The 55217-nt window shown below is 71.0% G+C and carries 50 protein-coding genes and 1 pseudogene (1 of these 51 cut by a window edge); 25 read left to right on the top strand and 26 right to left on the bottom strand.

The genetic code is table 11. The annotated features are described in order from the left end of the window. Positions 1-366, bottom strand: partial view of a TetR/AcrR family transcriptional regulator gene (locus tag ACZ7OI_RS15725; RefSeq protein WP_470264891.1) — the 5' portion only. 210 nt of this gene lie to the left of the window's left edge; the window shows 366 of its 576 coding nt (coding positions 1-366); its start codon is at positions 364-366; its stop codon lies off the left edge, out of view. A gap of 145 nt (positions 367-511) precedes the next feature. On the opposite strand from ACZ7OI_RS15725, the gene ACZ7OI_RS15720 reads away from it, so the two are divergent. Together ACZ7OI_RS15720 and ACZ7OI_RS15715 are read left to right on the top strand one after the other, a co-directional pair. Further along, on the top strand, positions 512-1414 hold the full coding sequence (locus tag ACZ7OI_RS15720; protein ID WP_470264890.1) for an alpha/beta hydrolase family protein: 903 nt from the start codon (positions 512-514) through the stop codon (positions 1412-1414). Between the two features lie 14 nt (positions 1415-1428). Then, positions 1429-2298, top strand: coding sequence for an LLM class flavin-dependent oxidoreductase (locus ACZ7OI_RS15715; protein ID WP_470264889.1), 870 nt, complete (start codon positions 1429-1431; stop codon positions 2296-2298). Between the two features lie 6 nt (positions 2299-2304). Here the strand turns inward: ACZ7OI_RS15715 and ACZ7OI_RS15710 are convergent, their stop codons facing one another. After that, complete coding sequence (locus ACZ7OI_RS15710; protein ID WP_470264888.1) at positions 2305-2700, bottom strand: DinB family protein; 396 nt, start codon at positions 2698-2700, stop codon at positions 2305-2307. A 105-nt stretch (positions 2701-2805) separates the two neighbouring features. On the opposite strand from ACZ7OI_RS15710, the gene ACZ7OI_RS15705 reads away from it, so the two are divergent. Further along, on the top strand, positions 2806-4104 hold the full coding sequence (locus ACZ7OI_RS15705; RefSeq protein ID WP_470264887.1) for an MFS transporter: 1299 nt from the start codon (positions 2806-2808) through the stop codon (positions 4102-4104). On the opposite strand, the gene ACZ7OI_RS15700 is transcribed toward ACZ7OI_RS15705, so the two are convergent. Beyond that, entirely contained in the window at positions 4091-5281 is a 1191-nt protein-coding gene (locus ACZ7OI_RS15700) for an SGNH/GDSL hydrolase family protein (protein WP_470264886.1), read from the bottom strand. The genes ACZ7OI_RS15705 and ACZ7OI_RS15700 overlap by 14 nt on opposite strands. A gap of 138 nt (positions 5282-5419) precedes the next feature. Between ACZ7OI_RS15700 and ACZ7OI_RS15695 the strand changes: the two genes are divergently transcribed. Beyond that, positions 5420-6970, top strand: coding sequence for a S53 family peptidase (locus ACZ7OI_RS15695; RefSeq protein ID WP_470264885.1), 1551 nt, complete (start codon positions 5420-5422; stop codon positions 6968-6970). An 8-nt stretch (positions 6971-6978) separates the two neighbouring features. Here ACZ7OI_RS15695 and ACZ7OI_RS15690 read toward each other — a convergent pair whose 3' ends face one another. Continuing rightward, positions 6979-8019 carry an LLM class flavin-dependent oxidoreductase gene (locus tag ACZ7OI_RS15690; RefSeq protein ID WP_470264884.1) on the bottom strand — a complete coding sequence of 347 codons (1041 nt, stop codon included), beginning with the start codon at positions 8017-8019 and terminating at the stop codon, positions 6979-6981. Between the two features lie 116 nt (positions 8020-8135). Here ACZ7OI_RS15690 and ACZ7OI_RS15685 point away from each other — a divergent pair, with 116 nt between their 5' ends. Next, positions 8136-8630, top strand: coding sequence for a L,D-transpeptidase (locus ACZ7OI_RS15685; protein WP_470264883.1), 495 nt, complete (start codon positions 8136-8138; stop codon positions 8628-8630). 8 nt (positions 8631-8638) lie between these two features. Here the strand turns inward: ACZ7OI_RS15685 and ACZ7OI_RS15680 are convergent, their stop codons facing one another. The 3 genes from ACZ7OI_RS15680 to ACZ7OI_RS15670 all read right to left on the bottom strand — a co-directional run bounded on the left by ACZ7OI_RS15680 (position 8639) and on the right by ACZ7OI_RS15670 (position 10388). After that, positions 8639-9052, bottom strand: coding sequence for a VOC family protein (locus tag ACZ7OI_RS15680; protein WP_470264882.1), 414 nt, complete (start codon positions 9050-9052; stop codon positions 8639-8641). A 101-nt stretch (positions 9053-9153) separates the two neighbouring features. Further along, positions 9154-9939 (bottom strand): SigB/SigF/SigG family RNA polymerase sigma factor, encoded by a 786-nt coding sequence (locus ACZ7OI_RS15675; protein ID WP_470264881.1) that lies wholly within the window; start codon positions 9937-9939, stop codon positions 9154-9156. Further along, a complete protein-coding gene (locus ACZ7OI_RS15670; protein ID WP_470264880.1) occupies positions 9936-10388 on the bottom strand; it encodes an ATP-binding protein in 453 nt (150 codons plus the stop codon). The genes ACZ7OI_RS15675 and ACZ7OI_RS15670 overlap by 4 nt, the downstream gene beginning before the upstream one ends. A gap of 219 nt (positions 10389-10607) precedes the next feature. On the opposite strand from ACZ7OI_RS15670, the gene ACZ7OI_RS15665 reads away from it, so the two are divergent. Next, a complete protein-coding gene (locus ACZ7OI_RS15665) occupies positions 10608-11153 on the top strand; it encodes a bifunctional nuclease family protein (RefSeq protein ID WP_470264879.1) in 546 nt (181 codons plus the stop codon). Positions 11154-11692: 539 nt separating this feature from the next. Here the strand turns inward: ACZ7OI_RS15665 and ACZ7OI_RS15660 are convergent. Further along, positions 11693-12109 carry an STAS domain-containing protein gene (locus tag ACZ7OI_RS15660; RefSeq protein ID WP_470264878.1) on the bottom strand — a complete coding sequence of 139 codons (417 nt, stop codon included), beginning with the start codon at positions 12107-12109 and terminating at the stop codon, positions 11693-11695. A 710-nt stretch (positions 12110-12819) separates the two neighbouring features. Further along, a complete protein-coding gene (locus ACZ7OI_RS15655) occupies positions 12820-13647 on the bottom strand; it encodes an LLM class flavin-dependent oxidoreductase (RefSeq protein ID WP_470264877.1) in 828 nt (275 codons plus the stop codon). 123 nt (positions 13648-13770) lie between these two features. Between ACZ7OI_RS15655 and ACZ7OI_RS15650 the strand changes: the two genes are divergently transcribed. Together ACZ7OI_RS15650 and ACZ7OI_RS15645 are read left to right on the top strand one after the other, a co-directional pair. Beyond that, positions 13771-14280 (top strand): PadR family transcriptional regulator, encoded by a 510-nt coding sequence (locus ACZ7OI_RS15650; protein ID WP_370936583.1) that lies wholly within the window; start codon positions 13771-13773, stop codon positions 14278-14280. A gap of 16 nt (positions 14281-14296) precedes the next feature. Then, positions 14297-15487 carry a cytochrome P450 gene (locus ACZ7OI_RS15645; RefSeq protein WP_470264876.1) on the top strand — a complete coding sequence of 397 codons (1191 nt, stop codon included), beginning with the start codon at positions 14297-14299 and terminating at the stop codon, positions 15485-15487. Between the two features lie 18 nt (positions 15488-15505). Here the strand turns inward: ACZ7OI_RS15645 and ACZ7OI_RS15640 are convergent, their stop codons facing one another. The 3 genes from ACZ7OI_RS15640 to ACZ7OI_RS15630 all read right to left on the bottom strand — a co-directional run bounded on the left by ACZ7OI_RS15640 (position 15506) and on the right by ACZ7OI_RS15630 (position 19894). Continuing rightward, positions 15506-17908, bottom strand: coding sequence for a glycoside hydrolase family 2 protein (locus ACZ7OI_RS15640; RefSeq protein WP_470264875.1), 2403 nt, complete (start codon positions 17906-17908; stop codon positions 15506-15508). A 107-nt stretch (positions 17909-18015) separates the two neighbouring features. Continuing rightward, on the bottom strand, positions 18016-18861 hold the full coding sequence (locus tag ACZ7OI_RS15635) for an LLM class flavin-dependent oxidoreductase (protein ID WP_470264874.1): 846 nt from the start codon (positions 18859-18861) through the stop codon (positions 18016-18018). A gap of 130 nt (positions 18862-18991) precedes the next feature. Next, positions 18992-19894: an NAD-dependent protein deacetylase gene (locus ACZ7OI_RS15630; RefSeq protein WP_470264873.1), complete on the bottom strand. Its 903-nt coding sequence runs from the start codon at positions 19892-19894 to the stop codon at positions 18992-18994. Between the two features lie 73 nt (positions 19895-19967). Here ACZ7OI_RS15630 and ACZ7OI_RS15625 point away from each other — a divergent pair, with 73 nt between their 5' ends. Further along, the gene (locus tag ACZ7OI_RS15625; RefSeq protein ID WP_182888851.1) at positions 19968-20156 is read left to right on the top strand and encodes a hypothetical protein; all 189 of its coding nucleotides are present in this window, start codon (positions 19968-19970) and stop codon (positions 20154-20156) included. Positions 20157-20341: 185 nt separating this feature from the next. Next, the gene (locus ACZ7OI_RS15620) at positions 20342-20644 is read left to right on the top strand and encodes a ribosomal protein L7/L12 (protein ID WP_470264872.1); all 303 of its coding nucleotides are present in this window, start codon (positions 20342-20344) and stop codon (positions 20642-20644) included. Positions 20645-20656: 12 nt separating this feature from the next. Here the strand turns inward: ACZ7OI_RS15620 and ACZ7OI_RS15615 are convergent, their stop codons facing one another. Continuing rightward, positions 20657-22027: a PI-PLC domain-containing protein gene (locus ACZ7OI_RS15615; RefSeq protein ID WP_470264871.1), complete on the bottom strand. Its 1371-nt coding sequence runs from the start codon at positions 22025-22027 to the stop codon at positions 20657-20659. Positions 22028-22101: 74 nt separating this feature from the next. Here ACZ7OI_RS15615 and ACZ7OI_RS15610 point away from each other — a divergent pair, with 74 nt between their 5' ends. The 3 genes from ACZ7OI_RS15610 (at position 22102) to ACZ7OI_RS15600 (ending at position 26323) form a co-directional block, all read left to right on the top strand. Further along, the gene (locus ACZ7OI_RS15610; RefSeq protein ID WP_470264870.1) at positions 22102-22860 is read left to right on the top strand and encodes a nucleotidyltransferase domain-containing protein; all 759 of its coding nucleotides are present in this window, start codon (positions 22102-22104) and stop codon (positions 22858-22860) included. A gap of 156 nt (positions 22861-23016) precedes the next feature. Further along, the gene (locus ACZ7OI_RS15605) at positions 23017-24258 is read left to right on the top strand and encodes an ATP-grasp domain-containing protein (protein ID WP_470264869.1); all 1242 of its coding nucleotides are present in this window, start codon (positions 23017-23019) and stop codon (positions 24256-24258) included. 37 nt (positions 24259-24295) lie between these two features. Next, positions 24296-26323, top strand: a complete 2028-nt coding sequence (locus tag ACZ7OI_RS15600) for a hypothetical protein (RefSeq protein ID WP_470264868.1) — start codon at positions 24296-24298, stop codon at positions 26321-26323. A gap of 3 nt (positions 26324-26326) precedes the next feature. Here the strand turns inward: ACZ7OI_RS15600 and ACZ7OI_RS15595 are convergent, their stop codons facing one another. Beyond that, positions 26327-28141, bottom strand: coding sequence for a glycoside hydrolase family 15 protein (locus tag ACZ7OI_RS15595; RefSeq protein ID WP_470264867.1), 1815 nt, complete (start codon positions 28139-28141; stop codon positions 26327-26329). 139 nt (positions 28142-28280) lie between these two features. On the opposite strand from ACZ7OI_RS15595, the gene ACZ7OI_RS15590 reads away from it, so the two are divergent. Next, complete coding sequence (locus tag ACZ7OI_RS15590; RefSeq protein WP_470264866.1) at positions 28281-29681, top strand: MFS transporter; 1401 nt, start codon at positions 28281-28283, stop codon at positions 29679-29681. Between the two features lie 87 nt (positions 29682-29768). On the opposite strand, the pseudogene ACZ7OI_RS15585 reads toward ACZ7OI_RS15590, so the two are convergent. The 3 genes and pseudogenes from ACZ7OI_RS15585 to ACZ7OI_RS15575 form a co-directional block, all read right to left on the bottom strand. Beyond that, positions 29769-30011: pseudogene (locus ACZ7OI_RS15585) on the bottom strand (ion channel); the annotation flags it as partial. Positions 30012-30190: 179 nt separating this feature from the next. Next, on the bottom strand, positions 30191-30592 hold the full coding sequence (locus tag ACZ7OI_RS15580) for an SHOCT domain-containing protein (protein WP_470264865.1): 402 nt from the start codon (positions 30590-30592) through the stop codon (positions 30191-30193). 108 nt (positions 30593-30700) lie between these two features. Then, the gene (locus ACZ7OI_RS15575; protein ID WP_470264864.1) at positions 30701-33358 is read right to left on the bottom strand and encodes a winged helix-turn-helix domain-containing protein; all 2658 of its coding nucleotides are present in this window, start codon (positions 33356-33358) and stop codon (positions 30701-30703) included. A 118-nt stretch (positions 33359-33476) separates the two neighbouring features. On the opposite strand from ACZ7OI_RS15575, the gene ACZ7OI_RS15570 reads away from it, so the two are divergent. Together ACZ7OI_RS15570 and ACZ7OI_RS15565 are read left to right on the top strand one after the other, a co-directional pair. Continuing rightward, positions 33477-33806: a hypothetical protein gene (locus ACZ7OI_RS15570; RefSeq protein WP_470264863.1), complete on the top strand. Its 330-nt coding sequence runs from the start codon at positions 33477-33479 to the stop codon at positions 33804-33806. Further along, entirely contained in the window at positions 33803-34075 is a 273-nt protein-coding gene (locus ACZ7OI_RS15565) for a hypothetical protein (protein ID WP_470264862.1), read from the top strand. The genes ACZ7OI_RS15570 and ACZ7OI_RS15565 overlap by 4 nt, the downstream gene beginning before the upstream one ends. A 15-nt stretch (positions 34076-34090) precedes the next feature. Here ACZ7OI_RS15565 and ACZ7OI_RS15560 read toward each other — a convergent pair whose 3' ends face one another. Together ACZ7OI_RS15560 and ACZ7OI_RS15555 are read right to left on the bottom strand one after the other, a co-directional pair. Next, complete coding sequence (locus tag ACZ7OI_RS15560) at positions 34091-35437, bottom strand: DUF2252 domain-containing protein (RefSeq protein WP_470264861.1); 1347 nt, start codon at positions 35435-35437, stop codon at positions 34091-34093. 296 nt (positions 35438-35733) lie between these two features. After that, positions 35734-36240, bottom strand: a complete 507-nt coding sequence (locus ACZ7OI_RS15555) for a DUF1269 domain-containing protein (protein WP_470264860.1) — start codon at positions 36238-36240, stop codon at positions 35734-35736. A 194-nt stretch (positions 36241-36434) separates the two neighbouring features. Here ACZ7OI_RS15555 and ACZ7OI_RS15550 point away from each other — a divergent pair, with 194 nt between their 5' ends. Both ACZ7OI_RS15550 and ACZ7OI_RS15545 read left to right on the top strand, forming a co-directional pair. Further along, positions 36435-36896, top strand: a complete 462-nt coding sequence (locus tag ACZ7OI_RS15550) for a DUF7144 family membrane protein (RefSeq protein ID WP_470264859.1) — start codon at positions 36435-36437, stop codon at positions 36894-36896. 102 nt (positions 36897-36998) lie between these two features. Further along, positions 36999-39548 (top strand): winged helix-turn-helix domain-containing protein, encoded by a 2550-nt coding sequence (locus ACZ7OI_RS15545; protein WP_470264858.1) that lies wholly within the window; start codon positions 36999-37001, stop codon positions 39546-39548. A gap of 6 nt (positions 39549-39554) precedes the next feature. Here ACZ7OI_RS15545 and ACZ7OI_RS15540 read toward each other — a convergent pair whose 3' ends face one another. After that, complete coding sequence (locus ACZ7OI_RS15540) at positions 39555-40706, bottom strand: AI-2E family transporter (RefSeq protein ID WP_470264857.1); 1152 nt, start codon at positions 40704-40706, stop codon at positions 39555-39557. 150 nt (positions 40707-40856) lie between these two features. On the opposite strand from ACZ7OI_RS15540, the gene ACZ7OI_RS15535 reads away from it, so the two are divergent. Beyond that, positions 40857-41453: a DUF6461 domain-containing protein gene (locus ACZ7OI_RS15535; protein WP_470264856.1), complete on the top strand. Its 597-nt coding sequence runs from the start codon at positions 40857-40859 to the stop codon at positions 41451-41453. Between the two features lie 559 nt (positions 41454-42012). Here ACZ7OI_RS15535 and pqqB read toward each other — a convergent pair. The 5 genes from pqqB to pqqA all read right to left on the bottom strand — a co-directional run bounded on the left by pqqB (position 42013) and on the right by pqqA (position 45091). Further along, positions 42013-42882: a pyrroloquinoline quinone biosynthesis protein PqqB gene (pqqB, locus tag ACZ7OI_RS15530; protein WP_470264855.1), complete on the bottom strand. Its 870-nt coding sequence runs from the start codon at positions 42880-42882 to the stop codon at positions 42013-42015. Further along, entirely contained in the window at positions 42879-43952 is a 1074-nt protein-coding gene (pqqE, locus tag ACZ7OI_RS15525) for a pyrroloquinoline quinone biosynthesis protein PqqE (RefSeq protein ID WP_470264854.1), read from the bottom strand. Before pqqE ends, pqqB begins: the two co-directional genes overlap by 4 nt. Further along, positions 43943-44215, bottom strand: coding sequence for a pyrroloquinoline quinone biosynthesis peptide chaperone PqqD (gene pqqD / locus ACZ7OI_RS15520; protein ID WP_470264853.1), 273 nt, complete (start codon positions 44213-44215; stop codon positions 43943-43945). Before pqqD ends, pqqE begins: the two co-directional genes overlap by 10 nt. 3 nt (positions 44216-44218) lie before the next feature. After that, a complete protein-coding gene (gene pqqC / locus ACZ7OI_RS15515) occupies positions 44219-44917 on the bottom strand; it encodes a pyrroloquinoline-quinone synthase PqqC (RefSeq protein WP_470264852.1) in 699 nt (232 codons plus the stop codon). 78 nt (positions 44918-44995) lie between these two features. Continuing rightward, positions 44996-45091, bottom strand: coding sequence for a pyrroloquinoline quinone precursor peptide PqqA (gene pqqA / locus ACZ7OI_RS15510; RefSeq protein WP_116204359.1), 96 nt, complete (start codon positions 45089-45091; stop codon positions 44996-44998). Positions 45092-45404: 313 nt separating this feature from the next. Between pqqA and ACZ7OI_RS15505 the strand changes: the two genes are divergently transcribed. Continuing rightward, complete coding sequence (locus ACZ7OI_RS15505) at positions 45405-48179, top strand: glycoside hydrolase family 2 protein (RefSeq protein WP_470264851.1); 2775 nt, start codon at positions 45405-45407, stop codon at positions 48177-48179. 16 nt (positions 48180-48195) lie between these two features. Here the strand turns inward: ACZ7OI_RS15505 and ACZ7OI_RS15500 are convergent, their stop codons facing one another. Next, positions 48196-48531: an ArsR/SmtB family transcription factor gene (locus ACZ7OI_RS15500; RefSeq protein WP_470264850.1), complete on the bottom strand. Its 336-nt coding sequence runs from the start codon at positions 48529-48531 to the stop codon at positions 48196-48198. Positions 48532-48625: 94 nt separating this feature from the next. On the opposite strand from ACZ7OI_RS15500, the gene ACZ7OI_RS15495 reads away from it, so the two are divergent. From ACZ7OI_RS15495 to ACZ7OI_RS15475, 5 genes are all read left to right on the top strand, one after another. Then, complete coding sequence (locus ACZ7OI_RS15495) at positions 48626-49765, top strand: MFS transporter (protein ID WP_470264849.1); 1140 nt, start codon at positions 48626-48628, stop codon at positions 49763-49765. A gap of 163 nt (positions 49766-49928) precedes the next feature. Further along, positions 49929-50630 (top strand): IclR family transcriptional regulator, encoded by a 702-nt coding sequence (locus ACZ7OI_RS15490; RefSeq protein WP_470235944.1) that lies wholly within the window; start codon positions 49929-49931, stop codon positions 50628-50630. 95 nt (positions 50631-50725) lie between these two features. After that, entirely contained in the window at positions 50726-52342 is a 1617-nt protein-coding gene (locus ACZ7OI_RS15485) for a thiamine pyrophosphate-dependent enzyme (protein ID WP_470264848.1), read from the top strand. After that, positions 52339-53799, top strand: coding sequence for an aldehyde dehydrogenase family protein (locus tag ACZ7OI_RS15480; RefSeq protein WP_470264847.1), 1461 nt, complete (start codon positions 52339-52341; stop codon positions 53797-53799). The genes ACZ7OI_RS15485 and ACZ7OI_RS15480 overlap by 4 nt, the downstream gene beginning before the upstream one ends. A 45-nt stretch (positions 53800-53844) precedes the next feature. Beyond that, on the top strand, positions 53845-55101 hold the full coding sequence (locus tag ACZ7OI_RS15475) for an MFS transporter (protein WP_470264846.1): 1257 nt from the start codon (positions 53845-53847) through the stop codon (positions 55099-55101). Positions 55102-55217: the final 116 nt, after the last annotated feature.

Below are 55217 nucleotides of genomic sequence, written 5' to 3'. Positions count from 1 at the left end.
CGCCTCGAACCCGCTGTGGTCGGATTGCATGATCCCGGCCAGCCCATGCTTCGTGACGAGGAAATCGACGAACAGGTCGATCCACTGCGCGAGCGCGGCGTGCGGGGAATCGTTGTCCGCCAGCAGCTTCGGCCCCGCGTCCGCGCACGCTTCGACCTGGTGCCGGTACACCGCGATGATCAGGTCCGCGCGGGTGGGGAAGTGCCGGTAGATCGTGCCCACGCCGACACCCGCCCTGGTCGCGATATCGCGCACCGGCGCGTCCACCCCGGACTCGACGAACACCGCCGACGCCGCGTCGAGCAGGGTTTTCTCGTTGCGCCGGGCGTCCGCCCGTTTCGCGCGGGCTCCCGCGTTCTCACCCACGTGCCACTCCCTCCGCGTGTCGCCGCTAGACAAGCGGAACAGTGTTCCGTATAGTTAGCGGAGCAACGTTCCGTTTGCTCATGATGCCAGATCGGGCCGCCGGCCACCACATCCTCGCGCCCGACGGCGAAAGAAGGTACTTCCCATGTCTGCAGTACAGCCTGCGGCTCCGGTCGTCTCGGTCAAACCGGTGCGGCTCGACGCGCCGGGCCGCGGCGAGGATCTGCCGGTGCGCGTGTCCGCTCCGGCGACCGGACGGGATCTTCCGGTGATCGTGTTCTCGCACGGCTTCAGCCAGTCCCTCGACAGTTACGGTCCGCTCGCCGACTACTGGGCCGCGCACGGATTCGTTGTCGTGCAACCGACTCACCTCGATTCGCGGACCCGCGCGCTGCCTGCGGAAGACCCGCGCACGCCGAACATCTGGCGGTTGCGCGTCGATGACCTCCGGCACGTTATCGACCAGCTCGAGACTGTCGAAGCGGCGGTGCCCGGGCTGAGCGGGCGAGTCGACCACAGCCGGATCGCCGTCGCTGGGCACTCCTGGGGTGCGCAGTCGGCGAGCATGCTGCTGGGCGCGCGCGTCGTCGAGGCGGACGGCAGCCTCGGCGAGGACTTGTCCGACGCGCGGGTCTCTGCCGGGGTGCTGTTCGCGCTCACCGGCATCGGCGGCGCGGACCTGTCGCCGTTCGCGGCTGAGCATTTCCCTTTCATGAGCCCGAATTTCGACGGCCTGAAGGCTCCAGCGCTGTTCGTCGCCGGGGATCAGGACGATTCGATGCTGTCCGTGCGCGGCCCGGACTGGTTCACCGACGCCTACCGGCTCAGCCCGGGGGAGAAGAGCCTGCTGACGCTCTTCGGCGCGGAGCATTCGCTCGGCGGCATCACCGGTTACGAGGCCAAGGAAACCACCGACGAAAGCCCCGAACGCGTCGCACTGCAGCAGCGGCTGACCACGGCGTATCTCCGCAGCGCGCTCATCCCGGGCGACGACAGCTGGGCCGGTATCGAGGACAGCCCGCTCGGCCGCGTCGAATCGCACGAGTGAAAGGACTTCCCGAGATGACCACGAAACCGCGGTTCGGCATCATGACCGCGCCGATGCAGACCACGTACGCCTCGCTGCAGCGGGTTTGGCGGGAAGCGGACGAGATCCCGTCCATCGAGCACGCCTGGCTGTTCGACCACCTCCTGCCGATCGCGGGCGAACTGGACGGGCCGATTTTCGAGGGCTGGACACTGCTTTCGGCCCTTGCCGCGCAGACCGGGCGGCTGCGGCTCGGGCTTTTGGTGACCAGCAACCGGTTCCGCCCGCCTGCGATGCTGGCGAAGATCGCCGCGACCGTCGACGTCGTGTCCGGCGGACGGCTCGATTTCGGGCTCGGCGTCGGCTCCCTGCCGAGCCACCCGCTGGCTCGCCGGGAGTACGAAGCGCATGGCCTGCCGTATCTGGACACCGCCGACGCGGTGGGCCGGTTCGCCGAGGCGTGCACGGTGATCCGCAGGCTGTGGACGGAGGACAAGCCGTTCGATTTCGCCGGCGAGCACGTTCAGCTGACCGGCGCGTTCGGCAACCCGAAGCCGGTGCAGAGCCCGCACCCGCCGTTCGTCATCGGCGGCCGGGCCCGCGCGACGCTGCGGGTGGTCGCCGAGCACGCCGACGTCTGGAACATCCCCGGCGGGGACATCGCCGACGCCGTCGAACGCAACGCGATGCTCGACGGGTACTGCGCGGAAATCGGCCGCGATCCGGCGGAGATCACGCGCTCGATCCACCTGCCGGTGTCCTACGACCAGCCTGCGCGCACGCGGGCGGCGATCGGGGAGGCGCTGGAAGCCGGGTTCAGCCATGTCGTGCTCGGGCTGCCCACGCCGTATCCGGCCGGCGTCGCGCGGTGGGTCGCGGACGAGCTGATCGCCGAGGCGGGGTAGCCGCTCTCAGCGGGCCGCTCGCTGGAGTCGGAGCTGGCCGATCTCCGCGACGTTCTTCATCAACTCGGCGTTCGCCCAGGCGATCAGGCGCCCGATGGTGCGCCAGGGGTCGCCTGCGGGCAGGAACGGGACGGAGGAGGCCAGGTCCGCGTCGGTGAGCCGGTCGAGTGCGGCAAGCCAGTCCGTGCGCAGGCCGCGGAGCCAGGCGACGGCGGTCCGCTCCGGTGGTTCGAGGCCGCGGACCTGGTCGAGGGCACCGCTCCACCACCAGCCGAGGTGCCAGGCGGCCGTGGCGCCGGGACGGGATCGGGCTCGCTGTCGGCGAAGTCCAGCGTCCAGGTTCCGTCTTCGGCCTGGTGCATCGTCCAGCACAGCGCGGCGGAGATCGAGTTTTCCGCGCACTCCTGCCGCTGCGGCCGGACGGGCGAAGCCCCCGCCTTCCGATGGTCGACCGGAGGGGAGCCGCCGTGCCAAGATGACGCGCCTGAACGAGAAGGGGGCTCGGCAGTGGTGCTTGAGCAGGACGTGAACACGGCGGGACGGGTCCGGCGGGTGGCGCTCGCCAGCGCGATCGGGACGACCATCGAGTGGTACGACTACTTCGCCTACAGCACGGCGACCGCCTTGGTATTCAACAAGCTTTTCTTCCCGTCGTTGTCTCCGTCGTCCGGCACGCTCGCCGCGTTCGCGACGCTCGGCGTGGGATTCGTCGCGCGGCCGCTGGGCGGGATCGTCTGGGGCCACTTCGGCGACCGCGTGGGGCGCAAGGCGATGCTGGTCGCCTCGCTGGTGCTGATGGGGCTCGCGACCGCGGGTGTCGGCGTGTTGCCGACGTATCACCAGGCGGGCGTGATCGCGCCGATCCTGCTCGTCGTTCTCCGCGTCCTGCAAGGGATTTCGGCCGGCGGCGAGTGGGGCGGCGCGGCGCTGATGGCGGTCGAGCACGCTCCGGAAGGCAAGCGCGGCCGGTACGGATCTTTCTCGCAGATCGGCGTTCCGGCCGGGCTGATCCTGGCGCAGCTCGTGTTCTTCCTGGTGAACAACTCGCTGTCGCCGGATCAGTTCCGGTCGTGGGGCTGGCGGATCCCGTTCCTGGTCAGCCTCGTGCTGGTGGCGGTCGGGCTGGTGATCCGGCTGCGCGTGGAGGAAAGCCCGGTGTTCGCGAAGCTGCGCAGCACCGGCGAGCGCAGCAAGCTGCCGATCGTGGAGGTGCTGCGCGCGCGGCCGAAGCAGGTGCTCGCCGCCGCGGTCAGCTTCATCGCGAACACCGCGCTCGGCTACATTTTCTTCGCTTACCTGCTGTCGTACGGCACCTCGGTGCTGAAGCTGTCCAGCACGACGATGCTGGTCGTGGTGATCGTCGGCAGCGTCGTGTGGCTGGCGAGCATCGTCGCGGCGGCGATCTGGTCGGACTCGGCCGGGCGGAAACCGGTCTATCTCGCGGGTTCCGTGCTGCTGGTGGTCTGGTCGATCCCGTTCTTCCTGCTCGTGGACACCGCGCAGCCGTGGCTGCTGATCGTCGCGGTGGTGGTGCTGAACATCGGCCTCGGCGCGACGTACGGCCCGCAGTCGGCGCTGTTCTCGGAGCTGTTCGAATCCCGGTTCCGCTACAGCGGATCGTCGTTCGCCTACGCCGTCGGCGCGGTGCTCGGCGGCGGATTCGCGCCGCTGATCGCGACCGCGTTGCAGACTTCGACCGGGACGTCGCTGTCGGTCTCGCTCTACATGGTGGGCGTCGGCGCGCTCAGTCTCCTTGCCGTGCTGACGTTCCCGCGCAAGCCGCTCGTGCCGGTCACAGGAGAGTGAGCGGCACCGCGTCGGCCATCCTCTGGTACCCGGCGTCGCTCGGGTGCAGGTGGTCGCCGGAGTCGTAGGCGGGGAGCATCGCGAGCGGGTCGGCGGGATCGCGCACGGCCGCGTCGAAGTCGACGACGCCGTCGTAGATCCCGCTGGTCCGGATGAAGGAGTTCACCGCTTGGCGGGTCTTCTCCAGCGTCGGGTCGTAGACCTTCCAGCCCTTGAACGGCGTCAGCGTGCCGCCGATGACCCGGATGCCCCGCGCCTTGGCCTGCGCGACGATCTGCCGCAGAGCCGAGACGATCATCGCCGGATCGGTCTGGTGCGGGTTCTGCTGGATGTCGTTGATGCCTTCGAGCACGATCAGCGTGCGGACGTCGCCGCTGCTCAGCACGTCGTCGGCGAGCCGGGCGAGCGCGTTGCGGCCGGAGGTGCCGCCGTCGAGAAGGAGCCGGTTGCCGCTGATCCCGGCGTTGAGCACGCCGAGCTGTCCGTGCAGCCGGTCGCTCAGCTTGTCCGGCCAGCGCCGGTTCGCGCCGGGCGTGGAGTGCGAGCCGTCGGTGATCGAATCGCCGAGCGTCACGACCGTGCCGCGCGCGGGTCCGCGGACGTCGACTTCGCTGACGTAGTGCCACACGGCGGTTTGCTCGGTGAACGACGCGCCGGATTCCTCGCCCGCGAAGTCGCCGGCGCGGGTGAAGAACGACGTCTGCTGGGCGAGCGGATGGTAGGTGACCGGGCCGGACGGCGTGGGCACGTAGGTGGTCACCAGCAGGTCGGCGTCGGCCGGAACGCGCAGCCACGCCGGGTCGCTCAGCACCTCGGCTCCCGGCGGAACGACCACTGTGGACTGTCCGCCGAAGGTCAGCGTGCGCATGGTGCCGCTGGCGGCGCGCGGACCGTCGGCGGCGACGGCGAGCGTCACGTGGCCGAGGGTGAGGGGTGCGGTGCCGAAGGTGTTGGAAAGCCTTACCCTGGCCTGATTTCCGCCCGCGCTGGTGTGCACGACGTTGCGGATCGAGTAGTTCGGATACCCCTGCGGCGTGTTCGCCACCGCGGCCGCGGGCGCCGCCGCCCACGTGCCGACCCAGCCGTGCGCGGCCAGGTCGCCCTCGGCGCTGCCGGAAGCGGTGACCGCGCCGAGCGTGAGCACGGCGGCCGTGCCGAGAGCCAGGATCCGTTTCATGGAGACACTGTGCGCGCGCCCGGGCGGCACGGCAGCCGCGGTCCCGGTCATCGGGTCGACAAAAAACCGGACAGGTTTTGCCGCCGGACGGGGGATACGGCGGTGGTGTGCCGGCCTCGACGGGGCGACCATGGAGTGATGACAGAATCACAGTGGGTATCGCTATCCGGAAGCCTGCGTCCCGCGCTGTCCGAGGCCGAGGTGCTCGGCCCGCTCGACGCGGACGCCACCGTCACCGCGACCGTCGTGCTGCGGCGGCGCGCCGATCTCAACGTCGCCGCGCTGAGCGAGCCGCTCGCTCCCGCGGACCTCGCCGAGCGCTACGGGGCCACCGCCGACGATCTCGACCTGGTGCGCACCGTCCTCACCGACGCCGGGCTCACCGTCACCGACGCGCACGCCGGCTCGCGCCGCGTCTCGGTCCGCGGCCCGGCGCGCGCAATGACAGCCGCGTTCAAGACCGAGCTGAACCGGGTCCGTCACGGCGAGACCGGCGAATTCGCCGCGCGCAGCGGGGAACTGGAAGTGCCTGCCGCGCTCGGGGACGTCGTGGTCGCCGTGCTCGGCCTGGACGAACGGCCGCAGGCGCGGGCGCAGTTCCGGCTGCACAAGCAAGCCGCCGCGAAGGGGTACACGCCGGACCAGGTCGGGCAGCTGTACGGGTTCCCGGCCGACGCCGACGGCACCGGCCAGACCGTCGCGGTGATCGAACTCGGCGGCGGGTACAAGCCCGACGACCTCAAGAAGTACTTCTCGGGCTTGAAGATCACCGAACCGAAGATCACCGCGGCCGGGGTCGACGGCGGCAAGAACGCGCCGACCGGCGACCCGAATTCGGCCGACGGCGAGGTGGCGCTGGACGTCGAGGTCATCGGTGCGCTCGCGCCGGGGGCCGCGCAGGTCGTGTACTTCGCGCCGAACACCGACCAGGGCTTCCTGGACGCGGTGAGCACCGCGGTGCACGCCACGCCGACCCCGGTAGCGGTCAGCATCAGCTGGGGCCAGTCCGAGGACCAGTGGACGCCGCAGGCCCGCACCGCGATGGACCAGGCGTTCGCCGACGCCGCCGCGCTCGGCGTGACGGTCTGCTGCGCGTCCGGCGACAACGGCAGCGCCGACGGGCAGACCGACGGGGCGCAGCACGTCGATTTCCCGGCGTCGAGCCCGCACGCGCTCGCCTGCGGCGGCACCAAACTCGACGGCACCCCACCGTCCACAGTGAACTCCGAGACGGTCTGGAACACCTCCGGAGGCGGCGCGACCGGCGGCGGCGTGAGCGACGCTTTCCCGGTGCCGGACTTCCAGAAGGCCGCGGGCGTGCCGACGCGAGCGGGCGACGGAAAACCCGGCCGCGGCGTCCCGGACGTGGCCGGCAACGCGGATCCGTCGACGGGGTACGAGGTTCTCGTCGACGGACAGCAGATCGTGGTCGGCGGCACGAGCGCGGTTTCGCCGTTGTGGTCGGCGTTGCTGGCCAGGCTGGCGCAGCTGTCCGGGCGCGGATTCGGGCTGGTGCACAGCAAGCTCTACGCCGGGGTCGGCGCGGGCAAGGCGCAGCCGGGGTTCCGCGACATCACCGAGGGCGGCAACGGCGCGTACTCGGCCGCCGCCGGATGGGACGCGTGCACCGGGCTCGGGGTGCCCGACGGTGCGGCGCTGCACCAGGTTCTCGGCGGTAAAAAGTCCTGAATGGACAGTCAGGGCGCGGTGCCGAATTCCTTCCGGATCCTCGGAAGAACCTCGGCCCCGAGCAGTTCGATCGCTTTCATGACCTTGCGGTGCGGCACGCCGGACCAGTCCATCTGCATGGCGTAGCGGTCGGCCCCGGTGAGTTTCCCGACGGCGATCAGCCGGTCGGCCACCTCGTCGGGGCTGCCGACGAACAGCGCGGCCGCGTCCCGCGTGTACTCGTCGTACTCCGCGCGGGCCGGGATCCGCCAGCCGCGGGCCCGCGCGCCGTACTTCATCGTTTCCAGCCAGTACGGGTAGAAACTCTCCTTGGCGTCCTGCGAATTCTCCGCGACGAGACCGATCGCGCTCATCGTGACGTGCAGGTCGCCGGGGGAGTGCCCGCCCGCTTCGCCCGCTCGGCGGTAGACGTCCACGAGCGGCGCGAACCGCTCCGGCTCGCCGCCGATCACCGCGTACACCACGGGCAGGCCGAGCAGCCCGGCGCGCACCGACGACTCCGGATGCCCGCCGGTGCCGACCGAGATCCGCAGCCGCCGCCCGTACGGACGCGGGTAGACGTGCGCGTCTGTCAGCGGCGGCCGGAACCGGCCGGACCAGGTGATCGGATCCTCGCGGTCGAGTCGCAGCAGCAGGGCGAGCTTCTCCTCGAACAGCTCGTCGTACTCGGCGAGGTCGGCTCCGAAGAGCGGGAACGACTCGGTGAACGAACCGCGCCCGGCGAGCAGTTCCGCCCGGCCGCGGCTGAGCTGGTCCAGCGTCGTGAACTGCTGGTACACCCGCACCGGGTCCTCGGTGGAGAGCACGGTGACCGCGCTGGAGAGCGTGATCCGCTCGGTGACGCTCGCCGCGGCGGCCAGCACGGTCGCCGGGTTCGAGATCGCGAACTGCTCCAGATGGTGCTCGCCGAGGCCGTAGAACCCGAGGCCGAGCTCGTCGGCGAGCCGGATCCGCTCCAGCGTTTCGGCCAGCCGCCGCGCGACCGGGACCTGTTCGCCGGTCACCGGGTCGGCGGGCCGGTCGCCGAAGCTGTAGATGCCGAGTTCCATCGCCGCACTTCCTCGTCGTCGCCCGCCGACGATACCGGTTGTTGACGCGTCATCGTCGCAACCTTCCGGCCCGCTCGCCCGTAGAGCACAGGGGAACGAACGGCGGGAGCGGACGGATGCGCGGGAAGATCGTCGCGATGGTGCTGGCCGGGGCGGCCGCGGTCGCGGCCGGGTGCGGGGTGCAGGCGGAACCGGAGGCGGCCGGACAGCCTCTGGCGCCGCAGCCCGAACTGCCCGTGCCGCGGGCCGCGCACGCCTCGCCGAGCCCGCCGTGCTCAGTGGAGACCGGCGCGTGCGCCAGCCTCTCGCTGCGGCGAGCGTGGCTGCTGGAGAACGGCGCGGTGGTGCGCTCGGTCCCGATGGAGCCGGGCGCCCCCAGCCAGCCGACGCCGACCGGGACGTTCAAAGTGGCGTGGAAGGACCGCGTGCACCGCAGCGACGAGTACGGCGACGACATGCCGAACTCGGTCTTCTTCGCCGCGGGCGGCATCGCCTTCCACGCCGGGCCGCTCGACCGTCCGTCGCACGGCTGCCTCCACCTGACCGAGGAGGATTCGGCGCTGTTCTTCGACCGCCTTCCGGTGGGAGCCGAGGTGGAAGTGCGCGGCTGACCGGCGGTTCAGCCCGGCTGGCCGATGTTGACCATCCAGGAGATGCCGAACCGGTCGGTGCAGGCGCCGAATTCGTCGCCCCACATCTGCTTCTCCAGCGGAACCGTCACCGTTCCGCCGTCGGACAGCTTTTCCCAGCAGCCGCGCAGCAGGTCGCCGTCGTCGCCGCTGAGGCTGATCGAGATGTTCGTGCCCGGGTTGTGCTCCATGCCGGGCGGGACGTCGGAGGCCATGAGCGTGAACCCGTTGCCGCCCTCCAGCATCGCGTGCATGACGTTGTCCGCGTTGCCGGCCTCCGCGGGTGCGCCGGCCTCCCCGTAGGTGTTCAGCGCCAAGTCGCCGCCGAACACGCCGTGGTAGTACTCCATCGCCTCGCGCGCGTTGCCCGCGAAGCTGATGTACGGGTTGAGTCTCGAGGCCATCGGGCCCTCCTCAAGTGATGGACGGGCTCGAATCGTCGCAGATCCGCGAGGGTGCGACAACGGGGTCAAGCCCGGTCGGGCGACCCCCGTCGCGGGCATGCTCAGGGGTCGCCGGTGAGTTTGCCGCGCAGTTGTTCGAGCGTTTGCGACAGCAGCCGGGACACGTGCATCTGGGAGATCCCGACCTGCTCGGCGATCTGCGTCTGGGTGAGGCCGCCGAAGAACCGCATCACCAGGATCGCGCGCTCCCGCTTGGGCAGTTCGCGCAGCAGAGGCTGCAGGGCCTCGTGGTTCTCGATGTGCTCGATCTCCGGGTCGTCGCTGCCGAGTGTGTCGGCGAGCAGCAGCGGCTCGGCGTCGTCGTGCACCGGCTTGTCGACGGACAGGGTCTGGTACGCGTGGCCCGCGACGAGCCCTTCGTGGACCTCGGAGAGCTCGAGGCCGAGGTGCTCGGCGAGCTCGGTGGGCGTCGGCGCGCGGCCGAGCGTCTGCGACAGCGTGCCCGACCCGCGGCTGAGCGCGAGGTGCAGTTCCTTGAGCCGCCGCGGCACGCGCACCGACCAGCCGGTGTCGCGGAAGTACCGGCGGATCTCGCCCATGATCGTCGGCACGGCGAAGGACAGGAAGTCCGGGCCGCGGTCCGGCGTGAACCGGTCGATCGCGTTGATCAGCCCGATCCGGGCGACCTGGACGAGATCCTCGCGGGGTTCGCCGCGCCCGGTGAACCGGGTGGCGATGTGCTCGGCGACGGGCAGGAATTCGGTGACGAGCTGTTCGCGCAGCCTCGGCCGCCGCCCGTCGTCGGCGGGCAGGGCGGCGAGCTCCTCGAACAGCGGCGCGGTGTGCGCGTATTCGTCGCGGTGGCGGATGACCGGCGGCTGGTTCACCCGCTCGCCTCCCGGTGCAGGTCGAGGTCGAGGGTCAGCGCGTACCCGTCTTCGGCGGGGTCCGGCACGCAGCGCGCCGACACGTTCGAGGCCAGCGTGGTCAGCACGTGCCAGCCGAAACTTCGCTCGCTCGGCGGCTCGGGATGGCGCGTGCGGGTCTTGACGCCGAACCGGATCCCGTCGGGCGAGACGGTGAACTGGCAGGTCATCGCCGCGCCGGGGGCCGCCGTCGACACGACCTGGGCACACGCCTCGTCGACGGCCATCTTGGCGTCGGCGATCGCGTCGAGCCCGTAATCGGCCCGCGCGGCGACAGCCTGCGCGAGCATGCGGACAAGCGGGATCTGATACGTCTCCGCGGGAAGCCGCAGCTCGATCACCTCGTCGAGCAAACGGTCCACGGCTGGCATGCCGCCGCTGGCGCGGCCGCCGGGTCCCTCGTCGTTCATGGCTCCGGCATACCCAGGCGCGGTGCGATCGACACGTGCGGAGGGGTTCCCGAATTGTGCGCAGGGGCACGTTTGCGGCAGCGTTCTCCTGGACCGCGGCGCCGTCTCCGCGGCTCAGGTGCGTGAATCCGCGGTGAGGCAGACGGCGATTTCGCGTGACAAACCGGCGGGCGTTGGGTAGTCAGCAGGGAGAACCTTTTCGGAAGCGGGGTGACCCCCATGGTGCAGGTGCGGGTGCAGGGGCTGGCCGTGGTGGCGCAGGAGTCGGCGCCGGTCGTGCTGCTGCGCGAGGAATCCGGCTCGCGCCGGTGGCTCGCCATCACCATCGGCGCGCCGGAAGCGCAGGAACTGGCCGCCGCACAGGAACAGGTCGTGTCGGCGAGGCCTGGGACGGTCGAGCTGATCATCGAGGTGCTGGCGGCGCTGGGCCAGCGCGTCGAACGGGTCGAGATCACCCAGCTGCTGGACAGCATCTTCCACGCGGACCTCGTCCTGACCGGCGGCGTGCGAGTTTCGGCCCGCCCGAGCGACGCGATCGCGATCGGGCTGCGGACCCACGCCCCGCTGGAGGTCGCGGAGGCGGTGCTGGACGAGGCGGCGGTCGACGTGACGGTGGCGGCGGGGGACGAGGCATCGCTCGGTTCGGCGCTCGAGGCCGCGGCGGATCTGGAGGAACCGGCGGAGGCCAACGAGGACGAGATCCGCCGGTTCCGGGATTTGCTGGACGATGTGAGCCCGGAGGATTTCCGGGATCCGGACGCCTGAGGCTCGATCTCGGTTTCGGGCTGGTTCGCTGGGGTTGGCGGCTGGGTTGGTGGGCGGAGCTTCGCTGTGGGGCTCGGTCGTTTTCTTGCTGGGACGCGGTGCGCGGCCGGGTGAGGTCAAGGGCGGGGGCCGTCTGGGGTCGTGAGTAATGCCGACCTGGCGGCCGTTCGGGTGGTGGCAGGAGGCTGCGGCTCCGTGCGGCTGCTGCGGCTTAGCGTGGCTGCTTCAGCAGGTTTGGGCTAGGCGCGGCTGCTGCGGCAGGATCCGGCTCGGTTGTGGGTGCAGCAACAGATCCGGCTTGGTGTGGTTGCTGCGGCGTGCTTCGGCTCGGTTGTGGGTGCAGCAACAGGTCTGGCTTGGCGTGGTTGCTCTGGCGCGCTTCGGCTCGGTGCGGCTTCAGCAGGGTGGGCTCGGTGGTGACTGCGGCAGGCCAGCCGAGGCGGACGAGTTCCGCCTTCCGCGCCGGGCTGCGGCCCCGTTCGGCGGGTTTGTCCGAGCTCGTGCCGCCGGTCGCTGTCCGCAGTGTCCTCAGTGGACGGTCAAGCCTTCTCGGCCGGGCGGGGCAGCGGGATCTCGGTGAGCCCCTCCGCGGCTCCGGAGCGTGCGCAGTCCAGGGGGAAGAGCGAGAGCAAACGCCGAACCGTCGGCGCGGTGCCAGGGTCGACGTAAAAGTCGGTTTCCGCCCCCGCGGCGAGCAGTTTCAACCGGATCAGGACGCGAAGCCCGGCGACGCCGAGGAAGGTCGTGCGGCGAAGGTCGACGATCACCAGGCTGACCGTGCTGCGCAGCCTGGACTCGACAACCTCGGCCAGCCGCGGCGCGGTGGCGAGGTCAACCTCCCCGGCAACCTCGACGACGGCTGTCCCCGGCGCGGGGTGGCGGACGCGCAGCCGGAGCATCCCCGTCGGATCCGGCGAGGGCATGGCGGTCAGTCGTGCACTGTGCGCGGCGGTCATCACGGCACTCTCTCTGAGCCGCGCACAGGGCTGCGGCGGAATGCCGGACCGGCCGGGCACCGGGCATCCCGGCGCGCGGGACGAAATCACGGTGGCTGGAGGCTCAACCACCCTCCACGGTAGCTCGCCACCGCCGCACAGGGAAGCCGCCGAAGGGGGACAGACGGCAATCTGCCGCTCCGGGAGACAGGCTGCCGCTGGCGGGGGCGGGCACGGCCGGGTGGTTGTTGAACGATCAGACGACCGTGGGGGAGGGCGACGCTGCGCGCGTCGAAAACGGGGCGGGCGAAGGACAATCCGGTCGGGTGGGGGCGTCCTCCTGGCGTGCGGGAGAGGACTGCTGCGGTGGGATGGGGGAAGCGGCTGTGAGAGGTGCAGGTGAAGAAAAATCAGGCCCAGTCGCGAGGGGTCGGAGATCCGTTGCCCGGGAAAGCTGTGGCGGCGAGATAGGTGCTGCCCGGCCCGATCGAGCTTCGACGGCGGGCGCTGGTCCGGCACACAGGGACCGCGTCAGGACGGCGCTGGTGCTGACTGCGCGGCCGAATCTGCCCGGCCCCCTCCATCCGCTCCCAGTCACCTCCGTCCAGCCGTCCTCGGCCATGCCCTCCCGAGCGCCCTCGGCCACCACTCGCAGCCGACCTTAACCACCTCCGCCCAGGCCCGGCTCCGGCCGCCACAAGCGAAATCCCCGGGCGAACCCCGAACCCCTCCTAGCCTCCGATCCGAGGAGGCCCGGCATCCACGACGGTCAGCGAAAGCTCCAGCGGATCGAAGTGGATCAGCGATTCCATCCACCACGTCATCCCCGCCTCGGCAAGCGCCGCGAGGTCCACTCCGCTCGGGTCCTCCCACGCCGGGCTGGCGTTCCCCGAGACCGCGACGTCGTAAGGGCGGTCCGCCGGCCGGACTTGGGCGACCAGGCCGGCCAACGCCGAGGGCGAGGGCGGCTGAGGACCGGGGTTCGGGAAGATCCCGTCGCTCGCGGCGGCGCGGTGCAGGACCCGCGGGTGCTGCGTCATGCTGGCCGTCCACACCGGAATGCGGTACGGCTCGGGGTCGGCGGCGTCCAGGTTCACCTGGTAGTGCTGCCCCTGGCGCTCAACGGTTTCCCCCGCCCACATCGCGCGGACGATCTCCAGCGCCTCGTCGGTCCGGGACGACAAAGCGCCGGGCGAGGACGGGTCGCCGAACCGGCTGAAGTCGCCCGTTTCGTCGGAGCCGATGCCGGTTCCCAGGATCAGCCGACCGCGGGAAAGTCGCGCGACGGTGGCGGCCTGGCGGGCCAGGACCCACGGACGGCGGCGGCTCGGCGGCGTGACCATCGGGCCCAGCGACACCCGGCTCGTCGCCTGCGCGATGGCGGCGAGGGTGGTCCAGGTGTCCGCGATCGGCGGCATCGCGGGCACCACGTGGTCCCACAGGAACACCCCGTCCCAGCCGGCGGCTTCGGCTCGGACCGCCAGGTCGACCAGCGCTGCCGGGTCGCCGAGCGGGCCGAAAGGCGGCAGGTAGAGGCCGTAGCGGACGTGGTCTGGCATGGACATCCCCCTCCGGATCGGTCGAAGCCGACCGTACCGGGACGCACCGACAAAAAACGGCCCGAGATCTTCTTCCGGCCTCCGCCGTTCGGACGTTGCCGGGCAACGGGACCCTAGGTTACGGTGACCTATGTGTGGACCGACGTGCTCCTGCTCGCGAAGCTCGCCGAGCGGCCGTGGCACGGGTACGAGCTGCGCAAGCAGGTCGAGGAATCCAGCGGTCGGGCGCTGTCGAACAACTCGCTCTATCCCGCCCTGCGACGGTTCGCCGAGGCAGGCGCGGTGACCCGGACCGCCGAGCCGCAGGAGGGGCGGCCGCCGCGGCACGTTTACACGATCACCGACGTCGGGCGGGAACTGCTGCACGATCTGCTCGCCGATCTGCCGCCGGAGCTGGCCGGCGATCCGGCCGAGTTTCTGGCGCGGCTGGCCGGGTTCGGCAGGCTCGCCCCGGAGGAACGGCTGCGGGTGCTCGACGCACGCGAGGCCGCCGTCGCGGCGCAGCGGGACCGGCTGGCGAAGCTCGGCGCGGGGCAGACCGACCCGTGGAGCAGGCTCGTGCTGGCCGAGGTCCAGCGCCGCGCGGAGAACGAACAGGACTGGCTCGCGTCGTTGCGCACGCGGGCGGGCTGACCCGAGGAGGACCCGAATGCCCACCCCCACCCAGCTGCCGTTCGCGAGGCCGAACGTCCTGGACATCGCGCCGCTGTACGAAGTCCTGCGCCGCGAGGGCCCGATCGCCCCGGTGACGACCCCGGCGGGCGACCCGGCCTGGCTCGTCACCGCCTACGAGCAGGCGCGGGAAGTGTTCGCGGACAACCGGTTCGGCCGTTCCCACCCGCATCCCGAGGACGCCTCGGCGGTCTCCGACGCCGCGGTGCTGAACGGCCCGCAGGGCGATTTCGAGACCGAGCAGCAGGAGCACGCCCGGCTGCGCCGCCTGCTGGTCCCGGCGTTCTCGGCGAACCGGATGCGCCGCCTCGGCAGCCGGATCCAGGAACTCGCCGACCGGTGTCTCGACGGGATGGAAGCCGCGGGCTCGCCGGCGAATCTGCACGAGCATCTGTCGTTCCCCTTGCCGGTGCTGGTGATCTGCGAACTTCTCGGTGTCCCGTACTCCGACCGGGAGAAGTTCCGCGACCTGTCCGACCGCATCGGGGTGCTCGACAGCGGCGGCGACGCCGAGGTGGCGATGACCGAGTTCAGCGCCTACATGTCCGGCCTCGCCGACGCGAAACGCGCGAACCCTGGCCAGGACGTGGTTTCGGACCTGGTCGCCGCGCAGGCCGACGACCCGACGTTCACCGACGACGACCTCGGCAGGCTCTCCGCCGGACTGCTGTTCGCCGGCCACGAGACCACGTCGAACCGGATCGACCTCGGCGTGCTGTTCCTGCTCACCGACCTCGCCCGCCGAGACGCGCTGGCCGCCGACCCGGAAGGGCGCGTGCACGCCACCGTCGAGGAAATCCTGCGGATGTCCGCGCCGGGCGGGCTCGGGCTGCTCCGGTACGCGCACGAGGACGTGGAAATCGGCGGCGTTCGCATCCCGCGCGGCGACGCGGTGATGATCTCGACCGCCTCGGCCAACCGCGACCCGTCGGTGTTCGCGGAGGCGCACGAGTTCGACGCGGACCGCAAACCCAACTCCCACATCGCTTTCGGCTACGGCGGTTACTTCTGCATCGGCGCGAGCCTTGCGCGCACGGAGTTGCGCGTGGTGTTCACGACGTTGTTCCGCCGCTTCCCGAATCTGCGGCTGGCCGTGCCCGCGGACGAGCTGGAAGTGCGGGCGAACCGGTTGACGGGCGGGGTTTCGCAGGTGCCGGTCGTGTGGTGAGGCAGGCGCGGGTCGCGCTCACAAGGACTCGATCGTGGCAGTCCCGGTGTTGACGAACGGATGCGTGGCACTCACGGTGATCGTCCCCGGAGTGCCGCGCATCGACCGGATCCACACCGCCGCGGCGCCGCCGAGCGCGCCGAAATCCAGGTAAGGGTCGCCGATCAGCACACCGGGACCCTTCACAGCGACGGCCAGCACCCCGCGCGCGTGCGGACGCGGTGCGCCGTAACGGTCGAGCGAGCGCAGAGCGACCCGGGTGGTGTCCGCGCCGTCGGCGACGAGCTGGTCGTCGTCGGCGGTCACCGCGATGGTGTCGTACGCCGGATCCGCGCTGAATCGCCTGCGCAGCACGGTTTGCCCGCCGATCCGGCCCTCGATCGCCAGTTCCGGGCGCGCCCGGCCGTCCACCCGCAGATCCACCGGGAACGGCGGGTACGCCAGATGCGGGAACCGCGCGCGATCCGGCCGCACGGTGACCGGGCGCTTGCCCGCGACGGTCACCACCAGCACCTCGCAGTTCGACCAGACGATCGCGTCGCGGCCCGGTCCGCCCGGCGGCGAGCCGGGGCCGAAATCCCAGTAGAAGGCCGGTTCGATCACCGCGCCGCGGGACGGATCGCGTTGCGCCCGGTAGAACGCCGCGCCCAGTTTGGGGATGCGGAAGAAGTCCATCACGCCGGGGTATTTCACGCCGCGATAGTGGTGATACCAGCCGGAAGGATAGTCGAACCCGCACCAGCCGAGCAGGCCGCTGTAGCGCGGATCGGACGCGGCGTGGTCGTGCACCGAGGCGTGCAGCATGCTCTGTTCCCGTTGCACCGCAAGGGAATCCGTCCGCCGGAAGTACGCTGAACCGACGAGCGTGCCGATCGCTTCGCTGACCAGGTAAGGAACTCCGCGGCGCGGCGGGCGAAGCGGGGGAGGGGAACCTGGCGGACGGGGACGGCTGTAGTCGTTGAAGGAGAACACCCCGCCGGCCGCTTTCACCGGGTACAGCGGCGAAACGTAGCCGCGTTCGCCCGCGACGGCGCCGGTGCACGGCCGCATCGGGTCGAGTTCCGCGGCGAGCTGGTCCGTCCGCCCGTACAGCGCGTATTGGCCGAGTGTCTCGTTCACCCGGGTGCCCCATACGATGATCGACGGATGGTTGCGGTCGCGGACGATCATGTCGTGCACGTCGCGCACCGCCAGCTCCTGCCACGCGGTGTCGCCGACGTGATCCCAGCCCGGCAGTTCCTCCCACACCAGGACGCCGAGTTCGTCGCAGGCGTCGAGAAACGCCGTGGCCTGCGGATAATGCGAGCAACGCACCATCGTGCAGTTCAGTTCTTCTTTCAGCAGCTGAGCGTCACGGCGCTGCACCCGGTCCGGCATCGCGCCGCCGACGAACGGGTACCACTGGTGCCGGTTGAGCCCGAACAGCTTGAGCGGCTTCCCGTTCAGCCGGAAACCGTCCACAGTGAACTGAGCGTCGCGCAGCCCGGTTCGCACCGGATACGTGTGCACCTTCCGGCCGTCGACCGCGAGCGTGACGAGGATGTCGCACAACGCCGGGTCGTCCAGATCCCACAGCTGGACCGCTTCCAGGTCTTGCAGCGACACCGTGACCTCGGTGTTTCCCTTCGGCAGTCCGGTGAGATCGGTATACGACGACGCGATCTCGCCGCCGTGCTGACTGAGCGCGGCGGTGAGTCGAACCGGGCCTTTGACCGGCTTCGCCGAATCCACTGTGCAGTGCAGCAGCACCTCGCGATTCGGCGTCAGCACGGCGATCTGCTGCGCGTACACATCGGACAGATAGGTCTGCGGCACGCCAGTGAGCCGGACTTCGCGGTACAACCCGGCCGGCTGGTAGAAGTCGATGGCTGTCGGGTTCGGGAACTCCGGCAGATCCGGCGGCGTGTTCTGCTGCCAGCGGCCGTCGACGACCACGGCGAGCACGTTGTCCTTGTCGGTCAGCAGACCGGTGACCTCGCAGCGCAGCGGCAGGTAACCACCGCTGCGCACGGCGACGCGGCGGCCGTTGAGGTACACCGTCGCGGCGCTGAGCACGCCGTCGAACTGCAGGAACGCCCGGTTCCGGCGCAGCTGTGCGGGCGCGAGGAAATGCTGCCGGTACACCCAGACGTGCTGCCAGTCCGACGGATCCCAGTCCTGCCAGGACAGCGGAACGACGCAGTGCGGCACCGAAACGAGCGCCATCTCGGCGTCGTCGAAGTCCGGATCGGTGCTGCCGGGCACGAACGGGCCGAACAGCCAGTCCGCGCCGAACCCGTCCCGCGCCGCCGGGGGCGCGGGACGGGAAAGCGCGGCGGCGAGCGCGCCCGAACCGGCGATCGCCGCGCCGGCCCCCAGCAGGAAACCTCGCCGGGGGTGCGCGGCGAACCAGGGGGCCCGCCCGGACTGCTTGCCCGTCATCCCCGCCGGCGGGCAGTTCCGGGGCGGGGCGCGGACGAGCCGCCGGGAAGCGTCGCTGCCTGCATGGCGCGAGCTTACTTCCGCTCTTGTTCAGCAGAGGTCAGCTTTCAGGCGAGGTCGGCGAGCCGGTCGACCTGGTCGGGATCGCCGCCGTAGCAGTACAGCATCACCTCGTCCGCGCCGAGATCGCGGTACGCGCCGATCGCGGCCCGGATGTCGTCGGCCGTGGCGAGCATTCCGCTCACCATCCGCTCCGCCATTCCGGTGAATTCGTAGTACGCGTACATGGCCTTTTTGGCTTCGTCCACGAGGGAATCCGGACCGAGCGCGACGTTCACCTGCGCCACAAGGCGCGGTTCGCCCTTGCGGCCGAACTCCTGCCAGTCGCGGCGCACGGTGTCGAACAACCCGCCCGCCCACGACGGCGGGGCGGCGGCGAGCAGCCCGTCGCCCCAGCGGGCGACGCGTGCCAGTGCCTTGGGTTTGAACGCGCCGATCAGCATTTCCGGACCGCCCTCGCGCGCCGGGGCCGGGCCGACCGGACCGGCTTCGGCGCTGTGCGGTTCGCCGGACCACAGCCGGGACAAGTCGGCGAGCTGCTGGTCGAAGCGGCGGCCGCGCTCGCGCAGCGGGGTGCCGGCGACGTGGTGGTCGTCCTCGCGTCCGCCGACGCCGAGGCCGAGCACGAATCGCCCGCCGCTCATCCGGTCGAGAGTGGCGGCCTGCTTGGCGAGCAGCGCCGTTTCGCGCAGCGGGGCGAGCAGGACCTCGGTCTGCAGCCGCACGCGGGCGGTCGCGCCGGCCAGCACCGCGAGCGCGGTGAGGGGTTCGGGATTGTGGTAGACGAGGCGGTCGAGCAGCCCGAGCGTGCTGAACGGGCCGGCGTCCGCGCGCCGCGCCCACTCGAGCAGGGCGGCGGGATCGCTGATGGGCAGGCCAATGCCGATGGACATCGGGAACCTCCGGGTAAACGGGTCGACAACAACAAGGGTTGCCGCCCGCTCCTGCGCCCGGGTGTCTTCAGGCTGGCCGGTCCCTTCTGCGGCGTACTTCTCGGGACCGTTCCGTCGGAGTGTTCGAAGCTTATCCAGCGGCTGTCGCGTCGGGCAACGAGGTTTCCAGCACAGCCAGCAGTTCGGTGAGCGCGGGGCCGAGCGGCAGGTCGGCGCGCACTGCGGCGTGCTCGTCGCCGCGGGTCTGGCCCCGGTTGACGATGACGACGGGTTTGCCGGATTTCGCGGCCCGCCGGACGAATCGCAAGCCGGACATGACCGTGAGCGAAGAACCGAGCACCAGCACCGCGGACGCCTCGTCGACCATCCGGTAGCACCGCTCCACGCGGGCGCGCGGCACGTTCTCGCCGAAGAACACCACGTCCGGTTTCAGCACGCCGGAACAGCTCGTGCAGGGCACAGTGCGGAAGGTCCGGACGACGTCCTCGGCCAGTTCGACGTCGCCGTCCGGGTTGATCCGCGTTGCCACGGCTGCGAAATCCGGGTTGGCCGCGCGCAGCCGGGCGTCGAGTTCCTCGCGGGCGGAGGTGCGGCGGCAGCCGAGGCAGACGACGCGGTCGAGGTTGCCGTGCAGTTCGACTACGCCCGGGGTGCCGGCGGCGCGGTGCAGTCCGTCGACGTTCTGCGTGATGACGCCGGAGAGCCAGCCACCCGCCCGCAGCGCGGAAACGGCGTGGTGCCCGACGTTCGGCGCGGCGCGCGCGATGGTGCGCCAGCCGAGGTGGCTGCGCGCCCAGTACCGCTGGCGGCCCGCCTCGCTGGCGACGAACTCGCCGTACGTCATGGGCGTGTGCCGGCGAAGGCTGCCGCTTTCGCCGCGGTAATCGGGAATGCCGGATTCGGTGGAGAGGCCCGCGCCGCTGAGCACGAGCACCCGCCGCCCGGAGACGACCTCGGCCACGTCGGCGACCGTGCCCGTGCGCGGCAGTTCTTCTCCAGGCCCGGCCCAGGTCAGCGTCGGTCGCGTGCGCACGCCGCCAGTCTAATCGCCACCCGGTCGGGAAAAGGGCGATTGGTTTCCCGCGAGCCTGGGTACCAAAGCCACCATGTGGTTCGCGCTGGCTACGCCCGTGGTCGTGATGGTCGCCGCCGTGCTGATGGAATCCGTGGAGCGATATTGCGTGCGGACTCCGAGCGGTGCGGTCCGGCGACCGGTCGAACGGGCGGCGCTGCGGGAAGCGTCGATGCCGGTCGTAGCCGTCGGGGCGGCTCGGCTCAGGCAGCGGACCGCCTGAGCGCCCGCAGGCCGGAGGGGCCGGTGTTCTTGGGAGGAACACCGACCCTCCAGCCGGTGGGCGAGGCCCGCGCTCTCCCCGTCGGGGTGGGAGAGCGCGGGCTTTTTCCCGCGTCAGGGCAGGTGTGGGCAGCACTCCTGACCCGGTGATTCTTTCCGGACAATACGGACAGCTACGCTGCGGGCGTGAACCCCGAACTGCTCTGGCCGCTCGTCGCGCTGCTGATCCTCGGAATCGTGATGAGCACCGGCTGGGGTTCGAGCACCAGATCGCTCGAGCGCAGGATGACCCGGCTGGAGCGCAAGCTCGATCTGGTTCTCGACCGCCTCGGTGTTCAGGAGCCGTCCGGAAGTCTCGCCGGGGAGCTGGAGCCGTTGCTGCGCGAGGGCAAGACGATCGCCGCGATCAAGCGCTACCGCGAAGTCACCGGAGCCGGCCTGAAAGAGGCCAAAGACGCGGTGGACCGGATGGACCGCGGCGCCCGGTGACCTCCGCGGGCGCTACCGGGCGGCGTCCTTGGTGAGCTGCCGGTACCAGTTGTCGTACGGGTGGTTGGTCGCCGGGTAGTTGACCAGCGGATCGGTGGCGAGGCCCGCGTTGTCGAAGTCCCAGCCGCGCACCACGTGGCCGCTCTTGCGCGCGGCGACCAGGAACGCGGATTCCTTGGCCGGAGCCCCGTAGAACAGCCCGTCCTGGAGTTCGGCCGGATCGCCCTGCTGGTATTCGCCGAACGCGACCTGCTGGTACTGCACCCGGCCGCCGCTGACGAGATCCGTGGAGTAGCGCAGGGTTTGCGCCGGCGTGGACCCGTCGGCGCCGGTCGCGACAGAGATTCGCCCCGCGTTCGCCTTGTCGTAACGAGGATCGGACGTCTTCGCGTTGCCGGTCCAGGTCACGGTGTCGCCGGAGAGCGTGCCGCGCCACTGCCAGTTCTGGTTGTTCGACTGGCTGCGGTGGATTTCGCGGATCCCGCCGCCGGTGAACGCGACCGTCGGCAGTACCCCGTTGTCGTACTGGTGGCTCGCCGACCAGCTGATCTCGCCGTCCGCGCCGAGCTGTCCGGTGTGGTACCAGAGCGTGGTGGCGCTCTGCGACTGGTGCACCTCGACGATCCGGCCGGAGTCGTCGAGCGCGAGCGCGGGCGTCTGGCCGCTGTCGTAACGGCCGTGGCGCTGCCAGCTGACGCGTCCGTCGGCGCCGAGCTGTCCGGTCCAGTACCAGAGCGCGCCGCCGCCGGAGTCGTGCACCTCCACGACCTGGCCGCGGCTGTTGACCGCGACCGCCGGGTGGTATCCGACGTCCCGGCGATACGCGGCGCGCGTGCCGCCGTCGCCGGACAGCAGCGGGAGCACCTTGCCGCGCAAGGAATCCGTGGTCGCGCCGGTGCGGTAGGCGGCGGGGGACAGCAGTCGCGGCCCGAACGCGGCACTCAGTTCGGCGTTGACCGCGCCCAGGTTTCCGGCGGCGAACGACTCGTTGTCGGTGAGGTCGTCCTTCAGATCGAGCATGACGACGATCGGCGCCGCGTCCGGGTGCGCGGCGGACCAGGTGTTCACCACGGCGAGCCAGTCGCGCAGACTGTCGGACGCCGGGTTGCCCGCGTGGTCGACGAGGTCGCCGGGCGAGCTGTGGCCGATGCCGTAGTCGTGCCGGGTGGCGTAGCCGTTGTCGTGGACGTCGAATTCGATGAACCGGACGCCCTGGTCGAGCTGGTAGGAGATGGCTCCCTTCGCGCCGTCGACGTTGCCGGAGTAGCTGTTGTGCGTGGCGGCGAAGATCGTGCCGGAGAAGGGCTGCGCGGCGTTCGCGGGTGCGGCGCCGAGCGCGGCGACAGCTGCGGCGGCGACCGCGATCGTGCGTAAACGGTGCATTCGGACCCCCAGGTCAGACGGACAACCGGCGAAATACTGGCGATCTTGGCAGAGATTCATGGCATCTTCTCCTGATGCGGGAAAACGACGAGGAAACGTTCGCCGGCCACGTGGCCGATCTGCTGTCCGGTTTGCCCGGAGTCGAAGCGGTGGCGCTGGGCGGTTCGCGGGCGCGCGGAACCCACCGCCCGGACAGCGACTGGGACTACGCGGTCTACTACCGCGGCGCGTTCGACCCGGACGACCTGCGCGCGCTCGGCCTGCCCGGCGAGGTGTCGGGGCTCGGCGAATGGGGCGGCGGGGTGTTCAACGGCGGCGCGTGGCTGACCGTGCAAGGGCGGCCGGTGGACGTGCACTACCGCGACCTGGACGTGGTCTCGCACGAACTGGCCGAAGCGGAGAAGGGCCGGTTCCGCTGGGAGCCGCTGGCGTTCCACCTGGCCGGGATCCCGAGCTATCTGGTGGTGGCGGAGCTGGCGCTGAACCGTGTGCTGCGCGGGGAGTTGCCGCGGCCGGAGTATCCGGAACTGTTGCAGGAGAACGCGCCCAAGTTCTGGCGTGCTTCGGCGGCGCGGACTTTGGAGTACGCGAAGACGGCGTATGTGCGGCATGGGCGGGTCACCGAGACTGCCGCTTCGGTTGGGGTGGCGGCGATGCAGGCCGGGCACGCGGTGCTGGCCGCGCGAGGGGAGTGGGTGACGAACGAGAAAACCTTGCTGGAACGGGCGGGGTTGCGCGGGCTGGACGACGTGGTGGCCGGGATGGGGCACGACCTGGAGGGGGCGTTCGCGACGGCCTGCGCGTTGCTCGAGCGGGAGGGCGGGGTCGCGTAGCCCGGGAAACCCTTGCGGCGCAACCGTTCCCGCGCGCCAAACCTTGTCGGGCGCGACAGCTCCGTTTCATTCGGCGTGTTACGGGTATATGACTTCAGCACGGCTGTGGCCGCCACGCCGTGGCGAGGTCGCGCGTGCTGAACGGAGGAACACTTTATGCCACAGTCCGAGCCGATCGCGAAGAATCCGGACAAGGGATACGTGGCGCTGCTCGGCTGGTCGCTCAACGCGGTCGAGGCGCTCGACCGGTTCGACCGGCGCTACGTCGTGGTCGCCCCGGACTGGGCGGAGAAGTACTGCGTCGAGCACGACATCCCGTACCTGCTGTGGAACTTCGAGCGGCTCAACGACCGGTCGATGGAGATCGCCGAGATGCTGCACGAGGAAGGCGTCGACGTCGCCATCCCGCTGTTCGAGGAGACCGTCGAATGGGCCGGGGCGATCAACTCCGTCCTGATGGACAACCCGCGCCTGTTCGGCCAGGCCATGCTGCTGCGCGACAAGGCGCTGATGAAGCGGCGCGCGCAGCTCGGCGGCATCCGGGTCGGGATCTTCGAGGAGGCGCACGCCCGCGAGGACGTCGTCCGGTTCCTCAAGCGGGTCAACCAGACGCTGCTCAAACTCGACGGCGACCCGAACGACCCCATCCACCTCAAGGCGTTCGACAAGGCGGGCTGCCTCGGGCACCGCGTCATCCGCACCCCGGACGAGATCGACTCGATCCCGGAGGAGGAGTTCCCGGTCCTGATGGAGTCGCATCTGGACGGATGGGAGTTCGCCGTCGAGGCGTGGATCCACAACGGCAAGGTCAAGTTCCTGAACATCTCGGAGTACGTCACGCTCGGGTACTCGGTGTTCGTGCCGGCGACCCCGGAGCTGGAGCGGTACCGGCCGCAGATCACCGCGCAGATCGAGAAGCTCGTCAAGACCTTCGACATCGAGTTCGGCTTCGTGCACCCGGAGTACTTCGTCACCAGCGACGGCGAGATGTACTTCGGCGAGGTCGCCTACCGCCCGCCGGGGTTCAAGGTCTTCGAACTGCTCGAACGGGCCTACGGCTTCAACGCCTACCAGGCGCTGGTGCTGTCCTTCGACCCGAAGACGACCGAGGAGGAGATCGATGCCTTCTTCCCGAGGGAGGTCGTCGACGCGACCGGCGTCGCGGGCTGCTTCGGCGTGTACCCGCGCCGCCGCGTGGTCAGCGAGTTGCGGATCCCGCAACAGACCGAGGACGACGACTACTACGAGTCGCACGACCTGACCGCGCCGCTGGAAGAGACGGTGACGAAGAGGACCGCGTTCGGCACGCACTGGGGTCTGCTGTACTTCTTCGGGGAAGACGCCTACCGGATGCGCGACCTGCTGAAGAAACAGGAAGAACTGGACTTCTACGTCTGAGCAGGGACGTGTCCGCCACCCCGACCGAAGGACGCACTTGGAGCCGAACGCCGACGTCACCGCCGCGAACGCGACGCTGGCCAAACGCGTGGCCTCGCTCGACGACGCCGTCGCGGCGATGGCCGAGACCCGCGACTTCGGCAAGCACACGAAGCTGCGGCGGGTGCTGGAGGCGCTGCGGCGCGTGCTGCTGCAGCCGGACGGCGCGGCGGCGGTCCGGGCCAGGGCGCGGGCGCTGGAGGACGCCGGGGTCTTCCAGGACACCGACTGGGACACCCCGGAGATCCTCATCCCCGCGCTGGTCGGCCCCGGCCTGCACAGCGGGAACACCGACACCGTGGTGATCGAGGCGACCAGCGAACTGCGGATGCTGGCGGTCGCGTGCGGCGACTACGAGCATCCGACGCTGTCGGCCGAGGACGCCCGCGTGTTCCTGTCGCAGGTGCTGGGGGCGAACCTGGAGCTGCTGTTCACCCCTCCCAGCGAGGCCGAGCGGACGAGGCAGGGCCGGACCGCGCAGCTGATCCGGGACCTGCTGCGGTATCTGGCCGACCAGATCGGCTACGACAGCATCCTGGACAAGGTCGTCGAGGAGATCTGGCGGATCCTGCGCCAGCGCCCGATCCAGGTCGACCAGGTCCGGTCGCTGATCACCCGCATCTCGATCTACCGCGGCGACCCGGACGTCGACCTGGGCGGGTCCTCGGTGCAGGGGCTCGACCGGCTCATCACCAGCCTGTTCGGGACCACCGAGGCCTGCCGGGAGGACCCGGGCGTCGACGTTTTCCGGGCCAGGCTCGAGGCGATGGACGCGGCGAGCCTGCAGTACGAGGCGGCCGGGTTCGCCCGGGCCATGCACGACACCGGGCTGGTGTCGCCGTATCACGCCGAACTGCTGCGGTACCTGGCGCACGAGAGCGACTACCTGCTCGGCGAGGCGCTCGGGCTGTCCGACGTGGGCCGCAACTGCCTGCTGCGCTACCACGACCTGGTCCACCGGATGATCGAGGAGGCCGTGCACCCGCAGACCGCCCAGTGCGTCTACGGGCTCGCTCTCCTGCTCGACCGCGGCATCCTCTACGAGCCGCCGGTCGTGCCCGCGCTGTGGCGGCAGCTGGCGCTGGAACTGTCCGCCGCCGCGCGGGAACGGCTGACGCTCGTGTTCGGCGACCAGCCGAGGCCCGAGGCGCGGCTGCTCGCGGGCGTGCTGTCGATGCTGGGCCAGCCGCTCGGCGTCGGCCAGGGCGACAACCCGACCTGCCAGTCGGCGCGCGCGTTGTCGATGTGGGCCTACAACGACCCGGACTACCTGCTGCAGGTCGTGGTGTGGGCCGCGCGCGACGACGAGGTCGTCATGCATTTCGAAGGACAGCCGGTCTCGTCGAAGGAAAGCGGCGCCGGGCTGTCCGCCGAGCTGCCCGCCGACCTGGACCCGGTGTCGTCGCTGGTCGTGCCGCATCTCGACCGGATCTACGCCGAGATGGGCCGCCGCTGCGCCGACCGCCCCGGCGACCCGCACCGGTGGGTCAACCCCGAATTCCACGGCTGGTGGGCGTCGCGGGGATTCCGGATCAACGTCGACGTGGCCACCGGGAAACTGGTCGACCCGGAGGACTTCCTGCGGCAGTTCCACGCGAGCTACCACCCGGCCTACAACGGCGACCAGCCGCTGATCCACCCGCAGCCGGCCGGGATCGCGGTCACCGACAGCGCGGCCCGCTACGTCGGCTGGCACGCGATCACGATCCTGCGCACGGCCCCGGATCCCGAGGACGTCATGCGGGTGTACTTCTACAACCCGAACAACGACAGCGGCCAGGACTGGGGCGACGGCGTCGTGGTCTCGACCGCGGGCAACGGCGAGCGGTTCGGCGAGGCCTCGCTGCCGTTCGACCAGTTCGCGTCCCGGTTGTACATCTTCCACGTCGATCCTCGGGAGCACGGGGAGCCGGAGAAGGTGCCCGCCGAGGATGTCGCGCGGATCCTCGGTTACGTCGAGCGGAGCTGGGGAGCGGACCGGTTGCCCGCCGGGACGCTGCAGGCGATGCAGAATCCGCAGGCGTGAACGTCAGCCGAGCGCGGAGTCGAGGGAGACCGCGGCGTCGATGAGCGCCAGGTGCGTGAAGGCCTGCGGGAAGTTGCCGAGCTGCTCGCCGGTCGGGGCGATCTCCTCGGCGTAGAGGCCGACGTGGTTGGCGTAGGTCAGCATCTTCTCGAACGCCGTGCGGGCCTCCTCCAGCCGTCCGGCGCGGGTCAGCGCGTCGACGTAATCGAAGCTGCACAGCGAAAACGTGCCCTCGCCGCCGGCGAGCCCGTCCGGGGACGCGACCGGGTCGTAGCGGTAGACCAGGCTGTCGGTGACCAGATCGGCCTTGATCGCGTCGAGCGTCGAGAGCCAGAGCGGGTCCTTGGCCGGGAGGAAACCGGTGCGGGGCATGCGAAGCAGGGCCGCGTCCAGTTCGTCGCCGGCGTCGTGCTGGACGAAGGCGTTGCGCGTGCGGTGCCAGCCGCGGCTGAGGATCTGGCTGTGGATGCTGTCGCGCTGCCAGGTCCAGTCCTCGACCGGGGCGGGCCTGCCGTGCGCGTCCGCCAGCCGGAGGGCGCGGTCGAAGGCGACCCAGCTCATCAGGCGGCCGTAGGTGAAGCGTTTCCGGCCGCCGCGGGTTTCCCAGATGCCTTCCTCGGGCTGGTCCCAGTGGTCGCCGAGCCAGTCGAGCGCGGCGCGGAGCGCGGTCCAGCCCTGGTGCGGCAGCTCGAATCCCGCGCGATCGGCGGCGAAGACGCTGTCGAGGGCTTCGCCGTAGATGTCGAGCTGCAGCTGCCCGGCCGCGGCGTTGCCGATCCGGACCGGGCTCGACCCGCGGTGCCCGGACCAGTGCGCGAGGCGTTCCTCCCGCAGGTCCGAGGTGCCGTCCACCCGGTACAGGACGGCGAGCGGCCCGCTGGTCCCGCCGTCGCCTTCGCGGATGCGGTCGCCGAGCCAGGCCCCGAACCGGGCGGCCTCCTCGGCGAATCCGAGTGCCAGCAACGCCGAAACCGAGAACGACGCGTCGCGGACCCAGGTGTAGCGGTAGTCCCAGTTGCGTTCGCCGCCGATCCGCTCGGGCAGCCCGAGGGTGGGCGCGGCGACCAGCCCGCCGGTCGGGGCGTAGGTGAGCAGTTTGAGCGTGATCGCCGAACGGGCCACGATTTCCCGCCAGCGGCCGCGGTAGGAGGAGCGGGCGAGCCAGGCGCGCCACCAGTCCACTGTGGACTCGAAGAGCGCGGTGAACTCGGCGACGCCGATCTCGCGCGGCGGTTCGGCGGCACCGGTCTCGAGCACGACTCCGCGGACCTGGCCCGCGTCGAGAGCGACCCGGAGACGCACGTCCTCGCCTTCGACGCGCGCGTCGGCGAGCCGGTCGTCGCCGGGCTCGCGAACCGCGTGCAGCACCAGTGACATCCCGGGCGCGGTGAACACGGCCCCGTTGTTGACGAGCATCGCCCGGTGCGGACGGCGGCCGTAGTCGAAGCGGGGCGCGACCAGCACGTCGAAGGTCATCCGGCCGCGGACGCAGCGCACGAGCCGGGCGATCCGGTGCCGTTCGGCGGGGGCCTGCCCGCACGGCGGCATGAAGTCGACGACCTCGCCGATCCCGTCCGGTCCGGAGAACCGGGTGATCAGCACCGCCGTGTCCGGGTGGTACATCTGCGAGCTCGCGCAGGCGCCCGCCGGGCGGATGCGGAACCGGCCGCCGCGTTCGTCGTCGAGCAGGGCGCCGAAGACCGACGCCGAATCGAACCGCGGCGCGCAGAACCAGTCGATCGACCCGTCGGTGGTCACCAGCGCGGCGGTCTGCAGGTCGCCGATCAGCGCGTGCTCGGCGATCGTGGTCTCGGTCATGGGTTTCTCCTTCGGGGCAACGGGTTTCCTCGTCCGCACCGTCGCCCGGCCGGGCCGGGGCCGCCTCATCCGCGCGGGGTGAGGTGGCCCGGCCGCCGCCGCGCCACCGTGTGCGGCACCCGAACAGGAAGGCCCGCCGATGATCGTGCTGCCCCTGGCCCTCGCCCAGTTCGTCGCGAGCTACGCGGCCACCACCATGACCGTCGCCGTCAGCGCCGTCGCCGCGGATCTCGGCACCACCGTGCTCGGCGTGCAGACGGCGATCACCGTGTTCACGCTGACCATGGCCTCGCTGATGGTGCCGGGCAGCAAGCTGAGCGATCTGCTGGGCCGCAAGCGGTGTTTCCTGGCCGGACTGGCTGTCTACGGCGCCGGCGCGCTGCTGGCTTCGCTCGCGCACGGGCCGGGGACGCTGCTCCTCGGCTACTCGCTGCTGGAAGGGATCGGTTCGGCGCTGATGATCCCGCCGATCTACATCCTGGTCACCGTGACGAGCCCGGACCTGGCGGCCCGCGCTCGGGCGCTGGGCGTGGTCAGCGGGGCGGGCGCGCTCGGCGCGGCGGCCGGTCCGCTGCTCGGCGGACTGGTCACGACCTGGCTCGGCTGGCGCGCGTCGTTCCTGCTGCAGGTGCTGCTGGTCGGCGTGATCGTCCTGCTGGCCCTGCGGATCGCCGAACCGCCCGCGCCGCCGCGCGGGAAGCGGTTCGACGTCGGCGGCGCGGCCCTTTCCGCGGCGGGTCTGTTCTTCGTCGTTTTCGGTGTCCTGCAATCCGGTTCGTACGGCTGGCTCGTTTCCCGGGCGGACTTCGCCGTGGCCGGAGCGGTGCTGATCCCGGCGGGAAGCATCTCGCCGGTGTGGCTGTTCGCCGGAATCGGCGCCGCGCTCCTGGCCCTGTTCTTCGTCCACGTCCGCGCGCGCGAACGGGGCGGGCGGGAGCCGCTGGTGCCGTCAGGGCTTTTCCGCGACCGGATCACCGGGCTCGGGTTGGCGACCCAGCACGTGCAATGGCTCGTCCTGCAGGGCGCGTTCTTCGTGGTGGCAGTCTTCTTCCAGGAGGTCCGCGGCTGCGACGCGATCGAAACCGGGCTGATGCTGACTCCCGCGACGATCGGCATCCTCGTCGCTTCGGCCGCCGCGGGCCGGATGGCGCGGCGGCACTCCCAGCGGCGGCTGATCCTCGCCGGCTTCGTCCTCGCCGTCGCCGGATTGCTCCTCGTGCTTGTGCTGGTGCGCGCCGACTCGGGCGTGGCGAGCGCGGTGCCGGGGCTGTTCCTGCTCGGCGCCGGCGTCGGGACCATGCTCACGGCGTCGGCGAACTTGGTGCAGTCCCGCTTCCCGGATTCGGCCCAGGGCGACATTTCCGGGGTGTCGCGCAGCGTGTCCAACCTCGGCTCGTCGGTGGGGACCGCGCTGGCCGGGTCCGTGCTCGCCGGGACGCCGCAGCTGGGCGACCGGTCCTTCGCGCTCGCCCTCGCGACCTTGAGCGTCGCGGCGGCGGCCGGCCTCGTCGCCGCCTTGTTCCTGCCTTCCCCGGAGTGATCGGTCCCTTGTGGACGGTCGGCGGCGCCGCACCGCGGCCGCGATTACCCGCAGCACCGCGCCCAGCACGACCAGATCGGCGACCATCTGGACGGTCACCAGCACCCGGGCTGTCGCGGAAACCGGGGCGATGTCGCCGAATCCGACCGAGCTGAACACCGTGACCGCGAAGTACAGCGCGTCGGTGCGGGTCAGGCCAGTGCTGAAGGAACCGGGACGATCGTGGCCGAGGACGTAGTAGCCGTCGGCGAACAGCAGCAGGAACAACGGGACGACGAGAGCCAGCGCCTGGACGCCCTGTCCGGCCGGGAACGGCGAGCGCAGGATCATCCGCACTTCGCCGACGACCAGCAGCACCACGAGAGCGAGCCCGGCGAGCAGCACGGCCAAGGTCAAGGGCCGCACCGGCTGGCCGATCGGGAGCAGGTAATAGAGGCAGACCAGCGCGGTGACCGTGAGCAGCGGCCGGAGCACCGCGAGGCGGACGAACCGCCACCGCAGCGACGCGGTCACGGCGCGAGCGCCTTCCGCATCAGGGTCTGGTACTCCGCGTCGTCGATGACGCCGTCGTCCAGCAGCCGCCGGGCTTCGGCGATCTGGGCCGCGCTTGTCGTGTCCGATGTGGACGCTGAGCGCAGGTAGCCTGCGAAGCGCCGTTCGACGGCTGCTTCGCGGACGCGCCGCCGAGCTTGCAGTCGCCGGCCCTCGATGCCGAGGTAGAGCAGGACGCCGAGGACCGGCAGGGCGAGCATCAGCAGGGTCCAGCCAGCCTTTGCCCAGCCGGAGGCGCCGGAGCGGTAAAGGTCGCCAATGGCCATGAACAACAGGCCGAACCAGGCGACCCAGCAGAAGAACACCAGCATCGTGGCCATCAGGTTCCAGAACGGGTACTCCGCGCTCGCCAGGGTCATGACTTCTCCTCGCCGGGGATCGGGGGCCGGACGCGCGCCGGCCCGTGCCCGGCCCACCCGAGCGGATCGCGGACGCGCCCGCCTCGCCCGCCGGGGGTGGGGCGGGCGCTAGCCGGCGAAGTCGGGGACCTCCGCGTCGAGGAGCCCGCGTTCCTGCGCGACCGAGACCGCTTCGCGGCGGCTGCGGACGGCGAGCTTCGCGTAGATCCCGCGGACGTGGGTCTTGACGGTGTTGGGCGAGACGGTCAGGTCCTCGGCGATCTCGTCGATCGACCGCTGGGTCGGCAGCAGCCGCAGGACGCCGCGCTCGCGTTCGGTCAGCGGCTCCGGCATCGGCGGGGTGCGCAGCCGGCGCCGCACCGCGAGGATCTCCCCGGCGAACCGTTCGCCGCCGCCGAGCGCGCCGAGCCGGCTGGTCAGGAACCGGACGAGCTCGGGCGGGGCGAAGACGAACGGGAACCGGATCCCGGCGGGTTCCGCCGCGCGCAGGGCGTCGTCGAGCAGCCGGGCCGCCCGTTCCGGCGCCCCGGCGGCCAGCGCGGCCTGCACCGCGACGAGCGTCGCCTCGACCGCGGCCCACGGGAGCGTCATGGGCGCTTCGTCCTCCGTCAGGGCGCGCAGCACGGAACTCGCCGCGTGGTGGCGTCCGAGCCGCAGCTGGGTCCGGGCGCGCACGAGCAGTTCCTCGCCCGAACCGGCGAGGGCGGGCGCGGCCCAGCGAACGGCCTCCTTCGCCTGGCCTGCCGCTCCCAGCCGCAGTGCTGCGCGGTGCTCTAGCACGGCGCACAGGACCGCGTGGCGGGCCGGGCAGGATCGGCCGGTTCCGAGCCGGCGGCGGGCCCGGCGCATCCGGCGCAGCCCGGAATGCCAGCCGCCGAGCTCGAATTCGGCGGCGCCGCGCAGGGTTTCCGCGAACAGCCGCAGGGTGCGGGCCGCCCGCGCGGGCGCGTCGCCGAGAAGCTGCCGGGCCCGTTTCGCGTGCGCGACGCAGTCGGCGGGCTCGCCGCGCACCAGCGCCCCGTACGCCAGCAGGGCCGCTGCTTGCGCGCGCTGGAACGACTGCGGGGCATCCTGGCGCGGCCGCACTGTCCCGGCACGGCGGGCGAGCCGGTCCATCGCCGGGTAATCGCCGTCGCGGCAGGCGATTTCGGCGAGTGCGGCCAAGCAATGGGCGACCGTGAACTCCTGACTGAGTCCTTCCGCCTCGGCGAGGAGATGTTCCAGGGATCGCCGGGCTTCTTCGCGATCGCCGCGAATTGCGAGTGTGCTGGCCCGGTGGGCAGCCGCAAGGACGGCTAGCGCGGTCTCGAGTCCTTCGTCGATCTGCTCCGCTGCGCGCTCAGCCTGCGCCGGGGTGCGGTCGAGCTGGGCGAATCGGGACTGCGCCAGCTGTCGCAGAACGGCCAGCTCCGCTGTCGGCTGGTCCGGCCACGCGGCGTCCGCCCAGGCGAGTCGGAGGCAGGCCGCCGAGGTCTCGGCGGCCTCGAGGCTCAGCGCGGCCGAGATCAGCGCCGCCAGCGGATCGGCGGCGACCCGCCGGTCCTCGACGGCGGCGAGCGCCAGGCGCAGGACCTGGTGTTCGCCGGCGAGCAGCAGCGGGACGGCGTGTGCGCGCAGCAGATCGCCGACCCGGCCGGGATCGCCCGCGCGGACGCTGTGCAGCACGGCGGACGCGGGCCGGTCGTGCGCGGCGAACCAGCTCGCGGCCGTCGCGTGCAGCGTCCGCGCACGGTCCGGGGCCCGCCGCTGCAGTTCCGCCCGCAAGTAGGTGCGCAGCAGCGGCGTGACGCGGCGATGCGGGGGAGTACCGCCGGAGTCGACTGCTCGAACGGACGGCCCGCTCAGCTCGTGGAGCATCGCCTCCGCGTCGGATCGCCCGCACAGCACCGGAGCGAGCCCGGCCGGGATGTCGTCGCAGACGCTGATCGTCCGCAGCAGTTCCCGCTGCGCCGCCGAAAGCGGGGCGAGGACTTCGTCGGTCAGATAGGCGAGCGCGGCGCTGTCGCGTCCGGTGTCGAAGTCCCACAGGCTGCCGTGCCGGGACGCGGACGCCGCCGCGAGGCGCAGCCCGGCCGGCCAGCCCCCGGTCCGGTCGACCAGCGGCGCGACCTCGTGCGGGGCGATCGCCGCGTCGGCGGCGAACAGCGTTTCCGCCTCCCCGGCGGTGAAGCGCAGCCGCTCGGCTCCGATTTCGACGAGCCGGTCCGCGAGCCGGGCCCGGCCCAGCGGCAACGGCGGCTCCCGCCTGCTCGAAACCGCGAGGCACAGTCCCGCGGGCTGGTGGCGCACCAGCGCCCGCAACCCGCGCCACGGCTCGGGCGAGGTGATCTCGTGCGCGCCGTCGAGCACGAGCACGACGGGTTCGCTGAGCGTGTCGAGCGCGTCGGCGAGTTCGGCCAGGAACGCGAGATCGGTGCTCGGGGACTCGGGCACCGCCAGGAACCGCAACGGATCGCCGTCCGGGAACCGGCCGCAGCGGCCGAGCGCTTCGAGGACCGCGGACCAGAAAAGCCGGTCGTCGTTGTCGTCGGCGTCCGCGGACAGCCAGGCGACCGCCCCGCGGCCCCGGCGGCGGGCCCATTCGGCCAGCAGCACGGTCTTGCCGAACCCGGCGGGGGCCCCGACGAACACGATGGCGGCCTCGGCCGCGCGATCGAGGACAGCGAGCAGCCGCGGCCGCGACACGAGGTCCGCGGGCGGGCCGGGAACGGCGACCTTCGTCCTCGGCACTTGTCTTCGGAGCGAGACGTCGAGGCGTCGGCGCATGCGCAAGTCTCCTTCACGGTCGGTTCCGGGCGATTCCGGCGGATTTTGCCAGGCAAGAAGAGCGGCTCATCCGCTGCGGGCGAGGAAAACGGCGTCCGGCGGCAGAATCGTGGGCCGGGTGAAAATACGCAGGAATTCCTCGGCGGGCGGTCGGCCGCGATTCGCCTGCACACAGTTTCTCTGGCTCGGGCCGGGCGAGGTCGTGGTGCTCGACCTGGTGCGGACGGGCTCGGTCAGCGCCGGGACGGCGGTGCTCGGACTGACCGTGGCACTCGCCGCGCTGGTCTCGCCCGCCCGTGTCCGGGCAGGCCTCCGCGCTGGTGCGGACCTGGTGGCACGCCTGGTCTTCCTGCCGCCGCACGGCTGGTCGGCGTTCGTGGTGCTGCTCGATCTGGCTGTCGTCGGCTTCGCGTGGCACGCGGCCGGGCGGGACGGAGGCCGTCGATGAGCGGGCCTGCCGTTCTGGGTTTCCGGGACCGCGCGCATTACGTTTTCCGCGGCTGCGGCACCATTTCAGGAGGGGCCGCCGAAAGCGCCGACGATTTCCGGGACGTGCTCGTGGTCCCCGTTCCGCCGGAAACGATTGTGTTCGGCACCGTCGCCGATCCCGGCGATCTTCCGCGAATCCTGCGCCGGCTCGAATCGCTCGGGATGCACGTCGGATCCGTCCACCGGGTCCGCGAACTCCCCCGGACGGAGCATCGCGCGCCCGGATGAGGCGCGGGCGGTCCGTCACGACCCGGCCGCCGCGACGCGGCCGAGCCGGATCGCCTGCCGCAGCGCGGCGTGGTCGCGTTCGTTCTGGTCGGCGCAGGCCGTCGAGAATTCCCGGACGGCTTCGGCGAAACCCGGACCGGAGCCGAGATACGCGGCGATCGCGAGCGCGTCGCCGGTGCGCGCGTGCGCCTTGGCCACAGTCCACCCGCACAGCCGGGCGTTCGCCCGCAGGACGTCCGGGGTCATCGTCGCGACGTCGCCGGAGCTCCGGTCGTCGCGCAGCCTGCCGACGTGGAAATCGCGGGCCGGGCCATCGAATCCGGGGGAGCGGGCCCAGCCGAGGAAGACGTCGCCCGCGGCCTGGATCAGCCGTTGTCCGGCGACCACCCGCTTTCCGGGATTGTCCGGCGCGCAGGCCCCGGTGTACTCCTGCAGCACTGACGGCCGGGCTTCCTTGAGGCGAAGGAGAAGCGGGTCTCCGGTGTCTGTCCGGACGAGCAGGGCGACCCAGCACCGGGCCCCGGAACCGGCCGGGCCCGGCACGGTGCGCGCCGCGTCGGCCAGCCGGTAACGGTCGAGCACGGCCCGTCGCGCGGGGCCGAGCGTGCGCCGGTAGCGCCTGAGCACGGTGCCGAGGCGATCAGCCAGCGTCGCCGGATCGCCGTCCCCGCCGAGCCGGCCGGCCGCGACCGCCCACGGCGCGCAGGCGGCGAGCTTCAGCGCGCCGTCGCGGATTTCGGTGTGCCGGAAGGCGGCGCGTCGCCGGGCGGGGCCGAGGCGGTGTGCCGCCACCGTCCGCAGTGTCCTGACGTCCGGAGGGGCGAAGAAGATCTCGAGCGGGGTGCGGCGCGCGAACTCGTGCATCGCCAGCCGGTACGCCTCGACCGCGGCCAGCACCGTGCGCCTGCGTTGCCCGGCGGGGTGCCCGATCTCCCGTCCGGCGACCTCGAAGCTCGCGGCGAGTCGTTTGACGTCCCATTCCCAGGGCGCGCGCAGGGTCTCGTCGAAATCGGCGAAGTCGAACACCAGCCGGCGACCCTGCGCGGCGAACAGGCCGAAATTGCCCAGCTGGGCGTCTCCGCAGGCCTGGACCGCGAATCCGGTCCGCGGCGTGGCGGCGAGATCCGCCGCGGCGGGCAGTGCGGCTCCGCGGAAGTACGCGAGCGGCGAGGCGGCCAGCCGGGTGTAGCGCAGCGGCAGCAGTTCCGGGACCCGGCCGGAATCCTGGCGCGCCAGCAGGGCGAGGGGATCGGCGCGCCGGACGGCCTCGGGGAACTCCGCGTGGCGGGCGGCGGGCACGGCGACGCGCGCGGCACGGGCGTGGGCGATCCGCACGCCGGTGTCCTTGTCGGTGAAGGGCATGGGACGGATCGTCGGCCCCGGAACCGGGCGGCGGCGTCGCCCGCCGGGGGTGAAGCGAGGTCATCCGAGACGGGTGACGACGGAACGCGGACGGGTCCGCAGAGTGGGTAGCGGAGGTGCGGTCCGCCTCTTGCGGGACCGCGGCGACGTTCGGGGGCGCCGCCGCGGTCTCGCTTGCGCCGCAACGGCGTTCGTCCGGAATGGCGAGCACAATGGACCGAACGGACGCGTGCCACCGGTACGGCACGCGAACGGGCCCTCGCCGAGCGGGTTCGGCGAGGGCCCGTTCGTGCGCGCTAGAGCTGCTCGTGCTCCGGGGATTCTCCGAAGGCGGCGCGCAGCCGGGCTTCCTCCTCATCGGACAGATTGGTCGTCAAAAGCGAGGCTCCGGTTTCCTTGAACGGCTCGGCGACCCGGTCCAGCACGGCGTTGTCCGACATGACGAACAGTGCGGATGTGCCTGGGGTGACCTGGGTGCGGACGGTGTCGACGAACTCCTCGTCGATCCCGACGTGGCGCAGCGATCCGGTCAGCGCGCCGATCGCCGCGCCGACGGCGGCGCCCAGCAGCGGGACGAGGAAGATCAGGCCGAACAGCAGGCCCCAGAACGTCCCGCCCAGCGCGCCGGCTCCGGCCAGCGAGCCGAGTTCCTTGGTCTTCGGCTTCTTCCGGCCCTCGGGCCAGCTCACGCGCGCCGCGTCGGCGATCGAGATCAGCTGCTGCTTCTGCAGCCGCTGGAGCAGATCCAGTGCGTTTTCCGCGCCGTCGACGGTCGGGAACCTCCATACGGTCAACGTGGCCATGACGTCTCCTCGCTCCGGGATCGGTGGTCCGCCGCACTGTTTCCCGTCCGGCGGCCCGCGGCTTCGCCCGCTCCGGGTGAAAGCCCGGGTCGCCGCGGCCCCTGATCTCACCTGAGGCGGGCGAGGCCCGGAGGTGCGGGAGCCGACCATGATCGCCCGGGTCCGCAGCCCCTCGACGAACGAGGAAGAGACCCATGACCGAACGCATGCACTCCCCGGCCGCGAACGCCGGAGCCCGGCCGCCGCTCCCGCCGGAGCGGGCCGCGGCCCGCGCGCGCCGGGCCGGCTGGATCTGGTTCGCCGGGACGATCACCGTCCTCGCCGGACTCTTCACCGCGATCGAAGGCCTGGTCGCGCTGGTCGACCGGCACTACTACGTCGTCGGCCAGTCCGGCCTGCTCCTCTTCTCCCTGACCGGCTGGGGCTGGCTCCACTTGATCGTCGGCGCCCTCGTGGTGCTGACCGGGGTCGCGTTGTTCACCGGCGCGCAGTGGGCCCGGGTCTGCACGGTCGCGCTCGCCGGCTTCAACGCGCTGGCACAGCTGGCCTTCCTGTCCGCGTACCCGTTCTGGGGCGCGATCGTGATCGCTCTCGACGTCCTGGTGATCTGGGCCGTCATCGTGCACGGAGACGAGGCCGTCGCCGATATCTGGTGACCCGGCGGCCCGGTCGCCGGTGCTCAGTACAGTCGTGGCCTCGCCCCCGGAGCCGACCGCGGTGGCCGGGGGCGAAGTCTCCCGACAGCCGAGAGGTTCGACGTGCCCGCTCGAACGACGACCCGCTCCCGGCCGGTCCCCGGCGCGAAGGTCGCGGTGCCGCGCCTGCCGGGAATCTTCGTCTCCCGCCCGCGGCTGGACGTGCTGTTGGACCGTGCCGCCACGCGGCCGGTCAGCGTGCTCCGGGCGCCCGCCGGGGCGGGCAAGACCGCGGCGCTGTCCGCCTGGGCCGGCGCTGGTCGCGCGGTCGCCTGGGTGTCCCTCGACGAGGACGACAACGACGAAGGCCGGTTGTGGGAAGCGATTCTCGCCGCGTTGCGGCGCGCCGCGGCCGAGTGCGGCGCGCTGCACCGGTTGCGCCCGCCGCCGCCCGGGCTGCGGCGGGCGTTCCTGGCCGACCTCGACGACGCGCTCGCCTGCCAGGCTGGCTCGGTGCGGCTGATCCTGGACGACCTGCAGGAGATCCGCCGCCCGGAGCCCCTGGAAGCGCTCGCGGCGCTGGCCCGCCATCTGCCGCCCGCGCTGCGCCTGGTGCTGTCCACCCGGGTCGAGCCGCCGCTGCGGCTGGCCCGTCTGCAGTTCGAAGACGTGCTGTCCCGGGTGGACGCGGCCGAACTCCGGTTCACCGCGACGGAAACGGCGAGCCTGCTGCGGGCCGCCGGAGCTTCAGTGGACGACGAGCGCGTCCGGGAGCTGACCGAACGCACTGCGGGCTGGGCCGCGGCACTCGGCTGGACGGCGGTTTCGGTGCGCGAAGCAGAGGATGCGGACGCGATCGTGGCCTCCGTGACCGGTGACGATCGCGCCGTGGCGCGGTTCTTCTCCGACGAAGTGCTCGCGCACCTGCCAGAGGGCACCACGGATCTGTTGTTGTGCCTCAGTATCTGCGACGCGGCTTCGGCGACCCTCGCGGTTCGCCTGTCCGGCCGTCGGGACGCCGGCGCGCGACTGGACGAACTCGAGCGAGCGCGGGGCCTGGTCACGCGCACACCGGCCGACACCTACCGCTTTTTCCCGCTGCTGCGCGGTTTCCTGCGTGCCGAACTGGCGCGTCGGGACCCGGAGCGCGTGCCGCGGCTGCATGGAATCGCCGCGCGGTGGCACGCCGGCGAGGGACGGTTCGGGGAGGCGCTCGGGCACGCGGTCGCGGGACACGACCGGGAATACGTCCTGGCGCTGGCCCGGGATCGCGCCGTGCGCCAGGTGCTGGCCGGGGACGGCGAACCGGTGCGTGCCGCGCTCGATTGCCTCGGCAGTGCGACGGTTGCCGCGAACCCGTCGCTGCGGTTGGCGTCCGCTCTCGAGAACATCCAAGGCGGCCGGCTCGCCGAAGCGGAGTCCGATCTCGGCGACGGGGGCGGTGGCGACTGGTGGCCGCTCGCCGTCCGGCATCTGGCCGTAGTCAGGGGAAAACGCCTGGCCGGAGCGGAACCTCCAGCAGCGCGGCACCCGGCGTTGGACGCCTGGGCCCATCTCGATCGCTCGTGGCGTTCGCTGCACCGGGGCGCGCGCCGCCACGCGGGCACGCAGGCGCGGGAGGCGCTGCGCCTGGCGCGCGGCGAGCAATTGGACCACCTCGTGCTGCACAGCAGGCTGGCACTGGCGGTCGCCAGCGCCGTCGGCGGGAAGCACCCCGCGATGCGCCGGGCGTGCACCGGTGCGCTCGCGGTCGCGCGCCGGCACGGCTGGCAGCGAACTCCCGGTGTCGCCGAGTGCCGCCTGTTGCTCGCCTACGACGAACTGATGCGCGCTGAACCGGCTGTCGCGGTAGGTGAACTGACCCAGGCGACTGCGGCCGAGGTGCCTGGTTCAGCGCCGTTGCTGACGCCGTTGCGCGAGTTCTTCGAGGGCATCGCGCGTTTCGACGACGGCGACCGGACGGCGGGCTCTCAGCTCATGCGCGCGGCGCGCCGGCAGCTTGCGGGCTTGGACCTGCCCCGCGAATTCGTCGGGGTGTGCGCGGTCGCCGAGCAGCACGCTGCGCTCTCTCTCGGCGAAGCGTTGCACGCGACGGAAGTCCTTGCCTGGGCCCAGGAACAGCTGTCGGGAAGCGGCGAGCTGGCTGTCCTGCGGATCCGCGCCCACCTCGCCGCCGACGAGACCGGCGCGGCCGAAGCCGTGTTGCGGGAAACCGCATCGGCGCCCGCGCTGCTTCCCGCCACCCCGGTCGACCGGTGCCTGGCCGAAACCGCGCTCGGTCTGCGCTCGTACCGCCGGACCAAAGCGCTCCAAGCCCTCGACCAGGCTCTCGCGCTCGCCCGGCCGAACGGGCTGGTGCGGCCGTTCGCGCTCGCCGAGCCGCCGGTCCGGGACCTGCTGATCGGGCACTCCGGCGGATTCGGCTCGCTCGACCGGTTCGCGCAGACGGTCCGCGGCAGGCTCGTCCCGCACGCTCCGGCCAGCGACCTGACCGATCGCGAGCAGGTGGTGCTGCAGCGCCTGCCGTCCCAGCGCTCGCTGGACGAGATCGCGTCCGACCTCACCGTCTCGGTCAACACCGTGAAAACCCACGTCCGGGCCATCTACGGCAAGCTCGGAGTGAACAACCGGCGCTCGGCCGTCGTCGCCGCCCGCCGGCACGGCCTGACCTGACGCCGGTCAGCCGTCGTCGCGGCGCGGAGCCGACAGCAGCGCTTCGGCCCAGCGCGCCTGCGGATCGACGTCCACCAGCAGCGCCTTGGCCAGCAGGGTCGCCGGCACGGCGAGTACCGCGCCGAGCGGGCCGAGCAGCCAGGTCCACAGCACCAGCGCCAGTACCGTGACCACAGTGGACAGTCCGACCGAGCCGGCCACGAACCGGGGCTGGACCAGCGATTGCACCACGAAGTTCAGCACGAGGTAGACCGCGAGCACCACGAGCAGGCCGCGCCACCCGCGGTCGAGGAGCGCGATCGCCGCGGGCGGGGCCACCCCGATCACGAAACCCACGTTGGGAATGTAGTTGGTGACGAAGGAAAGCAGCCCCCACAGCACAGCCCCGGAAACGCCGAGCAGCGCCAGCGCGGCGGTGTCGAGCGCTGCCACGAGCCCGCCGAACACCGTCGTCACGAGCAGGTACCGCCGCGTGCCCGTGACGAAACCGCGCAACGCCGGGGGAATCCACGGCCGGTCGCGCGCGATCCGGCGCAGCCGTTGCCCGGCCCAGGCCGTTTCGGCGCTGAGGAAAAGCAGAAGGGCGAAGAGGAACGCGAGATTCGTGACCAGCTTGCCCGCGTCCGCGAGCAGAGACCCGGCCAGCCGGACGAGTTTTCCGGAATCGACGGAGGAAAGCATGCCGCGCACCTGCGCTTCGCCGACCCCGAGCGTGGCCAGCCCGTCGTGCAGCAGCTCGTCGACCCGCCCGGCGTAGCGCGGGGCCAATGCGGACAACTGCGCGACCGACACCACGACGACGAGAAAGAAGGCCAGCAGGACGGCATAGACGGCGACGGTCAGCACGGCGACGGTCAGCCAGCGTGGCAATCCCTTGCCCCGCAACCAGGTTCGCACCGGATCGAGGGTGAGCACGACGACCAGGGCGAGAAACACCGGAGCGGCGAACCAGGCGATGGCCTGCACACCGGCGAGCACGACCGTCGCGGCTGCAGCGCCGAGCAGCACGACGAGCGCGCGGGGAAGCGGGGTGCCGCTTGCTTCGCACTCGGGCGGGACTGGTGGCGGTTGCACGTCCTCGCCTCGTCGATCGGCGACGTCGCGGCGGGGCTTGCGGAACCGGCGAGCCGGGAAATCGGTGAACGATGCTCGCACCATGCGAATCCTCCGGAAGCAGACGGCGTGCTCCACTGTGGCGGGGAGCGCGGGCCCGGTCCTCACCCGGTGCGGGCGGGTTGTCGTCGCCGGGGTTCGCGTTTTTGTCGGTGGTGCCTGCGACGATGGCTTGGACCGACCGAGGAGGGCACGATGACGGATACTTTGACCGAACTGGCTTGGCTCGATAGCAATGGTCCGCTGCACGACATCTTCTGTATTTCGTTTCTGCGGGGGCTCGACCCGCCGGAGGTCTTGCGCCGCTTCGGAGCCGCCGCCGGCGAGCAGCTGGCTTTCGCCGAACTGAACAGCCTGGTCGCGGAATACGTCGGGCAAACCCAAGGCGGAAGCGGCGGCGGGTACGTCGGCGTGGTGTCGTCCGGGGAGTGGAGCGTGGCGATCGAACCGTGGGGCTGGCAGGGGAATCTGCCGGAGGTCGTCACCGGACTGTCCAAGGGAAGCGAGGTCGTGGCGGTCAACCGGCACGACTACGCCGAGGCGCACTTCGTCTACGCGGTGGACGGCACGGTGGTCGCGGGCTTCCTCCCGCGCCTGCCGAGTCAGCGGTACGGCAGCGAACCGGAGCGGTTGACGCCGTGGATGCGCGAGGCCGGGTTGGATCCGGAGGGAGAGGAACGGCCGCCGAACCCGAACGCGGCGGCGTTCGCGGTGGCGGCGAGGGTGACCGGGGTGAGGTTTGCCCCGGAGTTTCTCGAGCGGACGTTGCTGGTGGGGGACATCCGGAGTTAGCCGGTACCTGATGCGTGGAGCGTGGTCGGCGGATCGGTTGCGTGAAGACGGGTGCGGGGTGGGCGGAGCCGTTATGCGGTGTTGAGTGTGCTGGTGGGTTGTGCGGTGGTGGGTTGAGCTATTGCGCGGCGGCGAGTGCGGCGGCAGACGGAGCCGTTGCAGGGCGAGCGTTTTCGGCAGCCGACCTTGGCGGTTGTCAGCAGATGGAGCAGCGATTCCCGCGCGCTGGCGGTGCCCTCGATCCGGTGGTGCTGCCGCCAGCTGAGCAGCCCGGGCATGGGCCATGCCGGGAGGATGGAGGCGAGTGTGGTGGGGTGAGTTGTTGGGAAGTTCGCGTGGCAGGCTGAACCGTCGGCGGCGGTGATCCATCATCACCCCGTGCCGTGCCGTGCCGTGCCGTGCCGTGCCGTGCCGTGCCGTGCCGTGCCGTGCCGTGCCGTGCCGTGCCGTGCCGTGCCGTGCCGTGCCGTGCTTGTGCGCCGTTCCCGGCCGAAGCAACCGGTGTGGTTCTTCCGCGCCTGCGGAACCCCCAGCGGCCCGTGCCGGGGTTGTCCCGCCCTTAGAGGGTGAACTCGGTTCCGTCCGGCGGCAGGTCCGCCCCCGCGGCGAGAACCGCGGCGTGCTCCGGACCGGCCGGGTCGACGACTGGGTTCGTGTTGTTCAGGTGGGTGTAAGCCCACCGCGTGGCACCTGGGCGCTCCGCGATCATCGGCAGGGTCGTGGTGATCGGCACATGGCCCATCGCGTGCTGCGCGGCTGGGTCGGCACCGTCAGTCGCTGTCGTGAATTCGGTGCCGCTGTAGAACGAGCCGTCCAGCAGGACGAGGCTCGCGCCTTCGACGAACGCGTCGAAGCCGGGCGGCCAAGTGCGCAGGCACGGCGCGTAGACGAGCGTGCCCCCGGTCGTCGGGTCGTGGATGCGGTAGGCGACGACCCACGGGCCTGGACGGGCGGAGGATCGGGCGTATTTCGGTTGTTTGTCGCTGACCGGAAGGGCGGTGATCACCAAGCCGTCGAGGGTGGTTTCGGTGGAGGGGAGCCAGTTCCAGCGGTGGTACTCGCTGATGATGGTGCGGGCCGGGAAGTGGTCGGTCAGTGCGTGCAGGGCGGCGGCGGGGGCGTGGACGGTGAGAGCCGCCGCCTCGCGGAGCATGAGCAGGCCGAGGGTGTGGTCTAGTTCGGCGTCGGTGAGCAGGACCGTGCGCAGCGGCGTCTCGCGCGGGCCGGGGCCGGCGCGCAGCGCGGGGGTCGCGAGGATTTGGGCGCGGATGTCGGGCGAGGCGTTGAGGAGGTGCCACGCGCGGCCGTCTGCGCTGAAGGCGACGCTGTCCTGGGTGCGCGGGGGAGCGCTGGAGGTGCAAACGGAGCAAGCGCAGTTCCATTGTGGACAGCCGCCGCCTGCGGCGGTGCCTAGCAGGATGACTTTCACCGGGCTGGGCCACGCATAATCAGGTCCGAAGTGGACGGTGCGGCGAGGATGAGGTCAACCGTGCCGCGATCTGGGGAGCGGGAGCAAACCGGATCGGTGTTGGCGGCGTCGCCGGTGAGCTGGAACGCCTGGCAGCGACAGCCGCCGAAGTCGGTCGTGCGGCGGTCGCAGGTGCGGCACGGGTCGCGCATCCACTCCTCGCCGCGGTAGGCGTTGAAGGATTCCGAGCGGTACCAGATGTCGGCCAAGGCGGTGTCGCGGACATTGTCGAGGGTGAGCGTGGTGATCGCGCTCGCGGCGGGGCAAGGGAGCACGGTGCCGTCGGGGGCGATCGTCAGTTGTCGCGCGCCCCAGCCGTGCATGCAGGGTTTGGGGAAGGGCTCGTAGTAGTCCGCGACGACGTAGATGATCTCCATGGTGCCGCGCAGGCGTTTGACGGCCGAGCGGACCAGGGGTTCGGCGGCGGCGAGTTGCGCTGGGGTGGGCATCAGCGCGTCGCGGTTGCGCAGGGCCCAGCCGTAGTACTGGGTGTTCGCCAGTTCCAGGCGGTCCGCGCCCATCGACTCGGCCAGTGCGATGATTTCCGCCAGCTGGTCGTGGTTTTGCCGGTGCAGCACCACGTTGACGGTCAGCGGCAGACCCGAGGCTTTGACGAGTTCGGCGGCGGCCAGCTTTCGGTCGAAGGACTTCGCGCCGGCGAGGAGGTTCGCGCGGTCCGGGGTGGCTGCTTGCACGGAAAGCTGGACGTGGGCCAGGCCCCGTTCGGCGAGGTCGTTCAGCCGCGGCTCGGTCAGGCCGAGACCGGAGGTGACGAGGTTGACGTAGCAGCCGAGGCCGCTCGCGTGCGTGACCAGCTGCGGAAGATCCGGGCGCGCCAGCGGTTCCCCGCCCGACAGGTGGACTTGCAGCACGCCCAGTTCGCGGGCCTGGGACAGGGCGTCCGTCCAGTCCGAGGTGGACAGTTCCGCGGATCGCTTCACCAGCTCCACGGGGTTTGAACAATACGAGCAGTGCAGGGGACATCGGTGCGTCAGTTCCGCGAGCAACCCCAGCGGTGCGGTCACGTCCATTCGATCACCCGCCGTTGTCCCAACCGAGCCAGCACAGCGAGGACGTCATTCTCTTGGACGCCTTGGTATCGGCTGTTCAAGAGAGCGATGATGCCGGAGACCGGGGTGGCGCCGTCGCAGAGTTGCAGGACCGCGGTGGCGGTGGAGTTCGGCACGAGCACGCCTTCCGGGAACAACAGGACGTGCACCCCGCGCACGTGATCGAACGTCAGACGCACGCCAGTGCGCAGTTTCGGCACCGACGCGGCGGTGATGGTGTCCATGGCTCACTCCTTGGCCGCGACGCGTTCGATGGCGTCGAGCATCGACCACAGCACGTCGCACTTGAACGACAGCGCGGCCACCGCCTTCTCCTGCTGCTCGCGGGTGACGCAGTGGCGCACGACAATGTCCAAAGTGTCCTTGCCCTCGCCGGAAACCTTGTCGATCCGGTTGGTGAAATACGCCAAGTCCGCGCGGGAGATCCACGAGTAGTTCGCCAGGACGTCGGCCACGCGCTGCTGCATCAGGTGCCCGGCGAACATCTCGGTCAGGCCGGACGCGATGGCTTCGGCCCAGGGTTTGGTGCGCGCGAAGGTGACGTAGGCGTCGACCGCGAACCGGACGCCGGGGGCGACGTGCCGCTCGTCGAGGACCTCGGCCCGGTCTAGGCCGACGGCGGTGCACAGCCGCAGCCAGCGTTCGGCTCCGCCCTCGCCTTCGACGGCGCCGTCGTGGTAGACGATCCGGTCCAGCCAGATCCGGCGGATTTCCGGAATCGGGCAATTGCTGATGATGGCCGCGTCTTTCTGCGGCAGCTGGCATTGGTAGTACCAGCGATTCGCGGCCCAGAGTTTCAGTTCGTGCTCGGTCAGTTCGCCGGCATGCATCCGCTGGTGGAACGGGTGGCTGCCCCAGTACCGGTGGGAGAGGCCGCGCAGGGCGTCGGCGAACTCCGCCGGGCTCATCGGGTGCACAGTGGACATTCGCATACTCCGGGATTCACTGAGCGGCAGGGTTTTCCGAAGGACGGGACCGCCAGCGAACCGGCCCCGTCCGGCGGGTCATTCCTCCCTGCGGGCCGCGTAGGCGGTGACCTCCATCGGCGTTTCGTACTCGACGAAGTCGGGCGCGGTCCACATTTCGGCGGTTTCGGGCATGAGGAAACTCGCTTTCCTTCGGTGGTGCACCAGTGAGCGGGGCAGGCGTCCCGCCGCGAACGCCGTCACCCTAAAAGCGCAAGGCGGCCGGTCGCCAGGGGTGCGGGCCGATTTTCCGCCGACTTTGTAAATATTCCTTCCGATGGCGCAGCGAGCGGTCACTCTCGGGCGCGGCCGCCTCTTGTCCGCCCGACAGATTCCTTGCGGGCGCGCGAAAACCTCCTGATGCCGCTTGACATCGGACCCGTGAACAGCCGAATAATAGGGTTCAAGCGCGGTTGACAACGATGTCAGAAGAGGTTTCGGGAGCGACGTGACCCAGGTGAATCGCAGGCGTTTCCTGTCCGGCGGGATTGCTGTCGCGGGCGGTGGTGTGCTCGGCGCGTTCGAACTGTCCGGCACCGCCGGAGCGGCTCCGGAGGCCCGGCCGCCCCAGGTGGGCGGCGGTGAGATCGGCAGCGGCTGGACCTTCGTCGCGGCGGACGGCACCGCGGCGGGCAGTGCGCTGGCCAGCGCGCAGGACGTTGCCGGTCTGAAGCCGGCCGTGGTCCCGGGGACGCCGCTCACCAGCATGATCGCGAACGGCGAGTACCCCGATCCCCTGTACGGCCACATCGTGACCGACACCGTTCCGGACACCCTCAAGGACACCGCCTACTGGTATCGGGTCGCGTTCCGGGTGCCGAGGCTGGTTCCCGGACAGCGGTTCTGGCTGCAGTTCGACGGCATCAACTACCTCGGGACCGTCTGGCTCAACGGCACCAAGGTCGGCACGGTCGAGGGTGCCTTCAAGCGCGCGGTCTTCGAGGTCACGGACATCGTGGCGAAGGCGGGCGGCATGGCTTGGCTGGCGGTGCTGGTCGGAAAGCTCGACTACGCCGACCCGCCCGCCTTGCCGAGCTACGCCAGCGGGGTGACGCGGGGCGGCCGCAATGGCGGTCCCACCGGGATCACGCTGAAGAACGGCCCGACCTTCTTCTGCACCGCCGGCTGGGATTGGCTGCCCACCATCCCCGACCGGGACCTCGGAATCTGGCAGCCGGTCACCTGGCGTACCACCGGGCCGGTCCGGTTGGCCGACGTGCAGGTCACCTCGACGCTGTCGCAGGACTTGCGCACGGCGGACGTCGCGGTCGAGCTTGCGCTGGACAGCGCCGCCGCGAAGTCCGTGACGGTGAAGGGATCGCTGGACGGACGAGAGTTCCGGCGAACGATCAGTGTTCCGTCGGGCATGTCGTCGGTCGTGCTGACGTCGAAGGACATCGCTTCCCTGCGCTTGGACCGGCCGAAGCTGTGGTGGCCCAACGGCTACGGCGACCCGTATCGCTACCGGCTGGCCGTCAGCGTCGAATCCGGCGGCCAGGTCCACGACGAACGAACGGTGGATTTCGGGATCCGGCGGATCGAGTACACGACACCGATGCGGTCGCCGTCCGGAACGACGAGCAACTGCCTGGCGATCACCGTCAACAACCAGCCGATCCTGGTGATGGGCGGCAACTGGGGGCTCGACGAGGCCCTCAAGCGGATTCCCCGCGAGCGGTTGCGCGCGCAGGTGCGCCTGCACCGCGACGCGAACCTCAACCTGATCCGGAACTGGAACGGCCAGAGCAGCACCGAGGACTTCTTCGCCGCCTGCGACGAGTACGGCATCCTGGTCTGGCAGGACTTCTTCTGCTCGACCGAAGGCCCGCCCGCCGAGAACACCGCGCGCGACCTCGCGAACATCCGCGATTGCATCGTGCGGTTCCGCAACCACCCGTCGGTCCTGCTCTGGTGCGGCGGCAACGAGGGGCCGCCGCCGCAGCCGTTGATCGACGGGCTGGACGCACTGGTCGCCGAACTGGACCCGCAGCGAGTCGCGCTGACCAGTTCGGCGGGCGACACCGGACAGAACCCGATCGACGGATACCGGTCCGGTGGTCCGTACCACTGGGTCCCGCCCGCCAAGCATTTCTCGCTCAACGACGGCACGCAGTGGCCGCCGTTCCACAACGAGGTCGGCTCGTACTCGATCCCGACGCTGGAATTCATGCGGAAGATGCTGCCCGAGTCCTCGTGGGAGCATCCGGATGACTTCTGGGCCGACCGGGACGTGAACGGCAACGGAGGCAACGGCGGCGGGGCAGGCTATCTCGCATTGACGGCCGAGCGCTACGGAGAAGTGCGGAACCTGCCGGATTTCGCGCGCAAGTCGCAGTTGATGAATTACGAGTGCATCAAGGCAATCTACGAAGCTCCGGCGGCGAATATGCGCAGCGCCGGGCCTTATCCCCGCACCGGGGTGATCATGTGGATGACCAACCCCGCGCAGCCGAGTTTTGTCTGGCAGATGTACAGCCACGATCTGGAGGCGCATTCGTCGTACTACGCGGTTCAGCACGCGTGCCGGCGGGTTAACGTGATCCTCGACGGGCAGAGCTTCGACGTCGTGGTGGCGAATCACGGCCGGGCAGTGGTGCGGGGGCGGGTTGAGGCCACGCTCTACGGGCTGGACGGCGTGGAGGTCGCCCGCGCTTCGTTTGGCGTGGAGGCAGGGGCTTCTGACCGGACTGTGGCCGGGAGTGTTGCTTCGCGAGTGAAGGCGGTGCCGTCCGAGGTCGTGTTTGTTCGGATGGTGCTCAAGGATCCTCGGGGCTCGGAGATCGCCCGAAACTTCTATTGGGTGGAGAACCCCGCGCGGGCGGCGGGATTCGCCAGTTTGGACGGGATGCCCGCAGCTGCTGTTTCGGTGATCGCCGGGGTTTCGCGGGGCAGGGACGGCGCCGAGATGGCTGTCGATGTGCGCAACGTCGGGAAGTCTGTGGCGTTGATGGTGCATTTGCAGATTTATGACGTCCGGACCGGAGAGCGCATTCTCCCCGCTACGTTCACGGACAACTATCTGAATTTGATCGGCGGGGAATCGGCGACTGTCCGAGTTCAGCTGGATGGCGAGCAGATCCGGCGGCATCCGAACCTGGGAGTCCGGGTCGACGGATGGAAAATCGACCAGCGAGCGTCTCCATTGCGAGGGCACGGCGTAGCAGTGGCCTTCAACCACGAGGCATTGGACACCCATCCCGCACAGACCACGTTCGGGCGCTGAGGCGGCGCACGCAGCCTCAACTGTGCGAAAGCCGCTCCGGGGCGGCAAGAATCGCCTCCAGCAACCCGGGAAACCGCTCCTCCACCTCTTCCTGCCGAACATGCACGATCCGCCGCCGCCCTTCCGTGACGGTCCGGGTCAGCCCGGCCTCCCGCAAAACCCGGTAATGATGCGAGATCGTCGGATTGCTCAGCCCCAGCCCGGCCTTCTCCACCAGCGTCGCGCAGTCGATCGGGCCCCCGGCCCGGTACATCGCCCGCAAAATAGTCCGCCGCCCAGGGTCGGCGAGAGCGCTGAGGATCACCGTCAGGTCGAACGACTCGACCGTCGGCTCAGGCAACGTGCGCGACACGGCAGGGGCTCCTTCCACGCTTTGACCGTCATCGAATCATAGTCTATGGTCCGTCGATGTGACGATTCGACAATCATCGAATAACACTCGCCTGGTGATCCTGGCGGCGGGCACCTTCGTGCTGGGCGTGGACGGATTCGTCCTGCCCGGCCTGCTTTCGGGAATCTCCCGAGACCTGTCGGTCAGCGTGGCGACGGCAGGCCAGCTCACCACGGTCTTCGCGGTCGCCTATGCGGTCGGGTCGCCGGTGATCGCGACACTCGCCGGCCGAGCGGACCGCAGGCTGGTGATCGGAGCGGGCATGGCGACCTTCCTCGTCGGCATGCTGCTGCAGGCGGCGGGCCCGACGTTCGGCACCGTCCTGGCAGGCCGAGTCGTCTCGGCGCTGGGAGCCGCCGCATTCCAGGCCAACGCTTTTGCGGTGGCGGGAGTACTGGCGCCGCCGGAGCGACGAGCAAGGGCCTTCGCGGTGATCGGCGCGGGATCCAGTCTCGCCGCGGTTCTGGGAGTCCCGCTCGGTCTCCTGATCGGCCAGGCCTGGGGCTGGCGCGGCACGTTGTGGACGATTGCCGCGCTGGCCACCGCGGCGGCAGTGCTGGCCGCGGTCTTCGTCCCGTCGATGACCTTGCCCGCCACGACGATGCGCGACCGGCTCGCGGTCCTGGTCAATCCCCGCATCCTCACGCTTCTCGCGGTAAGCGCGCTGGTACTGGCCCCGTCGTTCCTGCTGATCGCGTACGCGTCAGCAGTAGTGGGGATCAGCTCGCCGGGCAGCGCGGACGCGATTCTGGTGGCATTGCTGGTCAATGGGGCTGGGTTCTTCCTCGGCAACCGGCTCGTCGGACGGGTTGCCGACCGGGTCGCTTCGCTGCGGGTGATCGTGGCGGGGCTGGCGATCGTCGCGGTGGCCGCTGCGTCGCTTTCGGTCGTTCAGCGGTGGTTCGTCCCGACGCTCGTCGTGCTGTTCCTGCTCGGCGTACTGGGCTCGATGCTGTTCATCCCGCAGCAAAACCGCGTATTCGCGGCAGGCGGAAACGCGGCGGCGGTCGCGCTGAGCCTCAACGGTTCCATGAACTACGTCGGAACCGCGATCGGCGCGGGAGCCGGCGGGCTCGTGCTGGCGAATGCCGGACCGGAATGGCTCGGGCCCGCGGCGGCGCTCCTGGCGGCCCTGGTGCTGGCGGTCGCGCTGGGCACCGCCCCGGAACGCCGAAACGCGGAACCGGCCCGCTGAACGTCCAGTGTGGACAGTCGAGGGAACCGCGGGTTGCCGTGTCCGCGGGACTGGCGGATGATGGGCGGCCAGTCCCCGTCCCGTTCCACCGCAGCCCCGGAGGCACGCGATCGCCGGCAACGCCGCCGAACCCGGGCGCACGGTCCTCAGCCGCGCGTTCGCGGTGCTGGATTCCTTCCTGTCCGGCCGACCCGAGCAGACTCACGGCGAGATCACCCGGGCGACCGGGCTCGCGCCCGCCACGGTGCACCGGCTGCTGGCCGAACTGACCGGCTGGGGCGCGCTGGAGCGCACCGGGCGCGGCCGGTACCGGATCGGGCTCCGGCTGTGGCAGCTCGGGGCGCAGGCGCCGGGCGGACGCGAACTGCGGGACGTGGCGCTGCCGTTCCTGCAGGATCTGCTGCAGGTGACCCACGAGGTCGTGCATCTTGTCGTGCTCGACGGGGACCGCGCGCTGTACCTGGAAAAGCTCGAGGCGCATCCGGACGTCGTGGTGACCTCGCGGGTGGGATTGCGGCTGCCGTTGCACGCGGCGGGGCCGGGCAAGGTGCTGCTCGCGCACGCGCCGCCGGAATGCCTCGAAAGCATTCTGGCCGCCGGGCTGGAGCGCCGCGCCAGCGGGACGATCACGGATCCGGCGCGGCTGCGCCAGGTGCTCGCGGAGGTGCGGCTGCAGGGGTTCTGCATCTCCCGCAACGAAATGACCGAGGGCGCGTCGTCGGTCGCGGCTCCGGTGCGCGGGCCGGGCGATCAGGTCGTGGCGGCGATTTCCGTGGTGGTGCCGAGCTGCACGCCGAATCTGTCGCCGCTCGTGCCGGTGGTCCGGATGGCGGCGCTGGGGGTCACGCGGGCATTGCAAGGCTGAGGAACTTTTCCGCTGAGTGGAAGAGGGGCTGGGCGGCTGAGGACCGGGCCGGGAGACTCCGGACCGCCCGCTGCCGCACTGCCGAGGAGAAGTCCGTGAGCCCTGCCCCGACCGTTCGCGACGCCGCGTTCGACGTGCTGCGCCGGTTCGGCGCGACGACGCTGTTCGCCAATCCCGGGTCGACCGAGATCGCGCTGCTCACCGACCTGCCCGACGACCTCGAGTTCGTGCTGGCGCTGCACGAGGGTTCGGTGGTCGGCATGGCGACCGGCTGGGCGCTCGCGAACGACCGGCCCGCGGTCGCGATCCTGCACACCACCGCCGGGCTCGGGAACGCGGTCGGCGCGCTCGCGACCGCCCGGGTCAACCGCGCGCCGCTGGTCGTGCTCGTCGGACAGCAGGACCGCCGCCACCTCGCGCTGGAGCCGTTTCTCACCGGCCACCGGCTCGACGACCTGGCCCGCCCCGCGCCGGTGTGGATCGCGGAACCGCCGCGCGCGCAGGACGTTCCGGGCGCGCTGGCCCGCGCGTGGCACGAGGCGCGCGAGCACCGCGGCCCGGCGCTGGTGATCGTGCCGATGGACGACTGGTCGGAGCCGGCGGGCGCGGACGAGCCGCTGCCCGCCCCGGCCAGGCTGGTCCGCGCGAACGCCGCCGAGCCCGCGGTGCTGGCCGAGCTGGCGGAATTCCTCGGTGCCGCAACCAATCCGGTGCTCGTGGCGGGTGCCGGTGCGGACGACGCCGAGTCGTGGCGCGGGCTGACCGCGCTCGCCGAGAAGCTCGCGTGCCCGGTGTGGCAGGAGGCGTTCGGCGCCCGCGCCGGATTCCCGCAGGATCACCCGCAGTTCGCCGGACATCTGCCGCCGGGCCGGGAAGAACTGCGGAAAGCGTTGTCCGGGCACGACGCGGTGCTCTCGGTCGGCGCGCCGGTTTTCCGGCAGTACCCGCGAGAACCAGGACAGCTGACGGAGCCGGGCACCCGCATCGCGGTGGTCACCGACGATCCGAACGAAGCGCACCGCAGCCCGGTCGACCTGGCTGTGCTGGCGCGGCCGTCGGCGGTGTGCGGGCCGTTGGCCGAGCTGATTCCCGCGCGGGAGGCGGGCACGGAGAAGATCGGCCGGACGGTCGAATTGCCTGGTGCGCCGGAGGACGGTGCGCCGCTGCGGCCGGAGAGCGTGTTCGGGCTGCTGGCTCGGCAGTTGCCCAAGGACACGGTGCTGGTCGAGGAATCGCCGTCGAGCCGCCCGTTGCTGCACGCGTATGTGCCCGCGCGCGAGCCGCTCGGATTCCTCAGCGCGGCCATGGGCGGTCTGGGATTCGGTGTCCCGGCGGCGATCGGGCTGCGGATGGGCGGCCTGAAACGTCCGGTGGTGGCGGTGATCGGGGACGGCTCTTCGCTGTACTCGATCCAGGCGCTGTGGAGCGCCGCGCATTACGGCGTCGGCGTTCTCGTGATCGTGCTGTCCAACGGCGGCTACGCGATCATGGACAAACTCGCCGTGCGCCACGGCGAACGGACGGCCGGCGGCGGCAAAGCGCCGTGGCCCGGGTTCGACGAGGTCAGCGTGAGCGGGCTCGCGAAGTCGCTCGGCTGCCCGGCGCGGCGCGCGGAAACCTACGAAGAACTGGAGTCAGTGTTGAACGAGGTGCTGCCGACCCTGGCCGTGCGCACGGAGCCGCTGGTGCTGGAAGTGGCGGTGACGGCATGACGTTGCTCGGGAACGACTGGCAGGGCCGGATCTTCTCCGGCGGCTGGATCCCCGGCGCCGGCGGGGAATACGACGCGGTCGAGCCTGCCACCGGGAACACGCTGGCCCGGGTCGGCGCGGCGGCTCCGGAGGATGTCGCGAAGGCTGCCGCCGCTGCGCGGGAAGCCCAGCGGGAGTGGGCTGCGAAGCCGTACGACCAGCGGGCGCGGGTGTTGCGCCGTGCGGCGCGGCTTTTCGAGGACCACGGCGACGAGATCGACGAATGGCTCATCCGGGAATCCGGTGCCACGCGGGGGTTCGCGCAGTTCCAGACCCGCGCGGTCGCCGCCGAGGAATGCCACGAAGCCGCCGCGCTGGCCGCGCATCCGTACGGGGAGCTGTTGCGTTCCAGCCAGCCTCGGCTGTCGATGGCACGCCGGGTTCCGGCCGGAGTGGTTGGCGTGATTTCGCCGTTCAACGCGCCGGTGATCCTCTCCATCCGTGCGATCGCGCCCGCCTTGGCGCTTGGCAACGCGGTGCTGGCGAAGCCGGACCCGCGCACCGCGGTGTGCGGCGGTGTCGTGCTGGCTCGGATCTTCGAGGAAGCCGGGCTGCCTGAAGGTCTGTTCCACCTCCTGCCCGGCGGCGCCGACGTCGGGGCGGCGCTCGTCGAGGACCCGTTGGTGCGCGTGATCGCGTTCACCGGTTCGACGAACGCGGGCCGCAAGATCGCCGCGGCGGCGGGGGAGCGGCTCAAGCGCGTGCACCTCGAACTCGGCGGCAACTCGGCGCTGGTCGTGCTCGCGGACGCGGACGTCGAGCAGGCCGCGTCGGTCGGCGCGTTCGGTTCGTTCAACCACTCCGGGCAGATCTGCATGGCGACCGGACGGCACCTGGTCGCGGCCGAAATCGCCGACGACTACGCGGCCGCGCTCGCTGAACACGCGGCCAAGCTGACCGTCGGAAACCCGGCGAACGGCGACGTCGCGCTGGGCCCGCTGATCGACGCCGGACAGCGCGACCGCGTCCACTCGGTGGTCACCGGCAGCGCCGAGGCCGGCGCGAAGATCGCCACCGGCGGCACCTACGAGGACCTGTTCTACCGCCCGACCGTCCTCACCGACGTCCCGCTCTCCGCGCCCGCCTACGCCCAGGAAGTGTTCGGCCCGGTCGCGCCGGTCGTGCCGTTTTCCACAGTGGACGAAGCAGTCCGCCTGGCCGGCGGTACCGAGTACGGGCTGTCGCTGGGCATCCTGACCCGGGACGCCGCGCGGGGGCTGGCGCTGGCCGAGCGGATCCCGTCCGGTCTGGTGCACGTCAACGACCAGACGGTCAACGACGAGGCCCTCGCGCCGTTCGGCGGGGTGGGGGATTCGGGCACCGGCTCCCGGCACGGCGGCGCGCAGGCCAACCTGGAGGCGTTCACCGAAACCCAGTGGGTCACCGTGCGCGGCGACCTTCCGCAGTACCCGTTCTGACCCGCAGTATTCGACCAGGTCCCCTCCGACGACGCAGGTGATGACATGACGGTCTCGACTGATCCCCGGGCGCGCTATGCCCGCTGGGTGGCTCCGCTGTGCTGGACGGCGGTGGCGCTCGAAGGGTTCGACCTGGTGGTGCTGGGCGTCGTGCTGCCCGCGCTGCTCAAGGACAAAGCGTGGGGGCTCGACCCCAACACGGCGTCGCTGATCTCCGCCGTCGGGCTGCTCGGCGTGGCGGTCGGCGCGTTCGCGATCGGCCCGCTCAGCGACCTGTTCGGCCGCCGCGGGATGATGCTGCTGACCGTGATCAGCTTCTCGGTCTGCACGCTGCTTTGCGCGTTCGCGAACGGGCCGTGGCTGTTCGGCGTGCTGCGGTTTTTGGCCGGGCTCGGGCTCGGCGGGGTGCTGCCGACCGCGCTCGCGCTGATCACGGAGTACGCCAAGATCGGCCGCGGCGGCAGCGCGACCACCGTGCTGATGACCGGCTACCACGTCGGCGCGGTGCTCACCGCGTTGCTGGGAATCCTGGTGCTGCAACGGTTCGGCTGGCAGTCGATGTTCGTCATCGGGGCCGCGCCCGCGCTGATCCTGGTGCCGCTGATGGTGAAGTTCCTGCCCGAGTCGAAGGCGCTGGAGCGGGCGAAGGAAGCCCGCCGGAACCGCAATCCGCTCGGGGTCCTGTTCCGGCACGGCTACGGCCGCGCGACGATCGCGTTCTGGGTGACGTCGTTCATGGGGCTGCTGCTGGTGTACGGCCTGAACACCTGGCTGCCGCAGATCATGCGCGCGGCGGGCTACGAACTCGGCGCGGCGCTCGCGCTGCTGCTGGTGCTGAACGTCGGCGCGGTCATCGGCCTGCTGGTCGGCGGCCGGGTGGCGGACCGGATCGGCTACCGGCGTTCGGTCATCGTGTGGTTCGCCGCGGCCGCGGTGTTCCTGGCGCTGCTGAGCATCAAGCTGCCCGGGGCGAGCGTGTACGTCGGGGTGGCGCTGGCGGGGATCTTCACCTTCAGTTCGCAGGTGCTGGTCTACGTGTACATCGCCCGCGTGTACCCCGCCGAGGCGCGCGGCACCGGGCTCGGGGCGGCGAGCGGGATCGGCCGGTTCGGCGCGATGTCCGGGCCGCTGGTGACCGGGCTGCTGCTGTCGGCGGGGCTGGCGTATCCGTGGGGCTTCTACCTTTTCGCGGTGGTGGCGGTGATCGGGGCGCTCGCGATCGCGCTGGTGAACCGGGACCCGGCTCCGGACGCCCCGGCGGACAGTCCGGTGCCGCAGGTGGAGACGGCTCACGAGGGTTGAGGGCGCCGTGAGTGGGGGGGGCGGGTTTGACCAGGGGCGTCGACCCCGACAAGGAGGCAGTGGTCCGGTCGGTTTTGGTGTTGTAGTCTAAAAAATTCGCGTACCAGGCCCAATCG

The sequence above is a fragment of the Amycolatopsis sp. NPDC114503 genome, assembly GCF_055633655.1.
The sequence above is the reverse complement of the archived record's forward strand: the minus strand, read 5'-3'. Positions and strand labels throughout refer to the sequence as shown.

Bases quoted from the DNA above. Each gene is read 5' to 3' on its own strand.
- ACZ7OI_RS15720 (WP_470264890.1), top strand. From the start codon at position 512: ATGTCTGCAGTACAGCCTGCGGCTCCGGTCGTCTCGGTCAAACCGGTG.
- ACZ7OI_RS15715 (WP_470264889.1), top strand. From the start codon at position 1,429: ATGACCACGAAACCGCGGTTCGGCATCATGACCGCGCCGATGCAGACC.
- ACZ7OI_RS15700 (WP_470264886.1), bottom strand. From the start codon at position 5,281: ATGAAACGGATCCTGGCTCTCGGCACGGCCGCCGTGCTCACGCTCGGC.
- ACZ7OI_RS15695 (WP_470264885.1), top strand. From the start codon at position 5,420: ATGACAGAATCACAGTGGGTATCGCTATCCGGAAGCCTGCGTCCCGCG.
- ACZ7OI_RS15690 (WP_470264884.1), bottom strand. From the start codon at position 8,019: ATGGAACTCGGCATCTACAGCTTCGGCGACCGGCCCGCCGACCCGGTG.
- ACZ7OI_RS15685 (WP_470264883.1), top strand. From the start codon at position 8,136: ATGCGCGGGAAGATCGTCGCGATGGTGCTGGCCGGGGCGGCCGCGGTC.
- ACZ7OI_RS15680 (WP_470264882.1), bottom strand. From the start codon at position 9,052: ATGGCCTCGAGACTCAACCCGTACATCAGCTTCGCGGGCAACGCGCGC.
- ACZ7OI_RS15670 (WP_470264880.1), bottom strand. From the start codon at position 10,388: ATGAACGACGAGGGACCCGGCGGCCGCGCCAGCGGCGGCATGCCAGCC.
- ACZ7OI_RS15665 (WP_470264879.1), top strand. From the start codon at position 10,608: ATGGTGCAGGTGCGGGTGCAGGGGCTGGCCGTGGTGGCGCAGGAGTCG.
- ACZ7OI_RS15660 (WP_470264878.1), bottom strand. From the start codon at position 12,109: ATGACCGCCGCGCACAGTGCACGACTGACCGCCATGCCCTCGCCGGAT.
- ACZ7OI_RS15655 (WP_470264877.1), bottom strand. From the start codon at position 13,647: ATGCCAGACCACGTCCGCTACGGCCTCTACCTGCCGCCTTTCGGCCCG.
- ACZ7OI_RS15645 (WP_470264876.1), top strand. From the start codon at position 14,297: ATGCCCACCCCCACCCAGCTGCCGTTCGCGAGGCCGAACGTCCTGGAC.
- ACZ7OI_RS15640 (WP_470264875.1), bottom strand. From the start codon at position 17,908: ATGACGGGCAAGCAGTCCGGGCGGGCCCCCTGGTTCGCCGCGCACCCC.
- ACZ7OI_RS15635 (WP_470264874.1), bottom strand. From the start codon at position 18,861: ATGTCCATCGGCATTGGCCTGCCCATCAGCGATCCCGCCGCCCTGCTC.
- ACZ7OI_RS15625 (WP_182888851.1), top strand. From the start codon at position 19,968: ATGTGGTTCGCGCTGGCTACGCCCGTGGTCGTGATGGTCGCCGCCGTG.
- ACZ7OI_RS15615 (WP_470264871.1), bottom strand. From the start codon at position 22,027: ATGCACCGTTTACGCACGATCGCGGTCGCCGCCGCAGCTGTCGCCGCG.
- ACZ7OI_RS15610 (WP_470264870.1), top strand. From the start codon at position 22,102: ATGCGGGAAAACGACGAGGAAACGTTCGCCGGCCACGTGGCCGATCTG.
- ACZ7OI_RS15605 (WP_470264869.1), top strand. From the start codon at position 23,017: ATGCCACAGTCCGAGCCGATCGCGAAGAATCCGGACAAGGGATACGTG.
- ACZ7OI_RS15595 (WP_470264867.1), bottom strand. From the start codon at position 28,141: ATGACCGAGACCACGATCGCCGAGCACGCGCTGATCGGCGACCTGCAG.
- ACZ7OI_RS15590 (WP_470264866.1), top strand. From the start codon at position 28,281: ATGATCGTGCTGCCCCTGGCCCTCGCCCAGTTCGTCGCGAGCTACGCG.
- ACZ7OI_RS15580 (WP_470264865.1), bottom strand. From the start codon at position 30,592: ATGACCCTGGCGAGCGCGGAGTACCCGTTCTGGAACCTGATGGCCACG.
- ACZ7OI_RS15575 (WP_470264864.1), bottom strand. From the start codon at position 33,358: ATGCGCCGACGCCTCGACGTCTCGCTCCGAAGACAAGTGCCGAGGACG.
- ACZ7OI_RS15565 (WP_470264862.1), top strand. From the start codon at position 33,803: ATGAGCGGGCCTGCCGTTCTGGGTTTCCGGGACCGCGCGCATTACGTT.
- ACZ7OI_RS15560 (WP_470264861.1), bottom strand. From the start codon at position 35,437: ATGCCCTTCACCGACAAGGACACCGGCGTGCGGATCGCCCACGCCCGT.
- ACZ7OI_RS15555 (WP_470264860.1), bottom strand. From the start codon at position 36,240: ATGGCCACGTTGACCGTATGGAGGTTCCCGACCGTCGACGGCGCGGAA.
- ACZ7OI_RS15550 (WP_470264859.1), top strand. From the start codon at position 36,435: ATGACCGAACGCATGCACTCCCCGGCCGCGAACGCCGGAGCCCGGCCG.
- ACZ7OI_RS15540 (WP_470264857.1), bottom strand. From the start codon at position 40,706: ATGGTGCGAGCATCGTTCACCGATTTCCCGGCTCGCCGGTTCCGCAAG.
- ACZ7OI_RS15535 (WP_470264856.1), top strand. From the start codon at position 40,857: ATGACGGATACTTTGACCGAACTGGCTTGGCTCGATAGCAATGGTCCG.
- pqqE (WP_470264854.1), bottom strand. From the start codon at position 43,952: ATGGACGTGACCGCACCGCTGGGGTTGCTCGCGGAACTGACGCACCGA.
- pqqD (WP_470264853.1), bottom strand. From the start codon at position 44,215: ATGGACACCATCACCGCCGCGTCGGTGCCGAAACTGCGCACTGGCGTG.
- pqqC (WP_470264852.1), bottom strand. From the start codon at position 44,917: ATGTCCACTGTGCACCCGATGAGCCCGGCGGAGTTCGCCGACGCCCTG.
- pqqA (WP_116204359.1), bottom strand. From the start codon at position 45,091: ATGCCCGAAACCGCCGAAATGTGGACCGCGCCCGACTTCGTCGAGTAC.
- ACZ7OI_RS15480 (WP_470264847.1), top strand. From the start codon at position 52,339: ATGACGTTGCTCGGGAACGACTGGCAGGGCCGGATCTTCTCCGGCGGC.
- ACZ7OI_RS15475 (WP_470264846.1), top strand. From the start codon at position 53,845: ATGACGGTCTCGACTGATCCCCGGGCGCGCTATGCCCGCTGGGTGGCT.